The organism is Bordetella sp. H567 (assembly GCF_001704295.1).
GTDB lineage: Bacteria > Pseudomonadota > Gammaproteobacteria > Burkholderiales > Burkholderiaceae_B > Bordetella_C.
Genome location: NZ_CP012334.1, coordinates 1138315 through 1195165 on the forward strand (window position 1 = coordinate 1138315; position 56851 = coordinate 1195165).

55 protein-coding genes (2 of these 55 running past the window's edge) are annotated in these 56851 nt (G+C 65.1%); 38 read left to right on the top strand and 17 right to left on the bottom strand.

The genetic code is table 11. From position 1 onward, the window contains the following. The 4 genes from AKI39_RS05100 to AKI39_RS05115 all read right to left on the bottom strand — a co-directional run. A protein-coding gene (locus AKI39_RS05100) for a DUF899 domain-containing protein (RefSeq protein ID WP_083228629.1) crosses the window boundary here: on the bottom strand, positions 1–118 show its 5' portion. It extends 740 nt beyond the left edge of the window; 118 of the gene's 858 nt are visible here — the first part of the coding sequence; the start codon lies at positions 116–118; its stop codon lies off the left edge, out of view. Between the two features lie 187 nt (positions 119–305). Next, positions 306–1547 (bottom strand): CaiB/BaiF CoA transferase family protein, encoded by a 1242-nt coding sequence (locus tag AKI39_RS05105; RefSeq protein WP_066633185.1) that lies wholly within the window; start codon positions 1545–1547, stop codon positions 306–308. Positions 1548–1581: 34 nt separating this feature from the next. After that, the gene (locus tag AKI39_RS05110; RefSeq protein ID WP_066633187.1) at positions 1582–2382 is read right to left on the bottom strand and encodes an enoyl-CoA hydratase/isomerase family protein; all 801 of its coding nucleotides are present in this window, start codon (positions 2380–2382) and stop codon (positions 1582–1584) included. A gap of 25 nt (positions 2383–2407) precedes the next feature. Next, the gene (locus AKI39_RS05115; protein WP_066633189.1) at positions 2408–3394 is read right to left on the bottom strand and encodes a Bug family tripartite tricarboxylate transporter substrate binding protein; all 987 of its coding nucleotides are present in this window, start codon (positions 3392–3394) and stop codon (positions 2408–2410) included. A 129-nt stretch (positions 3395–3523) separates the two neighbouring features. Here AKI39_RS05115 and AKI39_RS05120 point away from each other — a divergent pair, with 129 nt between their 5' ends. From AKI39_RS05120 to AKI39_RS05130, 3 genes are all read left to right on the top strand, one after another. Continuing rightward, complete coding sequence (locus AKI39_RS05120) at positions 3524–4207, top strand: GntR family transcriptional regulator (protein ID WP_083228630.1); 684 nt, start codon at positions 3524–3526, stop codon at positions 4205–4207. 247 nt (positions 4208–4454) lie between these two features. Next, positions 4455–5627, top strand: coding sequence for a GGDEF domain-containing protein (locus AKI39_RS05125; RefSeq protein ID WP_066642237.1), 1173 nt, complete (start codon positions 4455–4457; stop codon positions 5625–5627). 379 nt (positions 5628–6006) lie between these two features. Beyond that, positions 6007–6999 (top strand): quinone oxidoreductase family protein, encoded by a 993-nt coding sequence (locus AKI39_RS05130; RefSeq protein WP_235610750.1) that lies wholly within the window; start codon positions 6007–6009, stop codon positions 6997–6999. 154 nt (positions 7000–7153) lie between these two features. Here AKI39_RS05130 and AKI39_RS05135 read toward each other — a convergent pair whose 3' ends face one another. The 3 genes from AKI39_RS05135 to AKI39_RS05145 form a co-directional block, all read right to left on the bottom strand. Further along, positions 7154–8233 carry a hypothetical protein gene (locus tag AKI39_RS05135; protein WP_201258551.1) on the bottom strand — a complete coding sequence of 360 codons (1080 nt, stop codon included), beginning with the start codon at positions 8231–8233 and terminating at the stop codon, positions 7154–7156. An 807-nt stretch (positions 8234–9040) separates the two neighbouring features. Then, complete coding sequence (locus AKI39_RS05140; protein WP_066633195.1) at positions 9041–10285, bottom strand: NERD domain-containing protein; 1245 nt, start codon at positions 10283–10285, stop codon at positions 9041–9043. 491 nt (positions 10286–10776) lie between these two features. Continuing rightward, a complete protein-coding gene (locus AKI39_RS05145; RefSeq protein ID WP_066633198.1) occupies positions 10777–11712 on the bottom strand; it encodes a LysR family transcriptional regulator in 936 nt (311 codons plus the stop codon). A gap of 402 nt (positions 11713–12114) precedes the next feature. Here AKI39_RS05145 and AKI39_RS05150 point away from each other — a divergent pair, with 402 nt between their 5' ends. The 6 genes from AKI39_RS05150 to AKI39_RS26155 all read left to right on the top strand — a co-directional run bounded on the left by AKI39_RS05150 (position 12115) and on the right by AKI39_RS26155 (position 16397). After that, entirely contained in the window at positions 12115–12534 is a 420-nt protein-coding gene (locus AKI39_RS05150) for a RidA family protein (protein ID WP_066633206.1), read from the top strand. Between the two features lie 108 nt (positions 12535–12642). Beyond that, positions 12643–13704: an ABC transporter substrate-binding protein gene (locus tag AKI39_RS05155; RefSeq protein WP_066633209.1), complete on the top strand. Its 1062-nt coding sequence runs from the start codon at positions 12643–12645 to the stop codon at positions 13702–13704. Further along, complete coding sequence (locus AKI39_RS05160) at positions 13701–14480, top strand: ABC transporter ATP-binding protein (protein ID WP_066633211.1); 780 nt, start codon at positions 13701–13703, stop codon at positions 14478–14480. The genes AKI39_RS05155 and AKI39_RS05160 overlap by 4 nt, the downstream gene beginning before the upstream one ends. A 158-nt stretch (positions 14481–14638) precedes the next feature. Beyond that, complete coding sequence (locus AKI39_RS05165) at positions 14639–15415, top strand: ABC transporter permease (protein ID WP_066633212.1); 777 nt, start codon at positions 14639–14641, stop codon at positions 15413–15415. Beyond that, complete coding sequence (locus tag AKI39_RS05170; RefSeq protein WP_066633215.1) at positions 15412–16269, top strand: ABC transporter permease; 858 nt, start codon at positions 15412–15414, stop codon at positions 16267–16269. The genes AKI39_RS05165 and AKI39_RS05170 overlap by 4 nt, the downstream gene beginning before the upstream one ends. A gap of 5 nt (positions 16270–16274) precedes the next feature. After that, entirely contained in the window at positions 16275–16397 is a 123-nt protein-coding gene (locus AKI39_RS26155) for a hypothetical protein (protein ID WP_255364353.1), read from the top strand. Between the two features lie 48 nt (positions 16398–16445). Here the strand turns inward: AKI39_RS26155 and AKI39_RS05175 are convergent, their stop codons facing one another. Next, positions 16446–16961: a DUF2846 domain-containing protein gene (locus tag AKI39_RS05175; RefSeq protein ID WP_066633219.1), complete on the bottom strand. Its 516-nt coding sequence runs from the start codon at positions 16959–16961 to the stop codon at positions 16446–16448. 716 nt (positions 16962–17677) lie between these two features. Here AKI39_RS05175 and AKI39_RS05180 point away from each other — a divergent pair. The 24 genes from AKI39_RS05180 (at position 17678) to AKI39_RS05295 (ending at position 44235) form a co-directional block, all read left to right on the top strand. Then, the gene (locus AKI39_RS05180; RefSeq protein WP_066633222.1) at positions 17678–18154 is read left to right on the top strand and encodes a (2Fe-2S)-binding protein; all 477 of its coding nucleotides are present in this window, start codon (positions 17678–17680) and stop codon (positions 18152–18154) included. Between the two features lie 2 nt (positions 18155–18156). Then, on the top strand, positions 18157–20466 hold the full coding sequence (locus AKI39_RS05185; protein WP_066633225.1) for a molybdopterin cofactor-binding domain-containing protein: 2310 nt from the start codon (positions 18157–18159) through the stop codon (positions 20464–20466). Positions 20467–20909: 443 nt separating this feature from the next. After that, positions 20910–23876: a xanthine dehydrogenase family protein molybdopterin-binding subunit gene (locus AKI39_RS05190; RefSeq protein ID WP_083229072.1), complete on the top strand. Its 2967-nt coding sequence runs from the start codon at positions 20910–20912 to the stop codon at positions 23874–23876. Continuing rightward, positions 23873–24691, top strand: coding sequence for an FAD binding domain-containing protein (locus tag AKI39_RS05195; RefSeq protein WP_066633232.1), 819 nt, complete (start codon positions 23873–23875; stop codon positions 24689–24691). Before AKI39_RS05190 ends, AKI39_RS05195 begins: the two co-directional genes overlap by 4 nt. Then, positions 24688–25212 (top strand): (2Fe-2S)-binding protein, encoded by a 525-nt coding sequence (locus AKI39_RS05200; protein WP_066633252.1) that lies wholly within the window; start codon positions 24688–24690, stop codon positions 25210–25212. The genes AKI39_RS05195 and AKI39_RS05200 overlap by 4 nt, the downstream gene beginning before the upstream one ends. A gap of 3 nt (positions 25213–25215) precedes the next feature. Continuing rightward, the gene (locus AKI39_RS05205; RefSeq protein WP_083228634.1) at positions 25216–26859 is read left to right on the top strand and encodes an AMP-binding protein; all 1644 of its coding nucleotides are present in this window, start codon (positions 25216–25218) and stop codon (positions 26857–26859) included. A gap of 44 nt (positions 26860–26903) precedes the next feature. Next, complete coding sequence (locus tag AKI39_RS05210) at positions 26904–28352, top strand: UbiD family decarboxylase (RefSeq protein WP_066633262.1); 1449 nt, start codon at positions 26904–26906, stop codon at positions 28350–28352. Next, positions 28349–28987, top strand: coding sequence for a UbiX family flavin prenyltransferase (locus tag AKI39_RS05215; protein ID WP_066633265.1), 639 nt, complete (start codon positions 28349–28351; stop codon positions 28985–28987). Before AKI39_RS05210 ends, AKI39_RS05215 begins: the two co-directional genes overlap by 4 nt. After that, positions 28984–29790 carry an enoyl-CoA hydratase/isomerase family protein gene (locus AKI39_RS05220; RefSeq protein WP_066633267.1) on the top strand — a complete coding sequence of 269 codons (807 nt, stop codon included), beginning with the start codon at positions 28984–28986 and terminating at the stop codon, positions 29788–29790. Before AKI39_RS05215 ends, AKI39_RS05220 begins: the two co-directional genes overlap by 4 nt. Positions 29791–29956: 166 nt before the next feature. Further along, entirely contained in the window at positions 29957–30355 is a 399-nt protein-coding gene (locus AKI39_RS05225; RefSeq protein ID WP_066633270.1) for an MAPEG family protein, read from the top strand. A gap of 262 nt (positions 30356–30617) precedes the next feature. Beyond that, positions 30618–31364, top strand: coding sequence for a GntR family transcriptional regulator (locus AKI39_RS05230; RefSeq protein ID WP_158515153.1), 747 nt, complete (start codon positions 30618–30620; stop codon positions 31362–31364). Positions 31365–31584: 220 nt separating this feature from the next. Further along, entirely contained in the window at positions 31585–32373 is a 789-nt protein-coding gene (locus tag AKI39_RS05235; protein ID WP_066633273.1) for an enoyl-CoA hydratase-related protein, read from the top strand. A gap of 73 nt (positions 32374–32446) precedes the next feature. After that, positions 32447–33523: an amidohydrolase family protein gene (locus AKI39_RS05240; RefSeq protein WP_083228636.1), complete on the top strand. Its 1077-nt coding sequence runs from the start codon at positions 32447–32449 to the stop codon at positions 33521–33523. A 225-nt stretch (positions 33524–33748) separates the two neighbouring features. Beyond that, complete coding sequence (locus AKI39_RS05245) at positions 33749–34978, top strand: CaiB/BaiF CoA transferase family protein (RefSeq protein ID WP_066642246.1); 1230 nt, start codon at positions 33749–33751, stop codon at positions 34976–34978. Between the two features lie 32 nt (positions 34979–35010). Further along, positions 35011–35439, top strand: a complete 429-nt coding sequence (locus AKI39_RS05250) for a Zn-ribbon domain-containing OB-fold protein (RefSeq protein WP_083228637.1) — start codon at positions 35011–35013, stop codon at positions 35437–35439. Then, on the top strand, positions 35439–36578 hold the full coding sequence (locus tag AKI39_RS05255) for a thiolase family protein (protein ID WP_066633275.1): 1140 nt from the start codon (positions 35439–35441) through the stop codon (positions 36576–36578). Before AKI39_RS05250 ends, AKI39_RS05255 begins: the two co-directional genes overlap by 1 nt. Before the next feature lie 57 nt (positions 36579–36635). Further along, positions 36636–37454 carry an alpha/beta fold hydrolase gene (locus AKI39_RS05260; RefSeq protein WP_066633277.1) on the top strand — a complete coding sequence of 273 codons (819 nt, stop codon included), beginning with the start codon at positions 36636–36638 and terminating at the stop codon, positions 37452–37454. Beyond that, the gene (locus AKI39_RS05265) at positions 37451–38251 is read left to right on the top strand and encodes an alpha/beta fold hydrolase (protein WP_066633280.1); all 801 of its coding nucleotides are present in this window, start codon (positions 37451–37453) and stop codon (positions 38249–38251) included. Before AKI39_RS05260 ends, AKI39_RS05265 begins: the two co-directional genes overlap by 4 nt. Before the next feature lie 22 nt (positions 38252–38273). Further along, entirely contained in the window at positions 38274–38858 is a 585-nt protein-coding gene (locus AKI39_RS05270; RefSeq protein WP_066633283.1) for a DUF4286 family protein, read from the top strand. Between the two features lie 65 nt (positions 38859–38923). Next, complete coding sequence (locus AKI39_RS05275; protein WP_066633293.1) at positions 38924–40156, top strand: CaiB/BaiF CoA transferase family protein; 1233 nt, start codon at positions 38924–38926, stop codon at positions 40154–40156. A 75-nt stretch (positions 40157–40231) separates the two neighbouring features. After that, the gene (locus tag AKI39_RS05280; protein WP_066633295.1) at positions 40232–40732 is read left to right on the top strand and encodes a MaoC family dehydratase; all 501 of its coding nucleotides are present in this window, start codon (positions 40232–40234) and stop codon (positions 40730–40732) included. 110 nt (positions 40733–40842) lie between these two features. After that, positions 40843–41814 (top strand): Bug family tripartite tricarboxylate transporter substrate binding protein, encoded by a 972-nt coding sequence (locus AKI39_RS05285; protein WP_083228639.1) that lies wholly within the window; start codon positions 40843–40845, stop codon positions 41812–41814. 81 nt (positions 41815–41895) lie between these two features. Next, a complete protein-coding gene (locus AKI39_RS05290) occupies positions 41896–42834 on the top strand; it encodes a hydroxymethylglutaryl-CoA lyase (protein ID WP_066633298.1) in 939 nt (312 codons plus the stop codon). A 6-nt stretch (positions 42835–42840) separates the two neighbouring features. Next, on the top strand, positions 42841–44235 hold the full coding sequence (locus AKI39_RS05295) for an MmgE/PrpD family protein (protein WP_066633301.1): 1395 nt from the start codon (positions 42841–42843) through the stop codon (positions 44233–44235). A 5-nt stretch (positions 44236–44240) separates the two neighbouring features. Here the strand turns inward: AKI39_RS05295 and AKI39_RS05300 are convergent, their stop codons facing one another. Continuing rightward, complete coding sequence (locus AKI39_RS05300) at positions 44241–45218, bottom strand: tripartite tricarboxylate transporter substrate binding protein (RefSeq protein ID WP_066633304.1); 978 nt, start codon at positions 45216–45218, stop codon at positions 44241–44243. Positions 45219–45399: 181 nt separating this feature from the next. Beyond that, positions 45400–46269: a TrmB family transcriptional regulator gene (locus AKI39_RS05305; protein WP_066633307.1), complete on the bottom strand. Its 870-nt coding sequence runs from the start codon at positions 46267–46269 to the stop codon at positions 45400–45402. A 249-nt stretch (positions 46270–46518) separates the two neighbouring features. Between AKI39_RS05305 and AKI39_RS05310 the strand changes: the two genes are divergently transcribed. Both AKI39_RS05310 and tcuA read left to right on the top strand, forming a co-directional pair. Further along, the gene (locus AKI39_RS05310; protein WP_083228640.1) at positions 46519–47331 is read left to right on the top strand and encodes a phosphosulfolactate synthase; all 813 of its coding nucleotides are present in this window, start codon (positions 46519–46521) and stop codon (positions 47329–47331) included. Positions 47332–47392: 61 nt separating this feature from the next. Further along, the gene (tcuA, locus tag AKI39_RS05315) at positions 47393–48892 is read left to right on the top strand and encodes an FAD-dependent tricarballylate dehydrogenase TcuA (RefSeq protein ID WP_066633310.1); all 1500 of its coding nucleotides are present in this window, start codon (positions 47393–47395) and stop codon (positions 48890–48892) included. Between the two features lie 77 nt (positions 48893–48969). Here tcuA and AKI39_RS05320 read toward each other — a convergent pair whose 3' ends face one another. The 7 genes from AKI39_RS05320 to AKI39_RS05350 form a co-directional block, all read right to left on the bottom strand. Further along, positions 48970–49518, bottom strand: a complete 549-nt coding sequence (locus AKI39_RS05320) for a cytochrome b (protein WP_235610751.1) — start codon at positions 49516–49518, stop codon at positions 48970–48972. 56 nt (positions 49519–49574) lie between these two features. Beyond that, entirely contained in the window at positions 49575–50162 is a 588-nt protein-coding gene (locus AKI39_RS05325; protein WP_066633313.1) for a hypothetical protein, read from the bottom strand. Continuing rightward, positions 50159–50788: an SCO family protein gene (locus tag AKI39_RS05330; RefSeq protein WP_066633316.1), complete on the bottom strand. Its 630-nt coding sequence runs from the start codon at positions 50786–50788 to the stop codon at positions 50159–50161. The genes AKI39_RS05325 and AKI39_RS05330 overlap by 4 nt, the downstream gene beginning before the upstream one ends. Next, positions 50788–51399 carry a c-type cytochrome gene (locus AKI39_RS05335; RefSeq protein WP_066633320.1) on the bottom strand — a complete coding sequence of 204 codons (612 nt, stop codon included), beginning with the start codon at positions 51397–51399 and terminating at the stop codon, positions 50788–50790. Before AKI39_RS05335 ends, AKI39_RS05330 begins: the two co-directional genes overlap by 1 nt. A gap of 20 nt (positions 51400–51419) precedes the next feature. After that, a complete protein-coding gene (locus AKI39_RS05340) occupies positions 51420–52019 on the bottom strand; it encodes a cbb3-type cytochrome c oxidase subunit II (RefSeq protein WP_066633323.1) in 600 nt (199 codons plus the stop codon). Further along, a complete protein-coding gene (locus AKI39_RS05345) occupies positions 52009–53649 on the bottom strand; it encodes a cbb3-type cytochrome c oxidase subunit I (RefSeq protein WP_066633333.1) in 1641 nt (546 codons plus the stop codon). The genes AKI39_RS05340 and AKI39_RS05345 overlap by 11 nt, the downstream gene beginning before the upstream one ends. Before the next feature lie 163 nt (positions 53650–53812). Beyond that, positions 53813–54349, bottom strand: coding sequence for a peroxiredoxin-like family protein (locus AKI39_RS05350; RefSeq protein WP_066633336.1), 537 nt, complete (start codon positions 54347–54349; stop codon positions 53813–53815). A 292-nt stretch (positions 54350–54641) separates the two neighbouring features. Between AKI39_RS05350 and AKI39_RS05355 the strand changes: the two genes are divergently transcribed. The 3 genes from AKI39_RS05355 to AKI39_RS05365 form a co-directional block, all read left to right on the top strand. Further along, on the top strand, positions 54642–55238 hold the full coding sequence (locus AKI39_RS05355; protein ID WP_066633343.1) for a cytochrome P460 family protein: 597 nt from the start codon (positions 54642–54644) through the stop codon (positions 55236–55238). 47 nt (positions 55239–55285) lie between these two features. After that, positions 55286–55864 carry a cytochrome P460 family protein gene (locus AKI39_RS05360; RefSeq protein WP_066633346.1) on the top strand — a complete coding sequence of 193 codons (579 nt, stop codon included), beginning with the start codon at positions 55286–55288 and terminating at the stop codon, positions 55862–55864. Positions 55865–55969: 105 nt separating this feature from the next. Continuing rightward, positions 55970–56851, top strand: the 5' portion of a protein-coding gene (locus AKI39_RS05365) for an NADP-dependent oxidoreductase (protein WP_066633349.1). 36 nt of this gene lie beyond the right edge of the window; 882 of the gene's 918 nt are visible here — the first part of the coding sequence; the start codon lies at positions 55970–55972; the stop codon falls past the right edge of the window.

The following is a 56851-nucleotide window of genomic DNA, read 5'->3' on the forward strand; positions in this document are numbered from 1 at the left end:
CCTTTTCCTTCACGAGCAGCCGTTGCCAGGCGGCCTCCCATTCCTGGGGCGACACGACGGGGGGTGTTTGCATGGCGGGGTGTCCGCCCTGGGCGGCTTGTGGCGTTGACGCGGTCATGGCTTACTCCTGGATGGGGCGATGCGAAATGCCAGGGGCTGCGCACCCCACAGCAGCCTGCCACGCATCGTGCGATGGTTGCTGTGTGGCCATTTTCACACCTCGCACGGACCGGGGGGAGTGACAAACCTGTCGGCATTTTTTTCGTGTTGCCACTCCCCCTTCCGCTTCCCTCCCGCTATTGCTCCTATACAGGCGCGGCGGCCTGCACATCGCGCACGACACCCTCGTCCAGCAGGTACTGGATTTCCGCTTCGCTGTAGCCGTACTCGACCAGGATGGTGCGCGTATCCTCACCAGGCCGGGGCGCCGCCCGATGGTATTGCGCGGGCGTCGCCGAGAACTTCACCGGCATGCCGATCGTGGAAACCTCGCCGGCGTCCGGATGCTGCTGCCGCACCACCATATCGCGCGCCAGCGTCTGCGGATGCGACAGCGCCTCTCCGACCGAATGCACCGGTCCCGCGGGCACGCCGGCCCGGTCGAAATCGGCCAGCCACTCGTCGGCCGAGCGTTCCCGCAGGATCTCCGAGATGGCCTGCGTCAATTCCGTGCGGTGACGCATGCGATCGCTATTCAGCGCGTACCGCGGGTCTTCCGTCCATTCCGGCCGGCCCAGCACCTGTGCAATGCGGGCCCAGTTCTTTTCGTTCGCACCGCCGATGATGATCCATGACGTCGCCGTCGGAAAGGCCTGGTACGGCGCGGTCAGTACATGCGCCGAACCGCTCGGCCCGGGCGATACCCCCGATCCGAAATAGATGGCCGCGTGCCAATACAGCTGCTGCAGGCTGGCCTCCAGCAGCGAGGTCTCCACGCGCTGGCCTTCGCCCGTGCGCTGCTTGTGCTGGTAGGCCGCGAGTATGCCGAAGGCGGCGAGCAGGCCCGCATTGATGTCCGCCACCGAATTGCCCGTGCGCAGCGGCGGCCCGCCCGGTTCGCCGGTAATGCTCATCAAGCCGGAGAAGCCCTGCGCGATCAGGTCAAAGCCACCTTTGTCCGCGTACGGTCCGGTACTGCCGTAGCCGGACACGCTGCAATAGATCAGGCCAGGATTCTCGCGGCGCAGCTCTTCGTAGCCTAGCCCGAGTTTCTCCATGGTGCCCTTGCGGAAATTCTCCGTGATCACGTCCGCGCCGCGCAGCAGGCGCATCAGCACCGCCTTGCCCTGTGGATGTTTCAGATCCAGCGAGATCGCCCGCTTGTTGCGATTCAGCATCAGGAACGGCATCGAAACGCCGTTCACTTGCGGGTCGCGATACTGCCGTGCGTCATCGCCGCCTTCCAGCTTTTCCACCTTGATGACGTCCGCGCCCAGGTCGGCCAGCATCATGCCGCAGGTGGGGCCGGCCATGATCTGGGACAGTTCGATCACGCGCATGCCCGCGAGCGCGCCGGTGCGCGGGGAGGGGTTCCGGGTTTCCTGCATGGTCACTCCTGCATCAGGTAAGCGGCTTGGGCACTTAGCGGCCGGTGAAATCTGGCGTCTGCTTTGCCAGGAAGGCGCGGTAGCCCGTGCGGAAGTCCTCGGTGTCGAAACACTCGAACGCTTCGTCGCGCTCCGCGTCGTTCAAGGCGGCGCCGGTACCAAGCCGGCGCACGAACTTCTTGTGCCAGCGCGCCACCAGCGGCGCGCCCGCCGCGATGCGCTGCGCGGTGGCCTGGGCCTCCGCGGCGACCTGCTCGTCGTCCACCACGCGCGTCACCACCCCAAGGCGCAGCGCTTCGTCCGCGCCGAAAATCGTGCCTTCCAGCAGCATCGCGAGCGCGACGTCGGGGCCCACCAATCGCACCAGGGGCGCCAGCTCCGAATAGGACATCACCAGGCCAAGGTTCTTGATCGGCACGCCGAAGCGCGAGCTGGTCCCGCAGATGCGCACGTCCGCCAGGCCGGCGATTTCCATGCCGCCTCCCACGCAGATGCCGTGGATCTGCGCGACCACCGGATGGCGGCACTGCCCGATGGCCTCGATCGTGCGTCGCATGATCGCGCCGTACTCGCGCGCCTGCGCCGAATTGGAGCGGAAGGTCTCGAATTCCGAGATATCGTTGCCCGGCGAGAACGCCTTTTCGCCGGCGCCGCGCAGGACGATGCAGCGCACGCTATCGTCACGGGACAACGCCGTGAAGGTATCCCCCAGCAGCCGCCAGGCGTCGACGGTCAGGGCATTGAGCTTGGCGGGGCGGTTCAGGATCACGGTGGCGATGGGGCCATCGCGCTCACTCAGGATGAGCGCTTGTGGCGACGTCACGGCTTCGGTCATGCTGCGGCTCCGGTTCGGGATGGGTTCATTGCTTGGCCTGTTCCTTGGTCAGCCCCAGGCTGGAAGTCAGTTTCCCGTAGCGCACCCACTCCTGTTCCAGGTAGGTATGGAAGGCGGCGGGTGTGTCGGGGCCGCCGCCCACATCCATGCCCTGGTCGGCAAGCTTCGCGCGTATACCGGGATCTTTCAGCGTCTGCGCCAAGGCCTGGTCCAGTTGCGCCAGGATGGGCGCCGGCAATTTGCCGGGCGCCAGGACGGCGTACCACTGCACGATGTCCACGCCCTTCACGCCGGCTTCGGCCAGAGTCGGCACGTCTGGAAGCCGCGGCGTGCGCTCGGCACTGGTGACCGCGAGGGGCCGCAGCTTGCCCGCCTGGATCTGCCCGATCACGCCGGGCAGGGTGTCGAAGTTCAGATCGACCTGGCCGCCCAACAGGTCAGCCACGGCCTGGCCGCTGCCCTTGTAGGGCACGTGGACCATTTCCACTTTCTCGATCTGGGAAAACCGTGCCGCCGTCAGATGCTGCGGGCTGCCCAGTCCGGAGGACGCATACGTCAATCCGCCCGGCTTCTTGCGCGCGGCATCGATCAGGTCCTGCACCGACTTGAAGTCGTGGCGGGTGGGGTTCACCACCAGGACGTTGGGGACGGCGCCGATATACCGCACGGGCGTGAAGTCCTTGATGGGATCGAAGGATGACGGCAGCACATAGGGCGCCGCCACCGTGGACTGCATGTTGGCAAGCAGCAGGGTATAGCCGTCCGGCTCGGCCTTGGCCACCATGTCCGCCGCGATCAGGCCGGAGGCACCGGGCTTGTTCTCGATGACGATCTGCTGCTTCAGCAGGCCGGAAAGGTGCTGGGCAACAATGCGGGCCGATACGTCCGTCCCCCCTCCGGGGACGAAACCGACGATCAGCCGGATGGGCTTGTCGGGATACACGGCGGCGGCGGGGCCAGCCTGGGTCAGGGCGAGCATGCTGCTGATCGCTACGAGGGCTTTCTTCAACATCGGCGTCTCCTATGGCGGGGTGACCAGTGAGCTGGTCTATCATTCCCGTGTCCCGGTTGGTATTTTTCTGGGATTTGATGTCTGGTATACCAGATACCACGTTATCCCGGATTTTTGCGGCGTACACCTATGACAAACCCTCATCCCGCCCTGACGGACGATTTTCCTGGCGAAGGATTCGCCATCCACCACCCGACCTTGCCCGCCGTGGTGGCGGACCGGCTGCGCCAGCTTGTGGTGAACGGCACGCTGCGTCCAGGCACCTGGCTGAACGAGCGGGAATTATGCGATCGCCTGAAGGTGTCCCGCACGCCGCTGCGGGAGGCGTATCGGATCCTGGCCTCCGACGGGCTGCTGCACATCCAGCCCAAGCGCGGCGCCATGGTCATCGAACTCTCGCGCGAGGATGTGGAAAATACCTTCGACGTCCTCTGCGTGCTGGAGGGCCTGGCCGTCAGGCAGGCGGCGCAGCGCGCGACCGATGCGGAACTCGCACATATCGCCAGCCTGCATCGACGCATGCTGGAAGGCTACGCGGCGCGCGACATCGCAGCGTATTTCGAGGCCAGCATGGGCACGCATATCGCGATCAGCCGAGCCGCGCATAATCCCGCGCTGGTCACTTCCTATGACCGCTTGAACCTGCAGGTGCAGGCGCTGCGCTACAAATCGAACCTGGACCCTGATGAATGGGCCGCCGGCGTCGCGGACCACGAGGCCTTCGTCAAGGCGCTGCTGGCGCGCGACGGCAAGCGCGCAGAGGAACTGATGCGCGCGCATTTGGATAGCAAGAAGAGCTTCAATATGCGGTGAGGGCGGGCGCCGGATGACGGCGCTTGCCGATCCTCGGTCCGCGCGCGCTGGGGTCGACATACAGCAGTCGCAGCTTCGCCGTTGTTTCGTCGTGGCGCATCACGAAACCGACCCCACCATCCTGCCGTCCTTCTCGGCGATCCAGCAGCGCTCGCAGGTGAATCAAGGTTCAGTATGGTGCGCGGCTTTTGCACGTAAAATCCCGCTGCCGCCGGGGACACATCGGCGCAGTGCCTACATATCCGGGATGCACGTCGATCTCCTGACCCTCTACTTCCTTGCCATCGGAACGCTTCTGGCCAGCGCCGGGATGACGTTTTGGGAACATCGCGGCAATCCGAAGCGGGGCAAGGCCCTGCGGATCCTGGCGATAGGGTACGTCACGCTCGCGATTGGCTGCGCCACCGTGCTATTTCGTGGCGCCCTGCCGCCGCCGGTCGGCTCCGCGATCAGCAATCTCGTCATGCTCTCCGGCTATCTTTTGATCCTTGGCGGCGTGGCCACGCTAAGCGGCAGGCATTATCGCGCCGCTTCAGTCTCTCTGCTGATCGGGATGGCCCTGGGCTGGGCGGCGGGCGGAGCGCGATGGCACGATGTCGTGTGGAACTACGTCAGCGCGGCGCCGATCGCGGCCGTAAGCGGACTGACGGCTTGGGAGATGCTGCGATGCGATGCAATGAAGTCGCTGGCATCGCGCCACATTGTTGTGGTTCTGGCGAGCTTGCATGCGTTCGTTTATGCTGCTCGCGCGATCGTCCTGCCTTTCCTGGTGAACGCATATGGGCAAGCGACGCAGGTCCTCGCCAGCCAGATCACCATGTTGGAGGGCGTCCTGTATTCGGTGATATTGCCGATGGCTTTGCTCAAGCTCGTCCGTGACGAAACCCATGGGCAACTTCTGCGTGAATCCCAAACGGACTACCTGACCCGGCTAGGCAATCGCCGATGGTTTTTCGAGGAAGGCGCGCGCGTGCTCGATGATGGGCGACCACACAGGGCCGTTGCCGTTCTCGCGTTCGACCTGGACCAGTTCAAGGCGATCAATGACGTCCATGGCCACCATACCGGCGACAAGGTCCTGAAGTCGTTCGCTGAAATCGCGCGCGGCGCGCTGGGGCCGGAGACGATCTTTGCCCGTATCGGCGGGGAAGAATTCGCCGCGCTCCTGGTAGGGAAAGATGCGCTTCACGCCAAGGCGCTGGGCGAAGCCGTCGCCAATCGTTTCGCCGAAACCATCCTGGATGAAGTCCGGGGCCACGGGATAGCCGCGACAGTCAGCATAGGACTCGCATATTTCGAAAACGAAATCCCGGCGCTGCCCGACGCGCTGGCCGCCGCGGACCGCGCCTTGTATCGGGCCAAATCGCTCGGAGGCAATCGCCTCGAATTCGTGCAGGCCGCCGCTTCCGCGGCCGAGTGACTTCACCGTTCCTTCCGCCTTGCGCGATCTGCGCTTACACGGTGGCGCTGCACGATCTGTCGATCCGCGGCAATTGCGCCGCGCCCCGCCGTGGGACGACTGTTGGCACGACGGGACCTTCCGCGTGACCAGGCAGGCTGACGGCGTTAAAACGCCTGGAGGGTGCACGGGGCGAACGTCCCGATTCAACGGTCGTCAAACGCGCGAGCGCGGCGACGCGAGGTGCCGCGTGAATAAATCAAAAGTGGTCGGCCCCCTTTGGCCGTTGAATGGTGCGCCGAGCGTCCATGGTGGGATCCGTCTCGCAATATGTCTTCGCCTTTCGCTGAAATTAATGATTTATGCTGGGCCCCATACCGATCCCCGGACATAGACACGTATGAATCCCTCCGTAATGACCCGCCGCGTAATTCAACTGGACGCATTCGGTGGCGCGGATGTTCTCCAACTCCGTGAAGAGCCGATCGCGCCGCCCGCCGAAGGCGAAGTGCAGCTTCGCCAAGTCGCGATGGGGTTCAACTACATCGATATTTATCAGCGCTCGGGCAAGTACCCGCTTCCTTTGCCGACAGGCCTAGGGCACGAAGCTGCGGGGGTAGTGGAAAGCGTTGGCCACGGCGTCACTGACTTTCAAGTCGGTGACCGCGTCATCTACATGAATGCCGGTGTTGGCGCTTACGCCGATCGCCGCAATGTCGACGCGACGAAGCTGGCGCGTATTCCCGACGGCATCGACGAAATCATGGCAGTGGCCGTTTTCTTCAAGGCCATGACGGCCGAGTATCTGCTGCACAGGACCTATCCGGTGAAGGCGGGCGATATCGTCCTGGTCCATGCCGCGGCGGGTGGCGTGGGGCAGATACTCAGTCGATGGGCCAAGGGCCTGGGCGCTTGCGTCATCGGCACGGCCGGCTCGGATGAAAAATGCCGGATTGCGCGGGAAGCCGGCTGCGACCACGCCATCAACTACAGTCAGGAAGGATGGGTCGAGCGCGTGATCGCGGCTAGCGAAGGCCGCAAGGCGCATGTGGTCTATGACTCTGTCGGGCGGCATACCTTCCTGGGTTCCTTGGACTGTGCGAGGAAATTCGGCACGGTCGTGGTCTTTGGCGCGGCGTCCGGTCCGGCACCGTCCATCGACCCGGAGTTGCTGAATAAAAAAGGATGCCTGTTCCTGACGCGCCCGTCCGTGTTTCCGCATAACGCCGACGCCGCTGCGTTTCGCGCGAACGCAGACGCCGTCTTCCAGGCGCTGCGCAAGGGCTGGATCAAGCCCTCGGTATCCGCCCGCTTCCCGCTCGACAAGGTGGCGGACGCACATGCGATGGCGGAACGGCGGCAGAACGCGGGGTCTATCGTCATCCTGCCGTAGGGGACCTTCCCTTATGACGTTCAGGGCCGGCCGGCCAGCTTCAAGGTGGCCCAGCACGTGCTGCGACCGCATGATGCAGGCTCCTGCGCCGAGCCGCCCGATTGCGCGCGGCCTGGCCGGCCCCGGCTTGTTGGGCTAGATTTCGGAAGAAAATTCAAATAGCGGCCGAAAGCCGCCACCCGAGCATGCCGGCCGTGACCATGGCAGCGATAGCACCGCCGATGGCCACAACAAACCAGGTGACGATGTTGGACTTGGGGGCGTCCATGCCGTGGGCCCGCAATACCAGGCGCAAACCGCAAGCCAAATGGGCGATCAGGAGAAACACGCCCAGCGAATAGTGGGGTAATAGGCGTATGTTCCATGGGTCGGCAAGCACGCCGACGGGCGCACCTACGGCCCAGGCGTAATCCGTCTCGGTTCCGAAATATCGGGCCAGCGTGAAAACCGAATTCACGTGCGTTGGGATGAACATGGCCAGGTACGCGCCAGAGGTGACTTGCAGCGTACCCAGCAGATCCAAGTATCCGGAGCCTTTTCGGTTGAATAGAACCAGGCCGCTTAGTATCTGGAACAGCATGGCCGCCAGTATTGCCGGCTCTACGATAGGCGATCTGTAAAAGGTCCGCAGGGCTTTCATGACGCTTCGATGGACGTCGGTGCCAAACACACCTAGTAGGTGATTGAAGATATGCGGGCCAAGGAAGGCCAGCAGCAGCAGCAGCGCTGTGACGCCATGCAGGGTTCGCAGGACAGGGATGCGCCGGGGGGCCTCGCCTGGGCTCGATCGGCCAGGGCGCGCGGTGGATGCTGTCATCAGGCCGAACATCGCGATCGACAGCCAAAGCGTCGTCCATACTGCTATGTCGGGCAGTTCAATCTTCATCAGGTACAGCAGTACGCCGACCAAGGTATAAGCTGGCGGGGCGGCGAAAGCCAAACAGCACAGGCGGCGGGCGAGCACTATACGCGCGGTTGGCACGGCGACGGTTCCAACCTTGTAGGCGCAGAAAAACGCGAAGGCCGGGACGGCATAGGCCGTCATGAGCCAAGCGACTACGACCGTCGGGCCGTTTCCATTCGTGTAGGCGCGATTGGCAAGGGAAAGTGCCCACGGGTAATACAGCACGCAGGCCAACGGCAAGATCCATACCCATTCCAGGGTAGAAGCCGTATGCCGTACGGCCTCTTGGTGTCGAACTGCCTCGGAAACGGAATCGTGGGAAATCGACATGACAAAGATCGGTGGGCAACGTGAAATTCGACGACGCGCGGCAGTGAGATCATCCCGTGGGTATTGGTGCTTCCGGTCGGGATGGCTTGGTGAATGGCCCGGCACCGAATGCTAGGAGCCGAACGGCGTGACGGTAAGGGCCATAAAGCGACATCTCGACTAGGCCATGTGAATGCGGGGTTATGGCATATTCGGCTCGCCTGCTCATGGTCTTTTCGATCGAGCCAAGGCCACGCAACATCACGCTACCGGAACTCTTGTGTCGGAATGGCAAGACCGAATGAGATGGGCAAACCCTCGGTAGAGACGGCTTACGCATGGCGGTGCCACGCATGCCATGCTCACTCGCATTGATATTCATGACACCCGTAGGTGCAATGAATGAGTTGTCGCCAGTTCCATTTTTTTATGGGTCGCATTCGCGGTGATGCTTATCTTGGAATGGAGCACTATGGTCGCACCTAACGAAGGTTACTGGAGGCTGGGTTGGGTCCACATAAATGACCAGATCGTGGAAGGTGATTTATAACGACGCGACCGCTCGTTATGGCGAAAATCTCTAGGTCCGCTATCGGCTGTGCATTCAACCGGTCGTTCCCCCCACTTGTTCGCGAGTGGCCGTTCGGGGATAAAAGGAGCACACCAGCGGCCAAAGAGTTGGAACGATTCTTTCCACTATGCTGGCATGGGGTTCCATGAGTTATCTCCGAGTGGTTTTGTAGTACTTCTTCAACGTCGCGATGGTTGGGCGAAGATTGACGGGAAGAGGGCCGACCACAACCAACCGTGGGATACTTATCTCCACATTCAAGCCAATCGCGGATCGAGGATCTCAATCGAAATGAGCTTCCTGTCCTCGAGGAGGCGGGTGACGCGTGCAAGAACCCGCTGGCCGATAGCCAGGGCGCCTGGCTTAGCCGGGCTGGCACGGGCGTCGCGCGGCTTACCCGCCGATTCCCGGTAACCAATATCGATGAACACGCCTTTATCATTGATGGAGGTGACGCGGCCAACCACGGTCATCCCGACGCGGAAATCCTCATAGCTATACGTGGTCTTTGGCTTGACCTGGTAGCCAAACTGGATCGACCGCATATTCCGGAGCTCATAGACGCTCGGTGTTTTATCCCCCGCGCGGTGAAAGGTCAGTTCCGCGGCGGTCGGGACTCTCCACGTCGTAGTGGAAGCATCCCGGCCCGTTCCCGTTGCCAGGGCGTCAAGATCGGGGGCGCGGAAGAGCGACCTCACGATGCCTCGGTCCACGTCGAATGCCACGTGAGACAGTCGTGCGCGATCGAAATTGCCACGCTCGATGTCATCGGGCCGCTTGCCGATAATGCTCACGATGTCTCCGCAAAGGGTCAGGCCGCCATTTAGTACGATCACATCCCAACCGCCCAGCTCCGCCAGCGACTGGCGAAATGCGACGATCTCGGGTGAAGGCACGGGGGCCTTCGCTGTTTCGAGCTTGAACCCGAAGAAACCCATCAGCGCATGAAGTAGTCGAAGGAGAAACGGCTCCGATCCGTTTGGCATGCGGTTGCGCAATTCGTCGAAGCGAAGCACGTCCGCGCGGCCGGCGATTTCATCATGCAGGCAGAGGTTGCCATAGGGATCGTAGAAGACGACAAAATGCCTCATCTTTACGGGCACCCGCGCTTTGCTCATATGATGGAGTCGGAGGATCTCCGCGCGCTCAGCGACGTCCTCAAACAATTTACCGCCGTTGACTACTTCTCCCTTGCGGTTGACCTGGACGACATCACCACTTTCGTCCAAGCTGACCTCACCGGTCCAGTTCTTCAGCTCCACGATAATTGCTTCAGTGGGGCTGGTGAAAACGAAGTCTAGCTCCCTGCGGCGTCGCGCAGTCGGGTCTGGTACCCGAACACCGTTGACCAACTCCCATCCGGTCCCAATCAATCGAGGCGCCAGGATATTACACACTTCATGTTCGGCTTCATGCCCGCGAAGTGATGTGTCGCTCGAATCGTGGCGATACGCCTTGGCGTTCTTGCTCGCTTCCTTGATGCGTTTGAACAGGTCGAACATAGAAGGTTGACTGATGAGAAGAAGCCAAATCGTAGCATTGAGCGGCACCTACGGATCGCTGTGGACGGGGCGCATATTGGGTGATCTGCCTCCAAAACGAGTAGCCTACTGGCAGGCGAGAGATGTCACCATGAGGGCCTGACTTCCGTGTCAGGGCCACCAAAGCGGTCTTAGCAGGACGGTCCTCGAACGGCTGAAAGGGGGTCGGAAGCGGATGCAGGAGAGCTACCCGCTGGATCGCGCGTCCATGGCACTTGTCTCCGGGCGTACGGTTCACGTTGAATCACGCAGGTGTATCTTGCGCCCGCGTTTCGCCAAACCAAAGCCCGTCCATGCCGCCATTCGTAAAGGCGAACGATGGATTACAGGCGGGGAGCGCCTAGGGGCGAAAGGACGCACGCTCTGCACGCTTTAGCTTGAGTTGCCCGCTGGCGTCTGCCGTTGGCCCATCGCTTCAAACGAAGAAAGGTACGTGACGACGTCTGCGAGCGTCAGCTTGCCGCCGTTAACTGCAATTTGTCCCAGTACAAGTCATGGCGGAAGCGCTCGGCGAAGTAGTCGACGCACGCGCGTATCTTTGGGGATACGAAGGGTCCTGCGACATAGTGAAGCCATACATGCGATCCGAACGTGCCGAGCGCTTCGTACTCAGTGAGTAGCACACGCATCGTGCCGTCCTCGACATCGGGGCCGATGGCGAAGGTGGGCATCAGGCCCACGCCCATGCCGGCGCGAGTGGCGCGGTATACGGCTTCGCTGTCGTTGACTAGGTATCGGCCTCGCACGGAGATGGCGAATTCCGCTGTGTCGCGGCGAAAGCGCCATACCTCTCCCGACGTGACCGAGGAACGATAGAACACGCAGTTGTGGCGTTCCAGGTCGGCCGGGGTACGGGGTGTGCCGTGACGTGCAAGGTATTCCTCGGCGGCGCATACGACCCACCGCACATCGGCCAGCTTGCGCGCGACCAGGTTTGCGCCGGGGATCACATCGGCGCCGATGGCCAGATCGAACCGCTCCTTCACGAAATCCGCCAGGCGATCGCTCATGGTCAGTTCGATGGACAGGTGCGGATGCAGGCGCAGGAATTCTGGAATGGCAGGAGCGACGTACAGGCGGCCGAAGGCCGATGCCGCGCCGATGCGAAGTAGCCCACGTGCCTCCGCGGCGAATTGGCCCGCGACCATCTCGCCGGCTTCGGCCTCGCGGGACATGCTGGCGCAGTGCGCGAATACCGCTTCGCCAACTTCGGTCAGGCTGAGGCGCCGCGTGGTGCGATTCAGCAGGCGAACACCTAGCGACTGTTCCAGCCTGGAGACGTGCTTGCTGACCGCCGAGGCGGACATCTGCAGGTGAAGAGCAGCGGCGGAAAAGCTTTCGTGTTCCACCACCTTGGCGAACACGATCATGTCGATAGGGTTGTGCATGAGGCGATTCGCAGGTTCATGGCCGCCGCTGGCAAGGCTGGCAACGGGCCAAATTACCGAAGGGTAGGAGATCGTTCGGGCATCGGGCGTCGCTGGGCCGCCCCAAGCTTACGAATGGCGTGCCGATTCGTCAACGGATGGAAAAAGACAAATTCCATCCGGACGGCTTATCGCGGCGGCCGTGCTTACCTAGAATTTGCGGGTTGATCGAGGCCATGCCGCTTTTGATGCCATGCCGCTTTTTCTACTGACTCGCACCAATTACGACCACCGACCACCGATGCTGGTGACCGGTCACCGGTCACCGGTCACCCCGGCCACCGCCCATCGGCTATCGGTCATCAGCCATCGGTCCGCGCGCTGCACTGCATCAGTGCGACGCGCACCAACACGGAGATTCATATGCGCGCCAATGTGTTCCCGGACGGCTTGTCCAAACGCATCGTAGGAGGGAGGACGCTTTATTCCCCGGTCGTCTCGTTCGATCTGGGCAGCCACAAGTTGGTGTTCGTTTCCGGCCTGCTGGCGCGCAATGCCGCCGGTGACATTGTGGGCGCGGGGGATATGGCCGCCCAGATACATCAGGTTGGTGCGAACCTGAAGGAAGCGCTGTCGTCGGTGGGCGCTACCTTGGATGACCTGGTGCGGACCTCCACCTACACGACCCGTATCGATGAGTTCTTCCGGCACGTGGACGCGCGCCATGAGTACCTCGGGAAAAGCCTGCCCACCAGCACCACCGTGGAGGTGACGCGTTTGTCGCATCCCGACTTCATGGTCGAGATAGAAGCCATGGCGATCCTGGAGTCGACGCCCGGCTAGTCTGGGATGATGGAGCCGTCATGGCGATCATGCGGGCCGTCGGATGACAGGGAAAACCCTGGGCGAGCAGGGATGCACGCCACAAAACACCACACAAGGGAAACAGCGATGAGCGGAAACAGCGGCGGAATCATGCGGTCTCGGCGCGCCCTGGTACAAGCGGGCGCGGCGGCTTTCGCGGGGGCGATGCTGGGGATGCCGACCTTGTCGGCGGCGCAGTCCAAGCCCGTGAAGATACGGTACGCCACGGGCGGCGGCATCGGTCCCAATGAAATGGAGACCGTGATCTTCCTGGACTGGATGCAGAAGAACGTCCTGCAGCAGTACGGCAAGGCGTATGTGGTCGATATGACATACACGCGCGGTACGCCGGAAGCCGCGACCTTGCTGGCAGCGGATCAAGCGGACATGGCCACGCTGTCGTTCTCGGTGTTCGCGACGCTGATGATGAAAGGCGCGATCCCGGACGGCCTGGCCATCGTTGCCGACAATTATCAAGACGCCAAGCCGGGCTATGCCGCGAATACTTTCTTCGTCCTCGACGGCTCGCCGATCCAGAAAATCGAAGACCTGCGCGGCAAGCGCATCGGCGTAAACGCCTATGGCTCGGCGGTGGATCTAGGCCTACGCGTGCGCCTGAAGAAAAGCGGCCTGGATGCGCGCAAGGACGTCGAAATCGTCGAGATCGCCTTCCCCAATATCGGCCCGGCGCTGCGCGAGAAGCGCATCGACTGCGGCGTGCTGGTGATTCCCTTCATGATTGGCGAAACCGCCAAGGGCGGCTTGCGCCCGCTGTTCAATGGCGGCGATGCCTTCGGCACCTACGCGCCGATTTTCCAGGTGGCGACGCGCGGCTTCATCAAGTCCCAGCGTGCGGCGGTGTCCGCGTTCCTGGCCGACTACGTGCGCGGCCTTCAGTGGTTCTACGATCCTGCGAACCGGAAGCAGGCCATCGCGTTGACGGCGGGTTTCACCAAGTCTCCCCCCGAGCTGCTGGATTCGTATTTCCTGACGAACAAGGACTATTACCGCGACCGCAATGCCTGCGTCGACGCCGCCCTTATCCAGCGACCGGTCGATGCGATGGTGGAGCAGGGCTTGATTGCCAAGCCCTTGAAGATCACCGATTATCTCGATGCCAGCCTGTTGCCGGGAACCTGCGCGTCATGAGCTTCATCACGGTCAGCGATCTCTCCAAGCGTTATGGCTCACGCCATGGCGACGTCATGGCCTTGCAGGATGTGAATCTGTCGATACGCGAGGGGGAATTCCTCTCCGTCGTCGGGCCTTCGGGCTGTGGCAAGAGCACCTTGCTGTATCTGATCGGCGGCTTCCTGCAACCGGACCGGGGTGCCATCCATGCCAACGGCAGGCGAGTGACGGGCCCGGGCGTGGACCGCGGCGTGGTGTTCCAGGAGTACGCACTGTTCCCGTGGTTGACCGTGGCCGGCAACATCGAATATGGCCTGAAGGAAGCCGGCAAGCCGGCGGCGGAACGCGCTCGGATCGTGCGGCATTATGTGGACCTGATCGGCCTTACCGGTTTCGAGAACCGTTATCCCAAGGAACTGTCTGGCGGCATGAAGCAGCGCGTCGCTATTGCGCGCACCCTGGCGTGCGGGCCGCGCATCCTCTTGCTGGACGAGCCGCTGGGCGCGCTGGACGCGCAGACTCGCGAAGGCATGCAAGACGAGCTGCTGCGCATCTGGCAAGCCACGTCGACGACCGTGGTGATGATCACGCACGATGTGACCGAAGCGGTATACCTGTCCAGCCGTATCGTCGTCATGAGCCGCCGGCCGGGCACGGTCGTCGAGGAATTCCCCGTCGACCTGGATCGTACGCAGGGCCGCGAGGCGCTGATGCTGTCCGATCCCTTCAACGCCTTGCGCAACAAGGTCTGGCTGTCGGTGCGCCGCCAGGCGGCGGAGCAGGAGCACGCATGAGCGCCGCCGCGCGGCCGCCCGGAGGCGGCGCTCCCTCCCTCGGGGAGGATGTCGCGCAGCGACAGGAGGGTACACCAGTAAGCGCCGCCGCGCGGCCGCCCGAAGGCGGCGCTCCCTCCCGTGGGGAGGATGTCGCGCAGCGACAGGAGGGCACACCAGTGACCGCAGCGGCTTTACACCTGCGCCGCGCGCTTCCCTTGCTGGCGCTGCTTGGCCTTTGGGAGGTGGCGGTCGTATCGGGCGCGGTCAACCCAGCCTTTCTGCCGCCGGCACATCAGGTGGCGGCGGCTTTCTGGCAATTGGTGGTTGAAGGGGATATCTGGGGCGATCTGCTGATCTCCGCCTATCGGGCGCTGGGCGGATTGGTGCTGGGCGCGGCGGCCGGTGTGGCGCTGGGCCTGCTCATGGCCACGTCGCGCCGCGCCAACGGCTTCTTCGGCCCCTTGGTTGCTGCCACCTATTCGCTGCCCAAGGCGGCCTTGGTGCCGCTGTTCATCCTGTGGTTCGGGATCGGCGATGCCACCAATATGCTTACGGTTTTCCTGTCCAGCCTGCTTCCCGTTGTGGTCAATACCTACCATGGCGTGAAGGCGGTTCCGCATACGCTGGTGTGGAGCGCCCGTGCATTCGGCGCGCCCTTCCATCGCATCCTGATCCATGTGCTGTTGCCGGCCAGCGCTCCGCAGATCCTGACGGGCGTGCGTATCGCGTTGGGCTTTTCCTGGGTGCTGACCCTGTCCGCGGAGATGATCGCCGCCAAGTCGGGCATAGGAAAGCTGGTATTCCAGTACGGGGAGAACGGCTCGTATGCGTTCATGTTCGCCGGCATCCTCGCTATCGTGATCCTTGCCTATGCGATGGACCGGCTCATGGTGTTCATAACGGGCCGCCTGCTGCAATGGCACGATTCATCGCAAGCGCGGGAGGACGCATGAGCACCGGGCCGGATTCTTCGGCAACGGCGAACCGGGCCGTGGATGCCGTCTCCGCCGCTGCCCGGCCACCTGCCCGCGGCGGCGTCCTGTGGCGGGGCGGCTGGCGCGCGCTGCTGGGGCTATATCCTTTCGTGTTGCTGATCGCGGCGTGGTACGCCATGACCGAATGGGGTGGGATGCGCCCGATGTTCCTGCCGTCGCCCCAGGCGGTGGCGCGGCAGTTCATCGCGCTGGTGTCGTCCAACGAGGTTCTTCAACCTGTACTGTTGAGCCTGTACCGTGCATTCGTGGGGCTGGCGTTGGCGGTGGCGGCGGGCATCGCGTTGGGGGTGGGCATGGCCCGCAGCGCCTGGATCAGGCGCATGGTGGACCCGCTGGTGGCGGTGGCCTTTCCGGCGCCCAAGATCGCCTTCATGCCGATCTTCATCCTTTGGTTTGGCATCGATAGCCTGTCGAAGGTGCTGCTGGTGGCATTCACCTGCGTGTTCCCCATGATCATCGCGACGTATGAGGGCGCCATCTCGGTGCCGCCCACCATGCTGTGGTCGGCGCGCGCCATGGGCACGACGCCAAGGCGCATCGTGCGCCGCATTGTCCTGCCCGCGGCCGTGCCCGCCATCTTCAGCGGCATACGCGTGACCGTGCCGGTGGCGCTGATCACCGCCTACACGGCGGAAATGGTCGCCGGCGGGGGCGGGTTGGGTGCGGTCTTGATGTACGCGCAGCGCTTCTTCGAAACGCCGACGGTATTCGTTTGCATCGTGCTGATGCTGTTGTCCGGCGTGGCGCTGGACCGCCTGTTGGTGGCCTTGCGCGGGCGCTTCATTCCTTGGCAGGACGAACACGAGGACTAGGCAACGTGGGCACGGGCGCCCGCATCGCGCTGGCCCCGTCTGCCTGGTTCGGGCTCGACAAGGTGGCGGATGCACACGCGATGGCGGAACGGCGGCAGAATGCGAAGGCTATCGACATCCTGCCGTAAAGCGGAGCCACGCTAGAGGTGGACACCGCGAGGGCGGTGCACAGACGTTTATTTCTGTGCGGCGGCGTTTGCTGCCGCTTTGATGGACGTGTGATCGCAATGGCCAGGCATTGCGGCGAGGTTGACGTCGGGTTTGGAGATTACGCGTTTGCCTTCGTCTTCCGGCACGGACTCCAGGCCGGCGCCTCCGACGAATACACCCATCTTTATGAATTGCCGCACGAAATAATTTTTGCCCGCATTGACGTCGAGCTTCAGGTCGTTGGGCGAGAACTCGGACTCCGTGGACAGCTGATAGGTGTGATCGCCGTCAACCTGCGTGTAGAAGAACACCTTGTCGGCGGTTTCGCCGACGCAATTGCCATCAAGGTAAACGTCCTTCTTCAACGCCTTCCCGACGAAACTGTCTCGGTATACGTATAGGCCGGATTTGCCCTGGTCAGGGGTCGGAAATGATTTGGCCTTCAGATTCTTGTCAGCGGATTCCATCGGTACGCTGGCACAGCCCGTGACGAGGATCAAACAACCTATAGACAGCAGGGTCTTGACGGAAGTCGGACGCATGGGAATCCTAATTAATCTGGTGATAAAGTGTGGATAGTGTATCTATATGTATATTTATTGTCTAGAAGGATCACTCTGGGTTGGATGAAGGCAGGCGACTTGAGGTTTGCACGGCGGGCCTGACTATCCTGTCGCTGATAGTCAGCATTCCTGCCGGGTGCCCACGCGGGAAAGAGCCGGTATAGACATACGCTCAAGATCGATGTGGAGGCACACGCCTTCGGGTTGGACCAGCCCGTGATCGATATCACTGGTGCGTCAGAACAGCGACAGAAGCAATGCCGCTGTTGACCCCTTACCCTCTAGCTTGGGATAGGCATCGCCTGCGTGGCTTCATGACCCAATTCGGAAGTCACGCATGATGGCCTAGGCAATCGGACGGTCCGCCTTGTTATTGCGCCGGTGTGCGCTTCGATGTAAGGTCAGCGACCACAACCCCAGAAGAAAAATCGGCGTGCCCACCGGGTACCGCCCTGGAGGAGACACGTGGCACTTCCGCGCTTAGCAGGGCTGGTTTCCGACCGCCTTGTGCGAGGATACGCTGGCATTCCTGGCCCGAGCAGGCCGGGACGTCCCGACACGCCGGCCGGCCACAGGCCCAGTCACGCGTGCTTTTGCCGACGCACCGTGCATCCCATCAATTCGTCTCCATGTTCGCTGCTTCATTGGCCAGCGCGCGTTGATGCGCGCGCGGCCGCATCACAGAGGGAAGACAAATGGCGAAGTACCAATTGAACGTGAATGGAAAGGACATAAGCGTAGACGTGGACAGCGATACGCCGCTGCTCTATGTGCTGCGCGACGACCTGGGCCTGCACGGGCCGAAGTTCGGCTGCGGCCTGGGTCAGTGCGGCGCCTGTACGGTGCACATGGATGGCGCGGCGGTGCGGTCATGCATCACGCCGGTGTCGTCGGTGAACCAGGCGAAGATCGTCACGCTGGAAGGCCTGGGCACCAGCGAGCACCCCCATCCCGTTCAGGAAGCGTTCATCCACGAGCAGGCGGCACAGTGCGGCTACTGCATCAACGGCATGGTGATGCAAGCCGCGGCATTCCTGGACAAGACGCCGAACCCCAGCGAAAGCCAGATACGCGAGGCGCTGGATGCCAACCTGTGCCGCTGCGGAACGCATACGCGCATCATCAAGGCCGTGCAGCGCGCGGCGTCCCCCTCCACCGCCAAGGGAGCCTGATCATGCAGCGTCGCGAATTTCTCAAGGCGGGCGGCGGGCTCGTCGTGGCTTTTACCCTGCCCACGCTGCCGCTCGCGGCCCTCGCGGAGGACGCTCCGCCCACCGGCAAGGACATGCGTCCGGACGAGGTCGATACCTGGCTGGTCGTCGGGAACGACGGCAAGGTCACCGTCTACAGCGGCAAGGTGGACCTGGGCACGGGCGCCCGCACCGCGCTGGCCCAATTGGTCGCCGAGGAACTGGACGTCGATTTTGGCGCGGTGCGCCTGATCATGGGCGATACCGGCCTGACGGTGGACCAGGGGCAGACCGCCGGCAGCCAGACGATATCCAATGGCGGCGCCAAGCTGCGCCAGGCGGCCGCCAGCGCGCGCCAGGCGCTGCTCGCCGAGGCGGCGCAGCGCTTGTCGGTGGAGCAGACACGGCTGACGGTGGCCAAGGGCGTGGTGACCGCCGGCGAAGCAGGACCGACCATCACCTATGCGGCGCTGGTGAGCGACAAGCCCTTGAACGTGAAACTGGATCCCAAGGTCAAGCTGAAGGACCCGGGCGCCTACACGATCATCGGGAAATCGATCCAACGCGTCGATATTCCAGGGAAGGTGACTGGCGAGTTCACCTATATGCATGATTTCAAGCTGCCGGGCATGCTGCACGCCCGCGTGGTGCGCCCGCCGTCGATCGGCGCGACGCTGGTGGACGTGGACGAGACGTCGGTGCGGGACATCAATGGCTTTGTTTCGGTGGTGCGCAAGGACAACTTCGTGGCCGTCCTGGGCAAGACGGAGTGGTCCGCGATCAAGGCCGCGCGTGCGCTGAAGACCAACTGGAACGAGCGCGACCAGTTTCCCGACCAGGCTCAACTGTTCGAGTATTGGCGTGGCTTGCCGCGCGGCAAGGACGATCCCGTCGTGCAGTCCGGCGATGCGGACGGCGCGCTTGCGTCCGCGGCCAAGCACGTGAAGGCGACCTATGATTTTCCGGTGCACACCCATGGGTCGATCGGGCCGTCGTGCGCGGTGGCGGATTTTCGCGACGGCCACTGCACGATCTGGTCGCCGTCTCAATCCACGCATTCGCTGCAAGGCGAGATCGCCCGCACGCTGGATATCGACAAGGCGGCGGTACGCCTGGTCTATCTGGACGGGTCGGGCTGCTACGGACGCAATGGACACGAGGACTGCTCCGCGGATGCCGCGCTGATATCGCAATTGGCCAAGGCGCCGGTGCGGGTCCAATGGATGCGCGCCGACGAACACGGCTGGGATCCCAAGAGCCCGCCGACGCTCGTGGACTTGCAGGCGGGGCTGGACGACACCGGCGCCCTGATGGCCTGGAAATCGGAGTTCTTCATCGCGCAGGCACGCGGCACGATGGATGAATTCCCGCTGCTGGCGGCGGTCCTGTCGGGTAAGCCCAGGCCGACGTACCTGACGGGCAATATCTCCAAGAACTCCGATGTCATGTACGAGTTCCCGCACGTGAAGACCGAAGTGCATCGCATGGCCGACAAGGCCTTCCGCACCGCGCATCTGCGCACGCCGGGACGCATGCAGAACACCTTCGCCAACGAGGCGTTTTTCGACGAGGTGGCGGCGGCGGCAAACGCGGACCCGCTGCAGTGGCGTCTCAAATATCTGAAGGACCCGCGTTCGCGCGCGGTGCTGGAAGATGTGGCGAAGATGTCTGGATGGCAGTCGCGGCCGTCGCCCGCCGGGCAGGGCGCCGAGGCCATGAAAGGTGGCGATGCGAAGGGCGGCGACGTCGCCAAGGCCGGCGATACGGCCGGTGCGCACGCCGTGAAGACGGGCGATGCCGCGCAAGGGGGCGACGTCTTGAAAGGCCGCGGCGTGGCCTTCGTGCGCTATGACAACGAGCGTACCTATGTGGCGGTGGTCGTGCAGGTGGAGGTGGACAAGCGCAACGGCGGCATCCGCGTCACCGACGTGTGGTGCAGCCACGATTGCGGCCAGGTGGTGAATCCCGATGGGGTGCGCAACCAGGTCGAGGGAGGCATCGTGCAGACCATCAGCCGTACGCTGATGGAGCAGATCACCTTCGATCGCCAGAAGGTGACCAGCCTGGATTGGAGCAGCTATCCCATCCTGCGTTTCACGCAGGTGCCGGCCATTCACGTCCATCTGATCGACCGTCCGGAGAAGCCGGCATGGGGCGCGGGCGAGATGGCGCCCACCGTGATTCCCGCCGCGATCTCCAACGCCGTGTTCGATGCCACCGGAGTGCGGCTGCGCTCGGTCCCGTTCCTGCCCGATAAGGTGTTGGCCGCGCTGAAGGCGCCGGCGGCGGCGTGACGATCGCCTGGGCGTTACGGAACGTCGGTACGCAGGGCCCTCCGTTAGGAGGGCCTTTTTTATGTCGGCTTGGGCAGGCACGTGTCGACGGGGATACAGTTGCGGGGATATCACGAAGACTTATGCACGGGCATGGCCAGTTTTGCTGCGCTACCGCTGGGGATCGGCCCCCGCCGACCCGTTACCGCCAAAGCCCTTGCGAGAGGGATACGTCGGGCTGATAAACCTGGTCTCGCTACGCCGGTACACCGGTGAGTCCACATCAGGCGTGACGATTCCATCATTTTTAGTGATTCATTCGATCATTAAAGATTAATTGACCTGATATATCCCCCCTCCCTAGACTTTCCTCCCACGACCCACCGGCAAACGGCAGGGCGCGAGAACGAAGGAATGGGAGCGTGGCATTGGACGCCAGGGCGGAAACGGACAACACCCGCACGATGGCCGAGGCCGCGGCGCGCGGCCACGTGGGATCGCCGCGCGTCCGCGTCGAGGACCAGGCCATCCTGAGCGGACGCGGCCAGTACGGCGACGACGCCGCCACCCGGCCGGGAACCTTGCATGCGGCCATCGTGCGCTCGCCGCATGCCCATGCCCGGGTGGTCCGCGTCGACGCCAGCCGCGCGACGGCGGCGCCCGGCGTGCGTGCCGTGCTGACGCCCCAGGATGTCGCCGCCTGGTCGCGTCCCTTCGTGGTGGGCGTGAAGCAGCCCATGGAACAGTGGGCGCTGGCGATGGACAAGGTGCGCTATGTCGGCGAACCGGTCGCGGTGGTGATCGCCGAATCGCGCTATGCGGCCGAGGACGGCGCGGACCTGGTGGACATCGGGTACGAGCCGCTGGCCGCCGTGGTCTCCATCGAGGACGCGATTGCCGCCGCCGCGCCGGTGCTGCACGAGAAGGTCGGCAGCAATATCGTGAGCGACCGGACGTTTCGCTATGGCGATCCGGAATCCGCATTCGCCAAGGCCGAGCACCGCATCGGGCTGACCGTCCACTACCCGCGCAACTCCTGCACGCCCATCGAATGCGCGGTCGTCATCGCGGAATACCTGTCCGCGCAGGATGGCTACGAGGTGAGTTCCAACTTCATGGGACCGTTCTCGCTGCATACCGTCATGGCGCTGGCGCTGAAGGTACCGGGCAACCGCTTGCGTCATCGCACCTTTGCCGATTCGGGCGGCAGTTTCGGCGTGAAGCAGGCGGTGTTTCCCTACGCCGTCCTGATGTGCATGGCCGCGCGCAAGGCGGGCGCGCCCGTGAAGTGGGTGGAGGACCGGCTGGAGCACCTGGCCGGCGCGACGTCGGCCACCGGCAGGCTATGCCGCATCGAAGCGGCGGTGGCCGCGGATGGCCGCATCCAGGCGCTGTCGTATGACCAGTACGACGATTGCGGCGGCTATCTTCGCGCGCCCGAACCGGCCACCTTCTATCGCATGCATGGCTGCCTGACGGGGGCGTACGACATTCCGAACCTGGCGGTGCACAACCGCGTGGTGCTGACCAACAAGACCCCAGCTGGCCTGGTGCGCGGCTTCGGCGGCCCGCAGGTGTATTTCGCGCTGGAGCGGCTGATGCAGCAGATTGCGCGCGAACTGCAGCTGGACCCTCTGGCGCTGTACCGGCGCAACTTCATCGGCCGGGATGCCTTTCCCTATCGCGCGGCGGCGGGTGCGCTGATCGATTCCGGCGACTATCAAGGCGCGCTGGAACTCGCGTGGCGCGGCGGTGGCCTGGAAGAGCTTCACGCGCGGCGCGAGCAAGTGCGCGCGCGCGGTGGCCTGTATGGCATCGGCTATGCCGCCATCGTCGAGCCGTCGATTTCCAACATGGGCTATATCACGACGGTCATGCCGCGCGAGGCGCGCGACAAGGCCGGGCCCAAGAACGGCGGCATCGCGGCCGCGACCGTTTCCGTGGATCCGCTGGGCGGGGTCAGCGTCGTGGTGGCGTCCGCGCCCGCGGGGCAGGGGCATCGCACCGTCTGCGCGCAGGTCGTCGCCGACGTGCTGGGCCTGGATCCCGATGCCATCGTGGTCAGCATCGATTTCGATACGCGCAAGGATGCGTGGTCGGTGGCGGCGGGCAACTACTCCAGCCGTTTCGCGGGCGCCGTGGCGGGCACCGTGCATCTGGCCGCCTGCCGCCTGCGCGACAAGCTGGCCGCCATCGCGGCCGCGCAGATGGACTGCACGGCGGCCGATATCGTGTTTCGTGACGGCACGATCGGGCCGGGCCATGCGCCGCAAGCCGCGGTGCCCTTCACCCGCCTGGCCGCGAATCCGCATTGGGCGCCTGGCCTGCTGCCCAAGGGCATCGAGCCGGGGCTGCGCGAGACCGTGTTTTGGTCGCCCGAATCCCTGACGCCACCGGATGGACAGGACCGCATCAATACGTCGGCGGCCTATGGCTTCGCCTTCGACGTCTGCGCGGTGGAAGTCGACCGCGACACGGGCCGCGTGCGCATCGACCGCTATGTGACCACCCACGATGCCGGCCGCATCCTGAACCCGGCGCTGGCCGACGGCCAGATCCGCGGCGCCTTCGCGCAGGGGCTTGGCGCGGCCCTGATGGAAGAGTTCCGCTATGGCGCGGACGGCAGCTTCCTGTCCGGCACCTTCGCCGACTATCTGGTGCCCACGACCTGTGAGGTGCCCGAGCCGGTCATCCTGCACATGGAAACGCCCAGCCCCTTCACGCCCTTGGGTGCCAAGGGGCTGGGGGAGGGCAACAACATGAGCACACCCGTATGCATCGCCAACGCGGTTGCCGACGCGCTGGGGGTGGACGATGTGAGCCTGCCCTTGACGCCGGCGCGCGTGATGGCCTTGACCGGCGTGCAGGACCCGCCGCCGTCCAGCGGCCATGTGCCGGCCCGCCAGGGGCGGGAAGCGGGCGAGCGCGCCGGCCGTTCCCTGTCCGCGCAAGGCGAAGTGCGCTTGCCCGCGACGCCGGAGAAGGTCTTTGCCGTGCTGCTGGATCCGCAGGCCCTGGCCAAGGTCATCCCCGGCTGCTATGCCTTGACGCCGATCGGGACGAACCGCTATCGCGCCGATGTCACCGTGGGTGTAGGCATGATCAAGGCACGGTATGCGGCGGAGATTTCGCTGTCCGACCTGGATCCGCCGCGCGGCTTGCGGCTGGCCGGCACGGGTATTTCCAGCGTGGGTACCGCGCAGGGCAGCGGCCTCGTGACGTTGCATGCGGACGGCACGGGCACCCGGCTGACGTACGACTACGACGCCCAGGTCTCCGGCAAGGTCGCCGCGGTGGGAAGCCGGATGCTCGAAGGCGCCGCGCGCGTCGTACTGCGGCAGCTGTTCGAACAACTGGGCCGGCAGGCGGGCGGCGCCCGGCGGCCTTCATGGTGGCGGCGGCTGCTGGGCCTCGGGGAGTCGCGGCAATGAAGCCACAGGCCTTCGACTATATCCGCGCCGAATCGGCGCAGGAGGCCCTCGACGCCCTGGCCGGGCTGGGCAGCGACGGCCGCATCCTGGCCGGCGGGCAGTCGCTGATGGCGGTGCTGAACATGCGGCTGGCGCAGCCGGCGGCCCTGATCGACATTTCCCGCGCGGCCGACCTGGACTATGTGCGCGAACAGGACGGCTGCCTGGCGGTGGGCGCGGCGGCCACGCAGGCCAGCGTGGAGTGGCGCGCGGGCCTGGCCGACGCCGTGCCGCTGCTGGCGCAGGCCTTTCCCTTCATCTCGCATTTCCAGATCCGCAATCGCGGCACGGTATGCGGATCGGTGGCGCACGCCGATCCCAGTGCCGAACTGCCGCTGGTGCTGTCCGCGCTGGACGGCCAGGTGGTGCTGCGCGAGAAGCGCCGCCGCCGCGTTTTGCCGGCCGCCGAGTTCTTCCAAGGCATGTTGATGACGGCGCGCGGCGCCGACGAGCTGGTGGAGGAAGTGCGGTTTCCCCTGGCCCGGTCCGGCACGCGCTACGCCTTCGACGAGTTCTCGGCGCGCCACGGCGATTTCGCGCTGGTGGCCGTGGCCGCGATGGCCGATGCGCGCGAGCTCACGCTGGCGGTCGGCGGCGTGGCGGATCGTCCGACGGTGCGGCGCTGGCCCCACATGCCGGACAAGGACCTGGAAACGGCGGTCAACGATTTCGCGTGGGACCTGGGCGCGCAGGACGATCCCCACGTCAGCGCGGCTTTCCGCCGCCAATTGGTGCGGCGGCTGGGCGTCGGCGTCCTGCGTAAGGTGATGGCATGAAGAAACTCGAACGCGACCGCGAGCACGCGATCCACCTGATGTTAAACGGCACGGCGCGCCGGGGCGCCTGCGAGCCCCGGATGCTGCTGTCCGATTTCCTGCGGCATGAACTGGGCGCGACCGGCACGCACGTCGGATGCGAGCACGGCGTGTGCGGCGCCTGCACCGTGTTGATCGACGGTGTCGCCTCGCGCGCCTGCCTGACGCTGGCGGTGCAGGTGCAAGGCCGCCAGGTCGATACGGTGGAAGGGCTGGGCGATGCCGACGGCATGCTCAACGACCTGCAGCAGGCCTTTCGCCGCAACCACGCCCTGCAGTGCGGCTTCTGCACGGCGGGCATCCTGATGTCCTGCCAGGACTATCTGCGCCGTCATCCCGATCCGGACGAGCAGGATATCCGCGACATGTTGTCCGGCCATCTGTGCCGCTGCACCGGCTACACCAACATCGTCAACGCGGTCATGGAGACCGCCGCCGCGCGGCGCGCGGCGGTAGCGCTGGAACCGCCCCAGGGGGAATAACACATGCTGGACCTCGGCAGAACCTTTCTGCAAAGCGTGGAGCGCAGCCCCGACGCGCCGGCCATCGCCGATGGTGCGCGGCAGCTCAGCTATGGGCAATGGCACGCCGACATCGCGGCCTTGGGCGCGGCCCTGGACGCCCTGGGCCTGCGGCGTGGCGACCGGCTGCTGGCCGTCCTGCAGAACCGCTTCGAGATGGCCACCCTGCACTGGGCTTGCCAGTTCAAGGGCATCGTCATCACGCCGCTAAACTGGCGCGCCAAGCCCGACGAGGTCGAATACTGTGCGCGCGACGCGCAGGCGCGCGCGGTGTTCTACGAGCCGGTCAGCGCCGATGCGGTGCTGGGCAGCGCGGCGGCCGCCGGCCTGCCCAAGATCGCGGCCGGCGGCGCTGCGGGCGGCCTGGCCACCTTCGACGCGCTGCTGGACGCGCATGCGGGCGCGGCGCTGGCCCCGCTGGCGCAGGCCGACGATTTTTCCTTGATGCTGTACACGTCCGGTACGACGGGCAAGCCCAAGGGCGTGCCGCGGCGCCATCGCCACGAGCGCGCCGCGGCGCTGGCGCATGTCGCGCAGAACCTGTACCGGCGCGGCGAGCGCACGCTGGGCGTGATGCCGCTGTACCACACCATGGGCGTGCGCTCGCTGCTGTCCATGGCGCTGGTCGACGGGCTGTTCGCCTGCCTGCCGAAGTTCGACCCCGCGGTGGCACTGGCCGCGATCGCCGAACACCGGCTGACCTGCCTGTATCTGGTGCCCACCCTGTATCACGACATGCTGGCGCACCGCGAACGGCATGGCGGCGATCTGTCGTCGGTGACGAAGCTGGGTTTTGCCGGCGCGCCCATGCATGACGCGCTGCTGCAGCGCCTGACGGCTGCCTTCCAGCCGGAGTTGTTCGTCAACCACTATGGCTCGTCGGAGGTCTACACCTGCGCCACCGAGCCCGACGCGGCACGCAAGCCGGGCAGCGCGGGCAGGGCGGGCATCAATACGCGCATCCGCGTCGTGCGGCTGGGCGCGACGTCGCCCGACGCCATCGCGCCGCCGGGCGAGGAAGGCGAAATCATTGCCGACCTGGCGGGCGACGAGGCCTTCGAAGGCTATTGGAACCGGCCGGATGCCGATGCCAAGTCCATGCTGGCGGGCTGGTATCGCACCGGCGACACCGGCTACATCGACCCGGACGGCGATCTCTTCGTCACCGGCCGCGTCGACGACATGATCATCAGCGGCGGCGAAAACATATCCCCGGTGGACATCGAGTCCGTGCTGTCCCTGCATCCCGCGGTGGATGAAGTGGCCGTCGCCGGGCTGCCGGACGAGCGCTGGGGGCAGCGCGTGGTCGCCTTCGTGAAGCGGCAGGCCCCGGTGGACGGCGAGGCGCTGGACGCCCATTGCCGCCAGTCCGACCTGCTGAACTTCAAGCGGCCGCGCGAATACGTCTTCGTGCGGGCGATTCCGAAGTCGCCGGTGGGCAAGGTGCTGCGGCGCAAGCTGGTCGCCGGCGAGTACGACGCGGAGTTCGCGGCGGCGGTCGCGCCAGCTGGGACATCCGGGCCATCCGGACCGGCCGGGGCATCCGCATCGTCGGGGGCATCCGAGGCGACAAGGGCGCCCGCCGGTTCCGGCGCCAAGCCGGTCTGAACTGACGCTATTACCGAACCTTTTTTTGTCCGGAGCTGCTTTCCATGACAACCCCAACCCAGATGCCGCGCTACACCGACCTGCGCACGTGGCTGGATCACCTGGCCGCCACCGACCGCGTGGCCGTCATCCGCGATGGCGCCGCGCTGGAGCACCAGGTCGCCGCGATCGCCAAAAGGCTGGACGGCCGCCAGGCCGCCTATTTCACGCGGCCGGGCGGCCATGGCATGCCGGTGGTCTCCGGATTCATGTCGCGCCGCGCATGGATCGCCGAAGCCATGGGCGTGCCGGAATCGGGCCTGCTGGCTGCGTACCGCCGGGCCGCGGAGGCGCCCTTGTCCTGCGAGGAAGTGCCGGCGGGACAGGCGGCGTGTCAGCAGGTGGTGCATCGCGATCCGGACGTGCGCGCCTTGCTGCCCGTGCCCACGCACAGCGAACACGACAACGGGCCCTACATCACGGCCGGCATGGTCATCGCGCGCAACCCCGTCACCGGCGTGCAGAACGTGTCGATCAACCGCATCCAGGTGCATGCGGCCAACCGCATGGCCGTCCTGCTGCTGCCGCGCCACTTGTATTCCTTCTACAAAGAGGCGGAAAAGCGCGGACAGGACTTGCCGGTGGCCATCGTCATCGGCGCGGACCCGCTGACCTTGCTGGCCTCGCAGGCCATCATGCCGATCGACCATGACGAACTGGAAATCGCCGGCGCGCTGCATGGCAGGCCTTTGCCGGTCGCACGGTGCCTGACCAGCGACATCCACGTCCCAGCGTCGGCGGAAATCGTCATCGAAGGGCGCCTGCTGCACGACGTGCGCGAGCCCGAAGGGCCCTTCGGCGAATTTCCCCGCTACTACAGCGCGCGGGAGCATCGCGAGGTGATCGCCGTCGACGTGGTCACGCATCGCCGCGATCCCATCTACCACACCATCGTACCCGCCGAAATGGAGCACCTGCTGCTGGGCTCCATCCCGCGCGAGGCGACCCTGCTGGCGCACCTGCAGCGCAGTTTCCCGGGCGTGACGGACGTACATCTGTCGATCGGCGGGGTGGGGCGCTATCACCTGTTCGTGCGCCTGCGCAAAACGCATGAAGGCCAGCCCAAGAACGTCATCCTGTGCGCCTTCGGCGCGCATTACGACATCAAGCAGGTCGTGGTGGTGGACGAAGACGTGGAAGTGCACGATCCGCGGCAGGTGGAGTGGGCCATCGCCACGCGCTTCCAGGCGGACCGCGACCTGATGGTGATCAGCGGCGCCCAGGGCTCGGTGCTGGATCCGTCGACCACGGTGAGCGCCGGCGCGGGCGCGGAGACGGTGCCCGCGCATCTGCAGGGCATCAGCGCCAAGATGGGCCTGGACGCGACGCGCCCGGTGTCCTATCACGAACACGTGTTCACCAAGGTGCGGATCCCGGGCGAGGAAGATGTCGACCTGTCGTCCTGGATCGATGCGGGCGCCCGCATGGACTTCGGCGCGGTGCCACGGCAATGAACACGCCGCGTCCCAAACGGCTGGTCGTCGCGATCACGGGCGCCAGCGGTGCCATTTACGGCGTGCGCATCCTGCAGTACCTGCGCCGCTGTCCGGAATGGGAGAGCCACCTGGTGCTGTCCCACTCCGGCGCCTTGACCGCCGCGCAGGAGCTTGCGCTCAAGCGCAGCGATATCGAGGACCTGGCCGATGTCGTGCACAACGTCAAGGACATCGGCGCCTCGGTGGCCAGCGGCTCGTTTCCGACCGAAGGCACGGTCGTCGCGCCGTGCTCGATGAAGACGCTGGCCGCCATCGCGCTGGGCCTGGCGGACAACCTGGTCAGTCGCGCCGCCGACGTCGCGTTCAAAGAGCGGCGGCGCGTGGTGCTGCTGGCGCGCGAAACGCCGCTGAACCTGGCGCACCTGCGCAACATGACCAGCGTCACGGAAATGGGCGGCATCGTCTTCCCACCCGTGCCGGCGTTCTACAACCAGCCCGCCACCCTAGACGATGTGGTCAACCATACCGTGGGGCGCGTGCTGGACTTGTTCGGCATCGCCCATGACGACCTGCTGGCGCGCTGGGAGGGGCTGCGCAAGCCCGCCGCCGCGCCGGCATCCGAATTCACCTCTTCCGAAGGAGTACATCCGTGACGACTCTCAAGCATCCCGCCCATGCCCTGCCCGCCGAACTGGACGGGTTCCGCGTCGACGTGGACGTCGAACGCCAGCGCGCCGATATCGTGCTGGCCCGTCCGCCGTTCAATATCGTATCCATGCCGCAACGCGACCAGCTGCGCTTGGTGTTCGAGGCGCTGGACGAGGACGAGCGCGTGCGCGTGATCGTGCTGCGCGCCGAAGGAGAGCATTTCTCCAGCGGCGGCGACATCAAGGGCTTCTTGCAGGCCTCGCCGGAACGCGTCTCCAAGCTGGCGTGGAACATCGCGGCGCCGGCACGCTGCGCCAAGCCCGTCATCGCCGCGGCGCGCGGCTACTGCTTCGGCGTAGGCTTCGAAATCTCCCTGGCCTGCGACTTCCGCCTCGTCAGCGAAACCGCGCAATACGCGCTGCCGGAGCAGAAGCTGGGCCAGATTCCCGGGTCCGGCGGCTCTGCCCGGTTGCAGAAAATGGTAGGCATCACGCGAACCAAGGACATCGTCATGCGTTCGCGGCGGATCAGCGCTCAACAAGCCTACGACTGGGGCGTCGCCACGGAAATCGTGCCTGACGGGGAACTGGAAGCGGCCACCGATCGCCTGGTCGCCGAGCTGCTGGCTTTCTCGCCGCTGGCGCAGCGTACCGCCAAGAAGCTGCTGAACGACACGGAGGACGCGTCCCTGTCGGCCTCGATCGAGCTGGAAGGGCACTGCTACAGCCGCCTGCGCAGCAGCGACGATTTCCGTGAAGGGGTGGAAGCCTTCCATGGCAAGCGCGCGCCCGTGTTCCGCGGCAGCTAGCCCGGCGTGCCCGCGCCTGGTACCGCGTTGCGGGCCAACGCCGCGTAGCGCTGGCGGACATCAAAGTGCCATATACTCGCGACCGCATCTTGTGATGGGGTGCCGGCACACCGGCACCTGTCGGGATACGGCCTGTATCCCGGGAAAAATCAAAAGCGGAGGTCGGATGGACTCTTATTACGGCGTCGCCATCGTTACCCTTTTGTCCGGGCTGCTTTGCTTCGGCATGGCCTTCGCCAGCGCGCGCGCGCATCTCAAGACCGGCATCCTGGCGCCGGCGATGAGCGGCGATCCGGTGCTGGACCGCACCGTACGGGCCCATGTGAACACGCTCGAATGGATGCCGATTTTCCTGCCGGCCTTGTGGTTGTTCGCCGTCTATGCAAGCCCGCTGTGGGCGACCGTCCTGGGCGTGGTGTGGATCGTGGGCCGCATCGTCTACTTCATCGGCTACGTGGCGGCTGCTGAAAAACGCCGCGTGGGCTTCGGCATCCAGGCGCTGGCGGCCACTGTGCTGGTGCTGGGTGCGCTGGGCAGCATCATCCATTTGATGCTGACGAAGTAGCGCACGCCTGCGCGGGGCGGTGGCCGCCACCTGCCTGCGGTTGCGGGCATCGCCGCTCCGGCCTTGATCAGCTTCCCGTCCCGGCCTTCGGATGCGGGACAAGGGGGGCCGCGGCCGGCCGGGATCCTCCGGGCGCTTCTTGTGGTTTTGATAAATTCGTGGCTTCATGGCGCGGTTTTACAGGCCAGGTACAGGAGCAGCGATGCCGGAAGGCAAAACAATAGCGGCGGGAAAGACCGCCACTGGGGTCAAGGCCAAGCGCATGTCGGCGAAACTGCGTGCCGAAGGCAACGCGGCCAATAGTCTTTCGGCCGTGGCCGCCACGCTGCGCCGTCTGCTGTCGCTCGATTCCCAGCATGATTCGCTGGTGGTTTCCATGGCGTACGAGTTGGGGCTCGACATCATCGAAGGCCGACTGCAGGCCGGCGATGACCTGAATTCCGTCGATCTCGCCCAGCGGTTTTCCACCAGCCGTACGCCCGTGCGAGAGGCGCTTGCGTTGCTGGAGCGGCAGGGCATGGTGGAAATCCCGCCGCGTCGCCGTCCGCGCGTGCGCATGGCCAGCATGGAAGAGATCCGCAATATCTACGAAGTGCGCGCCGCCATGCATGCGCTGGTTTGCGAGCTGGTCGCGCAGCGGGCCACCGAGGACGATATCGCCCTGCTGCGGGACCGTTTCGAGGCCATGCGCACGGCCGCCGAAGAGGGCAACGTCCATGATTACTTCCTGGCCAATATGCAATTTCACGACATCACCCTGCAGGCGTGCCGTAATCCGCTGCTCCAGCGGACGCTGGATTCCCTGGGCCTGACGACGTTCAACCTGCGCTACCAGACACTGTCGCAGCCGGGCCGCATCCCGCAGTCGCTTGAAGATCATTCCCTGTTGATGCGCGCGTTCGAGGATCGCAATCCCGTATTGGCGGCGTCCGTCATCCGCAACAATATCCAGGCCGCGCTGAAGGTCCTGCAGGAAAAGATCGAGTTGCACGACGAGACCCGGTCCTAATCTCCGCGGGCGCCTGGGCGCCGGCTCGGCCGCGCTTGCGCGGCTTCCCCATACGGTCTACCGCACATTCGCTAATGTCGACAGTTTAGGTCGGCATTTGTCTGAATGGCCATTATCTGTGGTAAAAGTTCAGGCAACTGTCCACAGAATGTGCCAGCAAGGCCAGCGCCACCACGGCGGGCGGGCACCTTCGTCAACCCGAAACCTAGCCGGACGCGCGATGAAAAAATACGAGACGCTGTTGCTGGAGCAGGACGAACATGTACTGACGGTCGTGCTGAACCGGCCCGAGGCCGGCAACGCGCTCAATACGCTGATGTTGACCGAAGTGGTGGATCTGCTGGCCACGCTGTACGTGGATCCGCAAGGCGTGCGCTGCGTCGTGCTCACCGGCGCCGGCGACCGTATCTTCTGCGCGGGCGGTGACCTGAAGGAACGCAAGGGCATGACGGACGAGGCATGGCGCCGCCAGCATGCCCTGACCGAACAGATGATGCGGCATTTCCAGGAGCTGCCCATCCCCGTCATCGCCGCGGTCAACGGCGCGGCCTACGGCGGCGGCTGCGAGCTGGCGGTGGCCGTGGATTTCGCCTATGCCGCCGATACCGCCCGCTTCGCGCTGACCGAGGTAACGCTGGGCATCATCCCCGGCGCGGGAGGCACGCAGAACCTGCCCAGGGCCTGCGGTGTGCGCCGCGCCAAGGAAATCATCCTGACCGGCCTGCCTTTTTCAGCCCAGGATGCCTTGGAATGGGGCGTGGTGAACAAGGTATGTTCGCCGGCCGGGTTGCTGCCGGAGGCGCAGGCGACCGCGCGCCGCATCGCCGGCAATGCGCCGGTCGCGGTGCAGCAGGCCAGGAAGTCCATCACCATGGCCACGCAATCGGACCTTGCCACCGGATACCGGTTCGAACTGGAAGCCTATTACCGCACCATCCCGACCCAGGATCGCCTGGAAGGCGTGCTGGCGTTCAACGAGAAAAGAAAGCCCGTGTTCCAGGGACGGTAAAGGCGTCATCCCACAGCGGGCAGGGGCCGCGTACCGATACGCCGCCATTACGGGAGCCGTCACGAGGGACATCATGGCAGAGCGGGCCGCAAGCGAAGACAGCGAAGTCGAAAGCCGGCAAACGCCGCGCCGATCCCATCTGCCGGTACGGCCGCAATGGCTGGCGCGCCGCGCGGAGCCCGTGCTGGAGCCGGGCCTTCCCATCATCGATCCCCATCATCATTTGTGGGACCATCCTGGCAACCGTTATCTGCTGCAGGACTTCCTGGCCGATGCCGGCAGCGGCCACGACATTCGCGCCACCGTGTTCATCGAATGCGGCTCCATGTACCGGCCGGATGGCGATCCCTTGCTTCGTCCCATAGGCGAAACGGAATTCGCCAATGGCGCGGCCGCCATGGCCGCCAGCGGTTTATATGGAAGGTGTCGCGTGGCCGCGGGCCTGGTGGCCTATGCGGATCTGCTGGCGGGCGACCGCGCCGGCGCGGTGCTCGAGGCGCAGATCGCCGCCGGCAACGGCCGTGTCCGCGGCATCAGGAATATTTCGGCATGGCACAAGGACCCGGCGGCTCGCGGTTCCCTCGCGGACCCGCCGCCGGGCATGCTGCTGGACGCCTCGTTCCAGCGAGGCTTTTCGCATTTGCGGCGGCTGGGCCTGGCCTTCGACGCCTGGATGTATCACACGCAGTTATCCGAGCTCTGTGTGCTGGCCGCGCGGTTTCCGGATACGACCATCGTGCTGAACCACGTGGGCGGCCCGATCGGTATCGGTCCCTACGCGAACCAGCGCGACCAGGTCTTCCAAGCCTGGCGTGCGTCGATAGGCGCGTTGGCCGCATATCCGAACGTACACCTGAAGGTGGGTGGATTCGGCATGCGCCTGTTCGGCTTCGGCTTCCAGGATCACGAGCTGCCGCCCTTGTCCGAGGCGCTGGCGCCCGCCTGGCGCCCTTATGTCGACACCGCGGTCCAGGCTTTCGGCACGGACCGGTGCATGTTCGAAAGCAATTTCCCCGTGGACAAGGCCGTGTGTTCCTACGCTTCCGTCTGGAACACCTTCAAGCGGCTGACCGCGGGCTGGTCGGCCAGCGAACGCGCCGACGTCTTCAGCGGCACGGCCTGCCGCGTCTACCGGCTGGCGCTGGACTGATCCCTTGGGCGTGGTGCGACGCCCGCCGGGCGGGCATGGGATCGTCTTTTCGCCTTCGTCCAAAATATCCCTGAAGTGTCGACAAATTAATTGACATTGGCCGGATTGCTCGTAGAATTTGTCTCATAACCTGAATCTGTCGACACTTAGGTGGAATGACGTGCGGATGGATTCTCCATGAAACGGCCAGGGATGCCGCTGTCCCAGGCCTTGATAAAGAGACAAATGGGCATTCCATCCGCCACCTCTTCCCTCGATCGCGACGCGCTGCCGTCCCTGAGCGGCGTGCGCGTCATCGATCTGTCCATGTTCCTGGCCGGGCCATACTGCACGCAGCAGCTCGCCGACCTTGGCGCCGAGATCATCAAGATCGAACCCAAGGACGGCGACTCCACGCGCGCGTTGCCGCCGCATTTCCACGAGGGCGAGAGCCTGTATTTCCTGGGCACCAACCGCTCCAAGAAGGGCATGGTGCTGGATCTCGCGCAGGCGGAAGGCCGGGCAGTCGTGCACCGGCTGGCCGCCACCGCGGACGTGGTCATCGACAATTTCCGTCCCGGCGTGACGGCCAAGCTGGAAGTGGATTTCGCCACGCTCTCCAGAATCAATCCGCGCATCATCTGTTGCTCGATATCCGGATATGGCCAGGATGGCCCGTATGCCAGGCGGCCCGCCTACGACATGATCGTGCAGGCCCTGTCCGGTGGCATGAGCCTGACCGGCGAGCCGGGCGCGCGCGCCGTGCGCGCGGGCGTGCCCATAGGCGACATCTGCGCCGGCCTGCACGCGGTCATCGGCGTGCTGGCCGCGCTGCGCGAACGCGAGCAATCCGGCCTGGGCCAGTTCGTCGATATCTCCATGCTGGACGTGCAAGTGGCCATGCTCTCGTACCAGGGCGTGTATCACCTGTACTCCGGCGAAGTGCCGGGCCGGCAGGGGCGTGGCCATGCCTCCATACCGACGTATGCCTCCTTCCAGGCGGCCGACGAACAGGACGTGCTTATCTGCGCCAACACCGAGAAGATGTGGGTGGCCCTGTGCGAGGTGCTGGAGCTGCCGGACTTGCCGGGCGACAGCCGCTTCCTGACCAATGAATTGCGCCATGCGCACCGTGCCGAACTGGAGCCCTTGCTCACGCAGGCGTTTGCCCGGCACGGCCGCGACGAATGGCTGGCGCGCCTGACGGCGCGCGGCGTGCCGTGCGCCCCCGTCAATTCGGTGGCCGATGCGTTGGCCGACGAGCAGGTGCGCCATCGCGGCATGGTGTGCACCATCGAACACACGCTGGGCGGCGAAATCGGCGTCCTGGGCAACCCGGTGAAGATGTCGCGTTCGCCCTCGGCGCCGTTCCGCAGTCCACCGCTGCTGGGGCAGCACACCGAAGAAATCCTGCGTGAACTGGAATACCCGCCCGAGCAGATCGGGGCCCTGCGCGCGCGCGGCGTCGTGGCCTAGCGTGTGCGCTTTCTCCTTCGAAAGGAAAGGTCATGACATTCGACACCCCTCTCATTCCCAGCGCGAACCCGCGCTTGTCGGCGGACCACGTCCGTACGGCGGGCACGGGCATCCGGTTGGTCGGGCAGACGTGCAAGGACTGCGGCAAGTCGCTGTTCCCGCGAACGGGCGTGTGCCCCGCCTGCCAGTCCGTCAACCTGGCCGACAGTGAGATGCCGGACGAGGGCGTGCTGTACAGCTGGTCGGTGGTGCATGTCGCGCCCAAGCCCTGGACCACACCCTATGTGATCGGCTACGTGGACCTGCCCAACCAGGTGCGCGTGTTCTCCCATATCGGCGGCGCGCCCGACAGCCTGCGGGTCGATATGCCGGTGCGCCTGGAAGCTGTCGCCGCCGCCCATGGCGAGACGGCGGGACAGCCGCCTTTCCGTTTCAGTCCCGTCCAGAAGGGAGTCCTCTAATGCGCAAAGTCTCTGTCATCGGCACGGGAATGATCAAGTTCGGCAAATATCCCGATGTCAGCCTCGCCGACCTGGGGTGGCCCGCGGTCAAGCAGGCCATTGCCGACGCCGGCATCGAGCCGCGCGACATCGATGCGCTGTTCTGCGGCACCGGCCTGGGCGGCCCCATGCCGGGGCAGCGCATCTTTGGCCGGCTGGGGCTGGCGGGGCTGCCCATCATCAACGTCGAGAACGCCTGCTCCAGCGGCTCTTCCGCGCTCAGCCTCGGCTACACCGCAATCGCCAGCGGCCGATACGACATCGTGATGGCCATGGGCGTGGAGAAGCTGACCAAGTTCAACGGCGGCACTATCCCCCTGGAACGGGAGGACTGGGAAGTGGCCAACGGTCTGGTCATGCCGGCGCTGTACGCCATGCGGGCGCGGCGCTACATGCATGACTACGGCCTGACCCGCGAGCAATTGGCCAGCGTGGTGGTGAAGTCGCGCCGCCACGCCGCGTTGAACCACGATGCGCAGCTGCGCAAGGAAACCACGGTGGAAGAGGTACTGGCCTCGCGCATGATCGCCGACCCTTTCACGCTGTACCAGTGCTGCCCCACCGGCGACGGCGCTGCCGTCGTCATCCTGTGCGCGGAGGAGCTGGCTCCCAAATACTGCAGCCGGCCCGTCAAGGTGGTGGCCTCGCACGTGGCGTCGGGCGTATTCGAAAGCGGGCCGCGCGATATGACGAATCCCGAGATCACCGTGCGCTGCGCGCGGGAGACCTACGAGGAAGCGGGCCTCGGCCCCGAGGACATCGACGTCGCCGAAGTGCATGACGCCTTCACCAGCGCGGAGCTGATGTACTACGAAGCCTTCGGCTTCTGCGAACGCGGCGAGGCGGCGCAGTTGCTGGAAAGCGGCGCCACGTCCCTGGGCGGCCGGATACCGGTCAATCCCAGCGGCGGCCTGTTGTCCAAGGGGCACCCCGTGGCCGCGACCGGGGCCGCGCAGGTGGTCGAGGTGGTGCGCCAGCTGCAGGGCCGCTGCGGCAGCCGGCAGGTGGAAGGGGCGAAGGTGGGACTGACGCACGCCACGGGCGGGGGCATCAGCGGCTTCGATCATGGCGTCTGCGCGATCCACGTGTTCGCGGTCTAGGCGCGCCGCACACCGGAGGGAAGCTCCCATGCGTACGCAAACAGACGGGACCCGGCCATGAGCCGTCCGATCGCGGAACTGCATTGCCGTGTGCAGGGTACCGGCCCGGCCGTTGTCCTGCTGCATCCGGCCGGCTTGGACCACACCGCCATGGCGGGCGTGGCCGCCGCGCTGGCCGCATCGCCGGTGAAGCGGCGCGTGGTCTCGGTGGACCTGCGTGGCCATGGCTTGTCGCCCGATGCGGCGGCCGGCACATCGATGGCGGATCACGCCGACGATGTGAACGCGCTCATTGGGCGCCATTGCGAGGGCGCGGCCGTCGTACTGGGCGTGTCGTTCGGCGGCATGGTGGCCCAGGAGCTGGCATTGCGGCATCCCGCTTCGGTGGCCGGCCTGCTCCTGTGCGGCTGCGGCGCCACCTTCGCGGACGAATTCCGCCCCGCGTTGCGGCAACGCGGACTGGACGCCGAGCGCAATGGCATGGCCGCCGTCGTCGACACCACGCTGGACCGCTGGTTCACGCCCGCGGCGCGGTCCGGTCCGCTGGCGGATGCCGTGCGCGACCGGCTGCTGCGCGACAAGCCAGCGAACTGGTCCGCGACCTGGCAGACGATAGCCACACACGATGCGCTGCCGCGGCTCGGGGCGGTCCGGGTTCCCACCGCGGTCGTCGCGGGCGAGCACGATGCCGCCACGCCGGCCGCCGCCAGCAGGCAATTGGCCGCGGCCATATCGGCCGCCCGGTGGATATGCATTCCCGGCGCGCCGCATATGATGCAGTTGGAATGCGGCGATGCCTTCAATGCCCAGGTGCTGGCATTCCTGGCGTCGCGGGCAGCCGGCGCCGGCCGTGGCGCCGCGGGAGTGGCGCCTTGAACACACCGAGCGATACCGGCACGCAAGGCTTGAATCACGTCCTGTACGCGGACGCCGCGACGGACGTCACGCTGCTGCTCGTGCATCCATTGGGCGCGGACCAGGCGTTCTGGGACGACTGCGTGCGGCATTGGGCCCCGGTGGTGTCCTGCCTGGCCTGCGACCTGAGGTCGGCGGGGCGATCGCCGCGTTCGGCCGGGCCGGCTTACATCGGGCGGCACGTCGCCGACCTGGAAGCGCTGCGCGTGCAACTGGGCCTGCGGCAGGTCGTTCCGGTCGGGTGCGCCATCGGTTCCATGATCGCGGCCGCCTATGCGGCCAGCCACGCGGACAGCGTGGCCGCCGTCGTGCTGTCGAACCCCACTTTGCGCACCTCGCCGAAAGCCGCCGAGGCGCTGCGGGTGCGCGCCGCCGCCGTGCTGGCCGGCGGCATGTCGGCCATCCTTCCCGCGGCGGTGGACACGCCTTTCCTGAACCAGCCCATGGACGAACGGCGCGACCGCTATGTCCGGCGCTTCGCGAGCCAGGATGCCCAGGCCTACGCCGATTCCATCCTGGGCATCGTCGATGCCGACGTCAGCGCCGAGATCGCGGCCTTGCGTTGCCCGGCGCTGGTGGTCGCCGGGGCGCACGACACGCTGCTGCCGCCCGAGCAGGCGCTGCAGGTGCACCAGGCGCTGGCCGATTCGCGATTCCTGCAATTCGAGAACGCCGCCCACTTCCTGCCGTACCAGCAGCCGGCCGAGTTCGCGCGGCAAGTCCTGCAATTCCTTGCCCGGACCGGCAACCTTCATTGACCCGACGGGTGGAGACCTGACCATGAAGCAAAAGGGATTTTTGATCGTGCACGCGCAGCCGGCGCCGGTATTCGAGGAAGAGTTCAATGCCTGGTACGACACCGAGCATTTGCCCGAGCGCCTGGCGGTGCCGGGCTTCGAAACCGCCCTGCGCTACGTGGCGACGGCGGGATCGCGCGGCTACCTGGCCGTCTACGACACGGTGGACGCCGGCGTGTTCGATACCCCGGCGTACCTGAAGGTCTCCTTCGACAATTCCAGTCCCTGGACCAAACGGGTCACCGGCCGCGCGCGCATCTACCGTTCGGCGGGCGCGCAGGTCTACCCCGGCGATGCATTGACGATGCCCTCGGCGCGCCTGCTGCTGCTGCGCTTTCGCGGCCTGCCCGCCGACGCGCAAGACACCATCGTGGCCGGAGTGCGGGCGAATTTCGAGCAGCGCCCGGAAACCCTGCAGGTACGGGTATTCGCCTACCCGGCTGACGGCGGCGTGGACTTCCTGGGCATGGTCGAAGCCCGGGCGCCCCTAAACGAGTCCTTCGACCTGAAGCCCTTCGGCCGCTACGCCGACGCGATCGACATGGTCAACACCTACGTGCCGTACTGACCCGCGGCCTGCAATGTGAACGCGCCCGTCAGTGGCGCGGATATTAGACGGAGACAAATCGTCCCATGGATGCAAGACATGAGGATGGCGGTGCCGCACGCCCGTACGGCCGGCCGCTGGATGGAATACGCGTCGTGACGCTGGAGCACGCGCTGGCCGCACCGCTATGCACGCGTCACCTGGCCGACCTGGGCGCCGACGTCATCAAGGTGGAGCGGCCGCGGGAAGGCGATTTCTCGCGCGGCTACGACGCCTTCGTGCAGGGTCAGTCCACCTACTTCGTGTGGCTGAACCGCGGCAAGAGAAGCCTGGCGATCGATATCAAGACGCCCGAGGGGCGGACGGTGATGCACCGGCTTGCCGCGTCGGCGGATGTGCTGGTGCAAAACCTGGCGCCCGGCGCCGCCCGCCGCGCGGGCTTGGATTACGAAACGCTGCGCGAGGTGAACCCGCGGTTGATCGTTGCCGATATCTCCGGCTATGGCGAGGGCGGCCCCTTCTCGCACAAGAAGGCGTACGACATGCTGATCCAGGCGGAGTCCGGGCTGATCAGCATCAATGGCACGTCGGACACGCCGGCGCGTGTCGGTATCTCCGTCGCCGACCTGGCGACAGGCATGTACACCCAGAACGCGATATTGGCCGCGCTGCTGCAACGGGGGCGTACCGGCCTGGGCATGAACGTGAAAGTGGCGATGCTGGACGCGCTGGCGGAATGGATGCACTACCCCATGTACCGGCACGCCTACAGCGGCAGCGTGGTGCCACGGATGGCGATGAACAACCCGTCGATCGCGCCCTATGGCGCGCATGCGGCGAAGGACGGCGCCGTCGTTTTCAGCGTGCAGAACGAGCGCGAATGGCGCGCGTTCTGCGACGTCGTGCTGGATATGCCCGAACTGGCGGGGTCGCCCGAATACGGGACCAACAGCCAGCGCATCCGCAATGTGGCCACGCTGACGGCGCTGATCGAAGACGCATTCCGCGACAAGACCGCGCTGGAAGTGGTGGCGCTTCTGGACAAGGCCGGTATCGCCAACGGACGCCTGAACGGCGCCGGGGACTTGTGGGAGCACCCGCAGCTGGCCGAACGCGACCGCTGGCGCGAGGTCGATATCCCGGGCGGCACCCGGATCCGTGCCTTGCTGCCGCCCGCCACCTTCAATGATTTCGAAGCGGCGATGGGCCCGGTCCCGGATCTGGGCGAACACACGGCGCAGATCCTGGCCGCGCTCGATTTCAGTCCCGCCGAAATCGACGCGCTATGCGCGGCAAGGATCGCCGAACGGCGTCCCTGATCTTATTCAACCCGGCCACGGCCGGATTCATGCGTGCGTCCCGCCGTCTGGATGGGACATGAAAGGAGGATTCCAATGAGCAAGAAAGAAGGATGGTCGGGCCGCTTCTACGAGGATTTCGAGGTCGGCGATGTCTACCATCATCCCCTGGGCCGCACCGTGCTGTCGGCCGACAACACATGGTTCACGCTGTTGACGCAGGCGCCCGCGCCCATCCACTTCGATCACCACTATGCCGGCCAGACCGAGTGGAAAAAGGTGATCGTCAATTCCACCTTCATCCTGGCGCTGGTCACCGGCCAGAGCGTGACCGACCTTTCCCAGAACGTTTTCGCCAACCTGGGCTGGGACCAGGTTCGGCTGCCCAAGCCGGTGTTCGAGGGCGACACCATCTACTCCCAATCCAAGGTCCTGGAGCTGCGCGATTCGAAGTCGCGCCCCGACGTCGGCATCGTGAAGGTATCGACCGTTGGCTACAACCAGGAAGGAACGGTGGTGATCAGCTTCCTGCGCACCATGATGATCTTTCGCCGGGGCCGCAATCCCGGCATTCCGCGGCCTCGCATCGAGGACTAGGCGCGCGGCGCCAGCAGTGCGGCAGTACCCGGCCGGCAAGGCGCCGTCCGGGGTGGGACACGAGAACATTCATACGGACGACAACCCGACCAAGGGTGCAGGAGACAGAAATGTTCAAGTTCATCAAGGGCGCGACAGTCGCGCTTGCTGTCCTCGGGACAGCGCATGCCATGGCGGCCGACGATTACCCGAACCGCCCGATCAAGATGTGGATCGCCAATGCGCCGGGCGGCGGCACCGACATCACCGGGCGCATCATCGCCGACAAGCTCAGCCGCATCCTGGGCCAGCCGGTGGTGGTGGAAAACCACGCGGGAGCCGGCGGCATCATCGGCGTGGGCATGGCGGCCAAGGCGCCGGCCGACGGCTACAACGTACTTTACGATTCGGCATCGTTCACGGTGAATCCGGCCATCCGGGAGCTGAGCTACGACCCGGTGAAGGACTTCATTCCCTTGTCGCTTTCGGTCAGCCAGCCCAACGTGCTGGTGGTGGCGGCGGATTCGCCGATCAAGACGCTGAAGGACTACATACAGGCGGCCAAGGACCATCCGGGGGCCATCACCTTCGGATCGGCCGGCGTGGGAACGGGCCAGCACATGACCGGCGAATACTTCCGCAAGGTGGCGCACGTCAACATCATGCACGTGCCCTACAAGGCCGGCGCGGCGGTGTACGTGGACATCATGGGCGGTCAGATCACGTCTTACTTCGGCAACCTGGGATCGGCGATGGGCTTCATCTCGGGCGGCAAGGTGCGCCCGCTGGCCGTGACCTCGGCGCAGCGCAATCCGCGCCTGCCCGACGTACCGACCATGCAGGAGGAAGGCTTTCCCGGCTTCGTGATAACGGAATGGGCCGGCGCCTACGTGCCGGCGGGCACGCCGCCCGCCATCGTGAAAAGGCTGTCGCAGGCCTTCCAGGATGCGGTGAAGGACCCGCAGGTGAAGGCGGCACTGGAGAAGGCCGGCGTGGACGTCATCGGCAGCTCGCAGGCCGACTTCCAGAAATTCCTGAAGCCGGAATTCGCGCGCTGGGCGCAACTGGCCAAGGAGAACAATATCCGTGCGGCATCCCGTTAAGATCGCGGGGCGTTGCGCGTCGGTCGAGGCGCCCCGCGGCCGGGGCGGCCGTTATTGTCCAAGCGCCGGAAGGGGATCCACATGGCAGACGATCACGCAGAAAATTATGTAAAGGTGTGCGAAGTCGGACCGCGCGATGGCCTGCAGATGGCGCCTTCCATTATGCCGACGCCGGCCAAGATCGCATGGCTGAAGAAAATACTCGAGGCTGGCGTGCCCGAGATCGAGGCGGGCAGTTTCGTTCCGCCCCGCCTGGTGCCGCAGATGGCGGATACGGGCGACGTCATACGGGCCATGTCGCTGTGCTCCGATCATGGAATATGCGCGCTTGTGCCCAATCTGAAGGGCGCGCAGCTGGCCTACGATGCCGGCGCCCACGCCGTCATCGTGCCGGTATCGGTCAGTGAAAAGCACAGCCTGTCGAATACGCGCAAGGGCACGTTCGAGCAGGTCGCCGAAGTCCAGTCCATTGTGCAATGGGTGCGCGCGCAGCCTCGGGCCATGCGGGTGGACGTGGGCTGCGCCACCGCGTTCGGGTGTTCGATGGAAGGCGTGATCGCGCTGGACCGCGTGGTGGCCGTCGCGTCGGCCCTGGCGCGCGCCGGGGCGGACCAGGTGGTGCTGGCCGATACGGTGGGCTATGGCAATCCGGCGCAGATACGCGCCGTGGTGCGCGCGGTGCGGGCCGAGATAGGTCCCGTGCTGGGGAGGCTGCACCTGCACGACACCATGGGACTGGGACTGGCGAACGTGTTGGCCGGCCTGGATGCAGGCATCCGCGAGTTCGATTCCTCGATGGGCGGCCTGGGCGGATGCCCATTCGCGCCGGGCGCATCGGGCAATATCGTGACCGAAGACCTGGTCTTCATGCTGGAGAGCATGGGCCTGCGCACGGGAATCGACCTGGGCGCGCTGATGCAGGCGCGCGTGCTGCTGCAGCAGGGATTGCCCGGCGAGCCCTTGCGCGGGAATATTGCCTTGGCGGGCATTCCGCGCACTTATCGTGAAAGGGCGGCATAGAGCGATATGGACGACGTGTCCGGCGACACAACCCTCGGTTCCGACGTCACGTTGCGCCGGGCCGTGCCGCTTACGCATTTATTGGTGGAGAAAGCGCTCGCTATACGCCATGGCATTCTTCCCGTAGCCGTGCGCATGGTCGCGCGGGATTGCCTGGTCGACTGGCTGGCATGCGGCTTCGCCGGTGTGCGGGAACCGGTCAGCGGCATCGTGGCCGCCATGGCGCGCGAGGAGGGCGGCAATGCGCAGGCCACCCTGCTGGCGCTTCCCTGGCGCGGCACCGTGTCGCAAGCCGCGCTGGTCAACGGCACCCTTGCGCACGCGCTGGACTATGACGATGTGAACCTGGCTGTTCCCGGGCACCTGTCTTCAGCCATCCTGCCGGCGCTGCTGGCCTTGGCCGAATATCGCGCCTGCACCCCCAAGGCCGTGATCGCGGCCTTCGTGGCCGGTTACGAGCTGGCCTGCTCGGTCGGGGCTTTGGTGGAGCCGGCGCACTACAACAACGGCTTTCACGCGACGGCCACCTTGGGTTGCCTGGGGGCGGCCATGGCGTGCGCGCATCTCCTCGCCTTGCGGACGGACGAGGCATGCCACGCGGTCGGCCTGGCGGCTACTCAGGCCGCGGGGCTGAAGGCGATGTTCGGCAGCATGGCCAAGCCCCTGCATGCCGGACTGGCCTCGCAAGCCGGCCTGCGAGCGGCGATGCTGGCGGAAAAAGGCTGCCTGGGCCGCCCGGACATCCTCGAGTGCGAGCAGGGATTTGCACGCGTCCATGGCGACGATTTCCATGTGGCACGCGCCTTGGCGGCGCCGAGCGGGGGCTTTCACATCCTGAACAATCTGTTCAAGTATCACGCCGCCTGCTACAGCACGCATTCGGCCATCGAAGCGGTAGCCACGCTGCGGCAACGGCACGCGATCGCGCCGGCCTCCGTCGTCCGCATCGAGGTAGTCGCGGGGGAGGGATGTTCGGTCTGCAACGTCCAGGATCCCGGCACCGCTACGGAGGCCAGGTTCAGCCTGCGCGCGGCGGCCGCCTTCGCCATGCTGGGAATGGACACCGGCAGCTTGCAGACCTGGACCCGGGTCACCGAGCCGCTTGTCGCCGCCATGCTCGGACGCGTGCGCGTCGAACTGGTGCCCGGCTTGGGCCTGAGCGAAGCCACCATAACGATCGTCCAGGACGACGGGATACGCTACACGCTAGCGTGCGATTCCGGCTTGCCTGTCGCCGACAAGGCGGCACAGTCGGCGAAGGTATTCGTGAAGTTCCGCGCGATATCGAAGCCCGCGATCGGCGATGCGCTTGCCGAACAGATACTATCCCTGCTCGAGTGTTTCGAAGACCAGACAGCGGTCCGACCATTGATGCGTTTGTGTGGCGGTCCGTCCGCGTGAGACCCTCATTCCTGGCCGGTCATCTTCGCGGCGGCAACGACCTTCTTCAACCGCTCCCGTTCAGCCTTCATGGCCTGGGAAAATTGCGCGCGGCTCTGGAGCATGGGCTCGGCACCGTTGGAAGCAAAGGCCTCCTTGACCTCCGCTGACGCCAACGCCCGCTGGATGACTTGGTTCAGGTGGTCCAGAATGCCCGGGGGCACGCCGGATGGCGCCCAGATTCCCACGAAGTGAGCCATCTGCATTTCGCCTAGACCCTGCTCCTTCGTGGTCGGCACGTCGGGCAGCAAGGACGAGCGAACGGGCAAGGTGACCGCGACCGCCTTGATGCGGCCCGCCTGCACCAGCGGCGTCACGACCGCGACAGATTCGGATGCGATCGGCACCTGGCCGCCGGCCACGGCGAGCAGCGTATCCAGTCCGCTCTTGTACTGGATGGGCTCGATATCCAGGCCCGAGGCAAGCTTGAATACGCCCGCCACGAAATGGGGCGTGCTCCCGACACCTGCTGTGGCGAATGCCACCTTCTTGACGTGCTGCGCCTTTTGGGCGTCGACGAACTCGCGCAAGGTCTTGTAGGGCGAATTGGCGGCGATGACGGTGACCGAAGGAGACTGCGCAAGTGGCGCGACCGGCGTCAGCTCGTCGTCCTTGTAGGGTTGGTCGCTGCGCATCAGTGTATTGGTGACAACGCCATTGCCACCGACCAGGAACGTGTAGCCATCGGGCTTGGAGCGCGCGACATAGGCGGCGCCCAACATGCCGCCGGCACCGGGCTTGTTGTCGATGATGAGGGCCTGGCCCAGCTCCTTGGCCACCGCCTTCGCGACGATGCGTGCGACGATGTCGAAATTGCCACCGGCACCGAACGGCACCACCCACGTGATCGGCCGACTGGGCCAATCCGCCGCCCGGGCCAAGGGGGCGGTCAACGCCACGGCGAGCGCTGCGGCAAAGAGATAACGTCTGCGACCTTGTCTCACGATGTCTCACTCCTGTGGATATGCGCCTGCCGTACGGATCGCCGACCGGTTCGGTAGTAATTATTGGCATAACTACATTTAGTGATAATCCATATTACTACTACGATTTTCGGGCAGGCAAGGACTATCAGGCATTACCGCGCGCGGCAGTGCCTGGCCTAGGTGGCATGGAGGAGAGGCGCTAGGGGGAGACGCGTTGCAGGCGGCGCTCCAGGGCCTTGGCCTGGTCGGCGGGCAGGTATTTCTTGCGCAATTTCACCAGGGCGGGGCCGAAGTGCCTGGTGAGCTCGGGCCCCAGCTTGTTGAAGATCTCGGCCAGGTAGACCTCATGGCGGATCAGGCTGTCGGCCATATTGACGACGGGATTGCTCCTTGTGAAGGCCCCCGATTCGTCGCGGACATTGAAGATAAGGGTTTCCTCGAAATCCACCGTCAATGTGATCAGGTGCCTGGCCATGCCGACGATCGTGCCGTCGCCTTCATGGGCATAGACGATGGCGTTGGGAAGAGACCGAAGTTCGTCGAGTTCGGCCGGGTCGCCAAACAGGATCAATAGCACCGACACACCGCGCTCGGCCGCTTCGCGCAGTGCCGCGGCGTGATTGGCCAGCACCGCATGATGGGCCTTGATCCAGACATGGCGGCGGGCCCCCGCCACCAAGGCCTGTATCTTCGAGCGCGCTTCCGCAAGACTGTCCAAGGTCCAGACGTAGTGCGTCTCGTCGGTGCTCTTCAGCGTTTCCAGCCGGGTCTGCAGGCTGGAGCAGCGGTCCGCCATGGTGCGGGAAATCCGCTCCAGAAGTACTTTCGGGTCTACCGGCACCAGCCGCACCGGCTCGCTGCTGACGCGTTGCACGGCGCCTTTTTTCTCCAGGCTTTCGAGAGAGCTATAGACGCTGGGCCTGGGTAGCGCGTTCTGCTTGCTGATTTCGTAGGCGGTCGCCGGGGAACAATACAGAAGCGCGATGTAGACCTTCGCCTCGTACTCCGTAAAACCGATGTCCTGGAGATCTCGCGTCAGGCTCGCGGTGTCCTTTGCATCGTTGCTCATGTCCGTTCGGCATCCATAGTGTCCTGGCTCGGGCGATTGTAAGCGGGAACGTGTTCGCGCTATTCCTCGCTTGCCGTCGAAAGTCCATAGTAGTAATCTACAATACGACTATCGATAAGGCCACTCATCGATGCGGCGACGCCCTTCGTCTTCGTGTATGCGCGCAGGAGTGCGGTTCAAGCCTTGGTGCGCGCGATAGGCCCGGGGCGGGCAGGCGTTCCCTACGGAGAAGATCATGGAGACAGCAGCATGAACCGGACGTCCCAGGAAGCCGTATTGGAATACCCGGCAGCCCTGCGCCTGCCGCCCAAGCCAGCGAAGCCGCGCAAGCGGGGCCTGACGTCGATCATCGACTATGGCCCGGACAACATGGGATGGACCGGCCCCCGGGGCATCGCCGATCTGTTGGACTGCGCCGCCGACTACATCGACTTCGCGAAGATCTATGCCATGAACGCGCTGCTGATGCCGCCGCCCACACTGCGGAACATCATCGGGCTATACCATGATGCCAATGTGCAATGCTATTCCGGCGGCATATTGTTCGAGCATGCGCACCGCCGCGGCGAGGTCCCCTTGCTGCTGGATTACCTGGGCGGGCTCGGGTTCCGCGCGATGGAAATCTCCGAGAACTATGTGACCCTGGCGAACGACGAGCGGCTGCGCTATTTCGACGCGTGCCGCAAGGCCGGCATCACCGTGATCTATGAATTCGGCCGCAAGAACCCCGATCAGGCGATACGCCTGGACAAGCTTGGCGCTCTCATCAACGAGGTGCTGGAGGCCGGCGTCGGCCACATCATCATCGAGCAGTCCGAGATCACCATGACCGTGAGGCAGGATCCGGATGTCCTGAAGGAGCTGGGCAAGCAGCCGTGGTTCGAGCACGTGCTCATCGAAGCCGACACCTTCGACTTTCCCAGGCACCACCTTCAGCTCATGGAGGACTTTGGCCGTGACGTGAATCTGGCCAATGTGGCACCGGGACAGGCGCTGCGTCTGGAAGGGTTGCGTTCAGGTATCGGCCGAGCCGTGGATTACTCACTGTTCAAGTCCGCCTAGCGTTGGCGCGCATCCCGCTTCCGAATGCCGCTTCTCTTGTTCCTGAGTTGGGGAGTACAACATGGACGATACTTTTGGCACGCCGGACGTCGTGGTAGTGGGCGCTGGAAACGCCGCCGCATGCGCGGCGCTTGCCGCACGTGAACAAGGGGCCACCGTAATCATGCTCGAGGCCGCACCCCACGACGATTGCGGCGGCAACAGCCGCTACACCGCCGGCGCGATGCGGGTCATGTTCAATGGGGTGGATGATTTGCTCAGGCTGGTGCCGGACCTGACGCCCGATGAAGTGGCGAATTCCGATTTCGGCACGTATACGGCGGAGCAGTACCTGGACGATATGGGCCGCCTTACCCAATACCGCACCGACCCGGATCTGGCCGAAATCCTCGTCACCCGCAGCCTCGACACGTTGGAGTGGATGCGCGGGAAAGGCGTCAAGTTCCAGGCCAGTTTCGGACGTCAGGCTATCCGCGAAAATGGCCGGTTCAGGTTCTGGGGCGGCCTGGCCGTCGAGACCTGGGGTGGCGGCGAAGGGCTGGTGGAACTGGAGCACAAGGCCTGCGCGCGCGAAGACGTACGCATCTTCTACGAGACGGCCGCGACGGAATTGCTGCTGGACGAAGGCGTGGTTTCCGGCGTGCGGGTGCGCGCGGGCGAGCGCGTCCACGACATCCGGTGCAAGGCCGTGGTGCTGGCTTGCGGTGGATTCGAGTCCAACGCGGAGATGCGCGCCCGCTACCTGGGGACGAACTGGGATCTGGCCAAGGTGCGCGGTACCCGGTACAACACCGGCGCCGGATTGCGGATGGCGCTGGACGCCGGCGCGCTGCCGTATGGACATTGGTCCGGTTGCCACGCGGTGGGCTGGGACCAGAACGCACCGCCCTTTGGCGATCTGGTGGTAGGGGACAACTACCAGAAGCACAGTTATCCGATGGGCATCATGGTCAATGCGCGCGGGGAACGCTTCGTGGACGAAGGCGCCGACTTCCGCAACTTCACCTATGCGAAATACGGGCGTGCCGTCCTCGAACAGCCTGACATGTTCGCGTGGCAGGTCTTCGACGCCAAGGTCATTCCCAAGCTGCGCGACGAGTACAGGATCCGGCAGGTGACGAAAGTGCGTGTCGAGACGCTGGAAGAGTTGGCACATAAGCTGGAAGGCGTCGATCCGGAAGGCTTCTTGCGCAACGTCCGCGCCTATAACGAAGCGGTGATGACGGAGGTGCCGTACAACCCGGCCATCAAGGACGGTCGTGGCACACGCGGACTGGCCATTCCCAAATCGAATTGGGCGAACACCATAGACCAAGGCCCGTTCGAGGCCTACGCCGTGACGTGCGGCGTTACTTTCACGTTTGGCGGAGTGAAGATCAGCCTGCATGGCCAGGTCGAGGACACCGGCGGGAAACCGATCCGCGGGCTCTATGCCGCAGGCGAAATGGTGGGTGGGCTTTTCTACCACAACTACCCCGGGGGTACCGGGCTGACCTCGGGAGCCGTGTTCGGCAGGATCGCCGGTACGTCGGCGGGCAAGGCCGCGATCGCGACGAAATAGCGCGCGTGTTCCCGTCCAGCGGCGGTTATCCGTATCTGCCGACGCATCGCAGTGGCGGGGCGGGTGACGGCGGGGAATCAACCGCGCGGCAATCGCCGCGCGCTCGATCCCCGCTTCTCTTGCGTCGACTGACCATGCTGCTGCGTTTCCTGTTTCCCCCCGGGGATCATTGATAAAAGCACGCCGTCGCGCAGATGGAAATGGTGCAGGAGCGCCGCGGCTGCATGCGCGCCGGCTGCCCAGAGCAGGGCGTTGCCCAGTACGGTGTGTACGCCCACGATCAGCTGTCCCAGTCGATGCGCCGGCGCGATCCGGGGCGCGATGTCGAACCCGAGCAAGGTGAGTGGAATGCCCTCGAGCCAGGTACCGAGCACCGCCGTGGCGGGAATCGAGACGAGCAGGGCGTAAAGAGAAATCTGGCCCAGCTTCGCTGCCGCGGCCATCCATCGCGGCATCGGCCGCTTCGCGGGCGTGGCGCGGAACAGGCCCCATAGCAAGCGCAGTACGACGATGCCGAAGACCAGCATCCCAAGCGTCTCGTGGATCCTGCGCAGCCCGTCCGCCTCCGCGGAATAGAGCGAATAGCTGTCGCCCTTGCTGAGCACATAGGCGGACAGGACCAGCATGACGGTCAGCCAATGGAAAGCCTGGACGCCAGGCCCATGGCGAACGCAGCTGCCGGTCAAAGCCATTGGCCGCCTCCTGTCCCACGCACCAGGCGCGCCAGCCATAGCGCGCCGAGCCCAGCGGCCAGCCAGGTCAGTCCCTGCCCCACCCATTGCTGTTCGTCCAGCCGATAGGCATTGCATAGGCGCAGGGGGGCATCGACGTACAGGGACCCAGCGACCGCCATCATCGGCAACACATTGCCTAGGAAGAAGAACTGCACGACGACGCCCGCCTGCTGCCATGACCACCGCAGCGCCATGCCGCACAGGACGAGCACCGCGCATTTCGCGATTTCAACGCGAATGTCGACCAGGGCGAGGTCCAGCAGGCGCGGCACCATGCCCAGCGCGGCGGCGATGGCGACAAAGGCCAGTCCCGTGATGCCATGTGCATTCCACCTCGACATGCGGGCCGATTGCGCGGGCGGCAGCTGGCCGGCCAGCAGCATGCCAGCCAGCACCAGTATCGGAAACTGCAGCAGCATGTGCGATGCCATGCCCTGTTCCAGGGCGGGTCGCATGGGTGGCAGCAGCACGGCCAGTGCGAGCAGCGCGGCCGCGCATTGCTGCCCATACCGTGCGATGGCGCAGCTTGCCTTCATTCCTGAGCCGCGAGGTAACGCGCCAGCGCCAGCGCATCGCGGCCCTGGTCTTGGTCGTAGATATGCACCAGGCGCCCGTTGCCGTCGAGCACCAGCAGCGCCGCGTTGTGCTCGTAGCCTCCCAGGCCATTCGGAATGACGACCACGCCGTAGCGCCGCAGCAGGGCCTGGACATCCGCGGCCCGTGCCGGGGTGGCGAAGCGCCATAGCGATGCATCGGCTCGAAAGCGCCGGCCGTAGGCCGCGAGCGCGTCGGGCGTGTCGTGGCTGGGATCGAAGCTGATCGACAGCAGCCGGACCGCGGGCCTAGCCGCGTCGCGGTCCGTGCGTAGGGCATCCTGCAACTGCTGGAAGGCGCCGCCCAGCGCCGAACATACCGTCACGCACCCGGTGTATATGAAATCGACGATGGTGGCCGTGCCGCGGGCATGGAGCATCGCCGGCAATGGCAGCGTCTCCGCATCGGGCCCGCGCATTTCCACGGCCGGCGCCTCCACCGGCGAGCGCAGCACAGCCAGCCTGCGCGCGCCTTCGGCCGTCCATACCTGGAAGTCCATCGTCAGCCACGCGCCGCTTGCGTAGGCCAGCGCGGCCAGAAGCAGCGTAGCGGCGGTGGTGCGCCACATCAGGGCTTGCCGGTCAACGCCTGGAGCTCGGCGCCGCCCGCGAACGGCGTCGTGCGCGTCACCGCCTTGCGCTCGGCCGCCACTTGCCCGGCGGTGACGGCATCGGCGGAGTTGGACCACTGCGAGCGGATGTATGTCGCGACGGCCGCCACTTCGTTGTCGGAAAACTTGCCGCCGAACGACGGCATGCTGCCGTTGTACACAGTGTCCTTCACCTTGATCTCGCCCTGGAGGCCGTGCAGCAGGATATTGATGGCGACGCGGCTGTCCGCCTTCACCCATTCCGAACCGTCCAGCGGCGGAAATACGCCCGGAACGCCGGTGCCCGCGGCCTGGTGGCAGGCGGCACAGTTGGCGGTGAACAACGCCTTGCCGTCGGCCGCGGCGGGCGCGCCGGCCGCCTCTGCACGCGGTATGAGGTCGGCGACCGTACGGCGGTCGCCCAGTTGGGGATTGCCGAACGGATCCGAAAAGAGCACATACGCCACGCCGGCGACGACGACCCCCAGTGTGACCGCTGCCGCCAGCCGCGGTATGGGCCGCACGCGCTCGGAAGGATCGGCATGTTCGCGCGTCTGCGATGCGGATGAAGGCTTGGAATCAGGACTCATCTTTATTTTCTCGGTCGGGGTCAGGGTGCTGCAGGTGCCGCGGGCGCCGGCAGCGCGGGGTAGGTGTGATCGAGGCCCATCAGGTAGGCGACCAGGTCCAGGGCATCCTGACTGGCCACCACCACCTTGCCGGGCGGTGCGTAGGCCGGCGGCAGGTTCACCACCACGTCACCGCCTTCCGCCGTGTTCTTGACGCGGAACAGGAAGGGATAGGCGGGCATGATGGATGCCCAGGCATACGCGCGCGGCTGGTACAGGTGGCCAAGGTGCCAGTCCTTGCTGGGCTGGCGCGCGCCGATGTTGAATAGGTCGGGACCCGTGCGCATGGTGCCCAGCAGATGCGGCTTGTCGTAGACGTAGTCGCCCGGTACCGACGGCCGGCCCCAACCACGCGCGGCGTCGGGTCCCAGGTTGCGGTCGCGTGGCTGCTGGCTGTGGCAATAGACGCAGCCGTTGGAAATATAGATATTGCGGCCGCGCAGTTGTTGTTCGGTATAGGGCTTGAGCCCCGGCGGCGGCTGGATGTCGCGCACCTGCACGTAGGGCAGCACGACCAGGGCCGCGGTGGCGACGGCCAGCGCGACCATGGCGCCGGCGGCAAGCTTGACTTCATTTTCCATGAGCGGCCTCCCGTGGCTGCCAGAACAGGGCGGCGCCCGTGCGATGCGGCCCGAAGCGCAAGGCCATGGCAAAGAAATGGCCCACGAACACCAGGTGACCCAGCGTCATCAGCGCGCCGCCGATGCTGCGCGACTTCAGCCAGGGGAGGGTGACCAGGATCGAGTCATTGAAACTGCGCGAGGCGTCGAGCATGGCCATGCCCTGTTGCCAGCCGCCGATCGACAGGCCGATCACATAGACGAGGACGCCCAGGCCCACCAGCCAGAAATGCAGCTGGATCAGCCACGGATACGGCCACTCCCACGCCAGGACGCGCGGCATCATGAAATAAATGGCGCCGAACATGACCATCGACACGAAGGCATACATGCCCAGGTGTGCATGCGCCACGGTGAAATGGGTGAAATGCGTTACCGCATTGACGCTGCGCAGGGCCTCGACGGACCCCTCCAGCGACGAAGCCAGGTACATCAGTCCGCCGAACATCATGAAGCGAAGCGTGGGGGAATAGGCCGCCAGGTACATCTGGCCCTTCAGCGTGCGCTTCATGTTGACGGTAAAGGCGACGACCGGGATGATCATCATGATGCTCTGCACGATGGACAGCGTGGTCAGCCAGCCCGGCACCGGTCCGCCGATAAGGTGGTGTCCGCCGACCTGTCCGTAAAAGAAGGCCAGGGTCCAGAAGCCCAGCAGCGACAGGTTGTACGACACCACCGGCCGTCCGATGATTTTCGGCAGGAAATAATAGATGGCCCCCACGCTGACCGGGGTAAACCAAAGGCCCAGCGCGTTGTGGCCGTACCACCAGTTGGTGGTCGCCTGCTGCACGCCCGTGTGCACGCCGGGCAGGTTGGCGACGGCGAACAACACCGCGATCCACAGCAGCGCCGCCACCATGTACCAGACGCTGACGTACAGGTGGTCGACGCGCCGGTTGACCAGCGTGAACAGGACCGGCAGGATCACCAACGCGAATCCCGCGAAGATGAAGATGTCGATTTGCCATGGAATTTCAAGAAACTCCATGCCGTCGGTCCAGCCGGCCGCGACCGCACCCACGCCGGCCGCGATACCGGCGTTAAGGAAGGCGCTACCCAGCATGGCCCACGCCGCTCCGTGCAAGCGCGTGCGCAGCAGGCGCGGCAGCACCCACAGGATGACGCCCAGCGCCGCGTTGGACGACCAGCCGTAGATGACGGCATTCAGGTGCACCGTACGCAAGCGCCCGAACGACAGCCACGCCTGCTGGTCCAGCCAGTCGGGCGCGTGCAGCTTGATGGACGAAACCAGTCCTGCGGCCGAACCCACCAGCAGCCACAGGCAGGCGAACGCGACGAACATGAACACCGTGCACGCGCTGGAGCGATCGGCCTCGATATGGGCGTCGACCTCGCTCTGTCCCGCCACGCCGCACGCACGCGCATCCGCGGCGGCCGCAAGGGCCTGGCGTCCGTGGCGGTCCAGCGTGGGGTCGTCCACCTTGCCGGCCTCTCCGGACGCGAAGATGACAGAGGCCGCGGCCGGATTCTCCACCAATAGCCCTTTGCGCAAGGACCAGATGAATGCAAACAGGCCGATAAGCGACAGCAGGAACGCGCCCAGGAGGCTGAGAACGGCGCTATCCATGTCGCCTCCCGGCCGGTCGATGGCTGTCTATGCTCGAAATATGGGCTTCCATTTCCCTTCCCCGTTTCTTGCAAGGCGGCAGCGCGCCTTGCTTATGCGTTCTGGAGCGTCCCGTGCCGCCAAGTCACCACGATGGCGTGGATAGCCCCATGCCGATAGGCGCTCAGAGCGGACCGTCATACTCGCCACGTGCCGGATAGTCCTTGGTGATGGCGAAATCGACGGCCTGAAGCAATTCGGAGAACACCGGGCGCGCGAACGGCATGGTCTGGACCGCGCCGTAATACAAGGTGCCGTCCGGCCGCACGAGGAAGACGCCCGGTTCGGAAAAGAGCGGCGGCTCGTCGATGCCGACCGATGTCTTTCCCCGCGACGATGAAATATAGAGTCCCCATTGGCGGGCAACCGTGAGGGGCAGGGAGTGCCCGAATCGCAAGTTCTCGGCACCCACTTTGCGCGCCATCTCCTGGGCGCGATCAGGCGTGTCGGAGCTGATGGCAATGACTTTCGTGCCTCGACGCTCGTACTCCGGCACCAGCGGGCCGAGGTCGCGCAGATACTTCAGGCAGATCGGGCAGTGCAGGCCGCGGTAGAACGAGATGAGCGTGAAGCGCTCCGGCGCATCAGCGGCAAGGTCGAACTCGCCATGGGCAAGAGTCGGAACGCGCAGTTCGGGAACGGGTTTCCGGGGTAGCAGCATTGTTTCTCCTTGGTAGGTCCTTATCCTGGCCGGCCTGAACGCCGACACGGCGAGGCAGCGAGGTATCTCGAGTCCGCGCCGCGCTCAAGGATGCGCGCACGCCAGCCGCGCGCATCATGCGCCGCGCGCGGCGGAACATGCGGGCGGATTATGCGGGCAAGCCGGCCAGGAAAGGCAAGGCTTGCCGCCGCGTTTCGAATATTTGGACGAATCAGAACATTTTCGAGACCACGCGGTACGTGGGTAAAGATACGATGAGCGCCCAACTATTCGTGGAAAGAAGGAGATAAGTATGCGTATTTCGGTATTGATTGCCACCGTGGTTTCCAGCGCACTTGTCATGACAGCCGCGGTCGCGGAATCGTCAGGCAAGGACGGCAGCACACAAGCTAAAAAGCGCTATCTGCCCGAATATACGAAATCGGGCGAACTGATCCTGCCGAAGAATTTCCATGAGTGGGTGTACGTCGGCTCGCCGCTCACGCCCAACGCGCTCAACGGCGGCAAGGCCAATTTTCCTGAATTTCACAACGTCTACATCGAGCCGGGTTCGTACGAGATCTACAAGAAGACTGGTGAATTCCCCGAAGGAACGATCTTCTTCAAGGAACTGCAGCTGACGCTCCCGGCCCAGAATCCGGATGGATCGCGCACGGAGGCATCCGGCCGCGGCTACTTTCCCGGAAAGTTCAATGGCGCCGACGTGACCGTGAAGGATTCCAAGCGCTACGCCGCCACCGGAGGCTGGGGTTACTTCAACTTCAATCACCACGAGCCGAAGGCCCCGACGGCCACGGCCAAGGCCAACGAGGAATGCGCGTTCTGCCACAGGGCGAGCGCGAAGAAAGACGACGTCTGGACCCAGTTCTATCCGCTCCTGGACAACTGAAAACGTCAATGAACCGTACCGGTTCACCAACACAAGGGAACAGTGCCATGAAAATCATCGGTGCCTTGGGACTTGCCCTGGTCGGCTTGTCCATGATGGTCGACGTCACCGCCTTCGGGCAGACGCACACGCGCTCGCAGTATGGCGCAACGACCAAGGCCGTTGTCGACGACAAAGGCAATATGCACGTGCCGGCGGACTACCGGACCACCTACCAGATGCTGGGTACGTGGGCAGTGGCGGCAGAAAAGACCCCTGGATCGAAGCAGATTCATGTGGTCTATGCATCGCCTGGAACCATCGCCGCGTACCGCAAGGCAGGACATTTTCCAGATGGCACTGTTCTCGTGAAGGAGGTGTTCAACACGACCACCCAGCCGATGACGACCGGAACGGTGAGCAGTGCCGGTACCCTCGCCGGCTGGTTCGTCATGGTGAAAGACGACGTCGGCCGGTTTCCCAAGAACAAGCTCTGGGGCGACGGCTGGGGCTGGTCCTGGTTCGATGCGGGTGATCCCAAGAAGACGACATCGACCGACTACAAGAAGGACTGCCTGGGCTGTCATGTGCCGGCGCAGGCGTCGGATTGGATCTATACCCACGGCTATCCGCCGCTGGTCCAGTAAACCGGCTGGGCCGCGACGGCGTACCATAAGCCGAGGTGGTACGGCCGTGGCCCATTTTCGCATCGGGCCGAACGTAGGCGCTGGCGTGGCGCAGGGAGAAAGACGATGAAGGCGATCGTGGTGAGTGATCAGGCAGCGGGAATGGCCGGGATGAAACTGGCCGAACGTCCCGAGCCGCAGGCAGCGATCAACGATGTTGTCGTGCAGATTCATGCGTCGGGATTCGTTCCGACCGAGTTGGAGTGGCCTTCGACCTGGACCGATCGCCGCGACCTGGTCCGCACACCGGCTATCCTCGGCCACGAGCTGGCCGGCGTGGTGACCGCCTTGGGCTACGGCACGACGGGGCTGTCGGTGGGGCAGCGGGTGTTCGGCCTTGCGGACTGGTATCGCGACGGCACCCTGGCCGAGTATGTGGCGATCGAGGCACGCAACCTTGCGCCGCTGCCCGGTGATGTGGACTTCACGGTGGGCGCGAGCCTGCCGATCTCGGGACTGACGGCGTGGCAAGGGCTGTTCCAGCACGGGCATCTTCAGGCAGGCCAGCGCGTCCTCGCCCACGGTGCGGCGGGCGCGGTCGGCACGATGGTGACGCAGCTTGCACGAGAGGCGGGTGCCTACGTAATCGGCACCGGGCGTGCCGCGGACCGCCAGAAAGCCCTTGAGTTCGGCGCGCAGGAATTCGTCGATCTCGACAACGACACGCTGGAAGATATCGGCGGCGTCGATCTGGTATTCGACGTCATCGGCGGCGCCATCGGGAAACGGTCCGCGGCGCTGATTCGAGCCGGAGGAACGCTGGTGTCCGTTGTCGGATCGCCCGAAGCCCGGCCGGTCAACGGCGTGGCGGTGGACTTTGTTGTCGAGTCGGATCGTGCCCAGCTGAACGAGATCGTCCAGCGGGTGCGCGACGGACGACTGCGGACGAACATCGGCACGGTGGCAACCCTGGACGATGCCGTCGCCGCCTTGAATCCGACCGAGCGA

Coding starts and splice junctions, on each gene's coding strand:
- AKI39_RS05105 (WP_066633185.1), bottom strand. CDS start 1,547: ATGCAGGAAACCCGGAACCCCTCCCCGCGCACCGGCGCGCTCGCGGGC.
- AKI39_RS05110 (WP_066633187.1), bottom strand. CDS start 2,382: ATGACCGAAGCCGTGACGTCGCCACAAGCGCTCATCCTGAGTGAGCGC.
- AKI39_RS05115 (WP_066633189.1), bottom strand. CDS start 3,394: ATGTTGAAGAAAGCCCTCGTAGCGATCAGCAGCATGCTCGCCCTGACC.
- AKI39_RS05120 (WP_083228630.1), top strand. CDS start 3,524: ATGACAAACCCTCATCCCGCCCTGACGGACGATTTTCCTGGCGAAGGA.
- AKI39_RS05125 (WP_066642237.1), top strand. CDS start 4,455: ATGCACGTCGATCTCCTGACCCTCTACTTCCTTGCCATCGGAACGCTT.
- AKI39_RS05130 (WP_235610750.1), top strand. CDS start 6,007: ATGAATCCCTCCGTAATGACCCGCCGCGTAATTCAACTGGACGCATTC.
- AKI39_RS05135 (WP_201258551.1), bottom strand. CDS start 8,233: ATGTCGATTTCCCACGATTCCGTTTCCGAGGCAGTTCGACACCAAGAG.
- AKI39_RS05140 (WP_066633195.1), bottom strand. CDS start 10,285: ATGTTCGACCTGTTCAAACGCATCAAGGAAGCGAGCAAGAACGCCAAG.
- AKI39_RS05145 (WP_066633198.1), bottom strand. CDS start 11,712: ATGCACAACCCTATCGACATGATCGTGTTCGCCAAGGTGGTGGAACAC.
- AKI39_RS05150 (WP_066633206.1), top strand. CDS start 12,115: ATGCGCGCCAATGTGTTCCCGGACGGCTTGTCCAAACGCATCGTAGGA.
- AKI39_RS05155 (WP_066633209.1), top strand. CDS start 12,643: ATGAGCGGAAACAGCGGCGGAATCATGCGGTCTCGGCGCGCCCTGGTA.
- AKI39_RS05160 (WP_066633211.1), top strand. CDS start 13,701: ATGAGCTTCATCACGGTCAGCGATCTCTCCAAGCGTTATGGCTCACGC.
- AKI39_RS05170 (WP_066633215.1), top strand. CDS start 15,412: ATGAGCACCGGGCCGGATTCTTCGGCAACGGCGAACCGGGCCGTGGAT.
- AKI39_RS05175 (WP_066633219.1), bottom strand. CDS start 16,961: ATGCGTCCGACTTCCGTCAAGACCCTGCTGTCTATAGGTTGTTTGATC.
- AKI39_RS05180 (WP_066633222.1), top strand. CDS start 17,678: ATGGCGAAGTACCAATTGAACGTGAATGGAAAGGACATAAGCGTAGAC.
- AKI39_RS05185 (WP_066633225.1), top strand. CDS start 18,157: ATGCAGCGTCGCGAATTTCTCAAGGCGGGCGGCGGGCTCGTCGTGGCT.
- AKI39_RS05190 (WP_083229072.1), top strand. CDS start 20,910: ATGGCCGAGGCCGCGGCGCGCGGCCACGTGGGATCGCCGCGCGTCCGC.
- AKI39_RS05195 (WP_066633232.1), top strand. CDS start 23,873: ATGAAGCCACAGGCCTTCGACTATATCCGCGCCGAATCGGCGCAGGAG.
- AKI39_RS05200 (WP_066633252.1), top strand. CDS start 24,688: ATGAAGAAACTCGAACGCGACCGCGAGCACGCGATCCACCTGATGTTA.
- AKI39_RS05205 (WP_083228634.1), top strand. CDS start 25,216: ATGCTGGACCTCGGCAGAACCTTTCTGCAAAGCGTGGAGCGCAGCCCC.
- AKI39_RS05210 (WP_066633262.1), top strand. CDS start 26,904: ATGACAACCCCAACCCAGATGCCGCGCTACACCGACCTGCGCACGTGG.
- AKI39_RS05215 (WP_066633265.1), top strand. CDS start 28,349: ATGAACACGCCGCGTCCCAAACGGCTGGTCGTCGCGATCACGGGCGCC.
- AKI39_RS05225 (WP_066633270.1), top strand. CDS start 29,957: ATGGACTCTTATTACGGCGTCGCCATCGTTACCCTTTTGTCCGGGCTG.
- AKI39_RS05230 (WP_158515153.1), top strand. CDS start 30,618: ATGTCGGCGAAACTGCGTGCCGAAGGCAACGCGGCCAATAGTCTTTCG.
- AKI39_RS05235 (WP_066633273.1), top strand. CDS start 31,585: ATGAAAAAATACGAGACGCTGTTGCTGGAGCAGGACGAACATGTACTG.
- AKI39_RS05240 (WP_083228636.1), top strand. CDS start 32,447: ATGGCAGAGCGGGCCGCAAGCGAAGACAGCGAAGTCGAAAGCCGGCAA.
- AKI39_RS05245 (WP_066642246.1), top strand. CDS start 33,749: ATGGGCATTCCATCCGCCACCTCTTCCCTCGATCGCGACGCGCTGCCG.
- AKI39_RS05250 (WP_083228637.1), top strand. CDS start 35,011: ATGACATTCGACACCCCTCTCATTCCCAGCGCGAACCCGCGCTTGTCG.
- AKI39_RS05255 (WP_066633275.1), top strand. CDS start 35,439: ATGCGCAAAGTCTCTGTCATCGGCACGGGAATGATCAAGTTCGGCAAA.
- AKI39_RS05260 (WP_066633277.1), top strand. CDS start 36,636: ATGAGCCGTCCGATCGCGGAACTGCATTGCCGTGTGCAGGGTACCGGC.
- AKI39_RS05270 (WP_066633283.1), top strand. CDS start 38,274: ATGAAGCAAAAGGGATTTTTGATCGTGCACGCGCAGCCGGCGCCGGTA.
- AKI39_RS05275 (WP_066633293.1), top strand. CDS start 38,924: ATGGATGCAAGACATGAGGATGGCGGTGCCGCACGCCCGTACGGCCGG.
- AKI39_RS05280 (WP_066633295.1), top strand. CDS start 40,232: ATGAGCAAGAAAGAAGGATGGTCGGGCCGCTTCTACGAGGATTTCGAG.
- AKI39_RS05285 (WP_083228639.1), top strand. CDS start 40,843: ATGTTCAAGTTCATCAAGGGCGCGACAGTCGCGCTTGCTGTCCTCGGG.
- AKI39_RS05290 (WP_066633298.1), top strand. CDS start 41,896: ATGGCAGACGATCACGCAGAAAATTATGTAAAGGTGTGCGAAGTCGGA.
- AKI39_RS05295 (WP_066633301.1), top strand. CDS start 42,841: ATGGACGACGTGTCCGGCGACACAACCCTCGGTTCCGACGTCACGTTG.
- AKI39_RS05305 (WP_066633307.1), bottom strand. CDS start 46,269: ATGAGCAACGATGCAAAGGACACCGCGAGCCTGACGCGAGATCTCCAG.
- AKI39_RS05310 (WP_083228640.1), top strand. CDS start 46,519: ATGAACCGGACGTCCCAGGAAGCCGTATTGGAATACCCGGCAGCCCTG.
- tcuA (WP_066633310.1), top strand. CDS start 47,393: ATGGACGATACTTTTGGCACGCCGGACGTCGTGGTAGTGGGCGCTGGA.
- AKI39_RS05320 (WP_235610751.1), bottom strand. CDS start 49,518: ATGCTGGTCCTGTCCGCCTATGTGCTCAGCAAGGGCGACAGCTATTCG.
- AKI39_RS05325 (WP_066633313.1), bottom strand. CDS start 50,162: ATGAAGGCAAGCTGCGCCATCGCACGGTATGGGCAGCAATGCGCGGCC.
- AKI39_RS05330 (WP_066633316.1), bottom strand. CDS start 50,788: ATGTGGCGCACCACCGCCGCTACGCTGCTTCTGGCCGCGCTGGCCTAC.
- AKI39_RS05335 (WP_066633320.1), bottom strand. CDS start 51,399: ATGAGTCCTGATTCCAAGCCTTCATCCGCATCGCAGACGCGCGAACAT.
- AKI39_RS05340 (WP_066633323.1), bottom strand. CDS start 52,019: ATGGAAAATGAAGTCAAGCTTGCCGCCGGCGCCATGGTCGCGCTGGCC.
- AKI39_RS05345 (WP_066633333.1), bottom strand. CDS start 53,649: ATGGATAGCGCCGTTCTCAGCCTCCTGGGCGCGTTCCTGCTGTCGCTT.
- AKI39_RS05350 (WP_066633336.1), bottom strand. CDS start 54,349: ATGCTGCTACCCCGGAAACCCGTTCCCGAACTGCGCGTTCCGACTCTT.
- AKI39_RS05355 (WP_066633343.1), top strand. CDS start 54,642: ATGCGTATTTCGGTATTGATTGCCACCGTGGTTTCCAGCGCACTTGTC.
- AKI39_RS05360 (WP_066633346.1), top strand. CDS start 55,286: ATGAAAATCATCGGTGCCTTGGGACTTGCCCTGGTCGGCTTGTCCATG.